The following is a 56389-nucleotide window of genomic DNA, read 5'->3' as shown; positions in this document are numbered from 1 at the left end:
GTCACCCACCGTGATCAACAACGGGGCGCCGGCCCCGCATGTTCCGGGCCGTCCCCCCGCGCGGTGCTCCCGGGCTGCGCCTGCCGCCTGCCCGCCCGATGCCGCCCCCAGAGGAAAACAAGAAGGGGTGCCCGGGGGGTCGGATACGATATTGACGGTCCGTAGATCAATCACTCACCCCGCGTAACGAATTGGGAGCAGCCTGCAATGGCTCGACACCTCATCACCAGCGCCCTGCCCTATATCAACGGGATCAAGCACCTGGGCAACATGGTGGGGTCGATGCTCCCGGCCGACGTCTACGCCCGCTACCTGCGCCAGACCGGGCACGACGTCCTCTACATCTGCGCCACCGACGAGCACGGCACCCCCGCCGAACTCGCCGCCAAGGAAGCCGGGCTGCCGGTCGACACCTTCTGCTCCGAGCAGCATCTGGCGCAGAAGGCGATCTACGACGGCTTCGCGCTGCGCTTCGACTACTTCGGCCGCAGCTCCTCCCCGGAGAACCGCGACCTGACCCAGCACTTCGCGCGCCGCCTCCAGGCCAACGGCTTCATCGAGGAACGCGCGATCCGCCAGGTCTACTCGCTCGCCGACGAGCGCTTCCTGCCCGACCGCTACATCGTCGGCACGTGCCCGCACTGCGGTTACGACAAGGCCCGCGGCGACCAGTGCGAGAACTGCACCCGGGTGCTGGACCCCACGGACCTGATCGACCCGCGCTCCGCGATCAGCGGCAGCAGCGCGCTGGAGGTCCGCGAGACCAAGCACCTGTTCCTCCTGCAGTCGAAGCTGGCCGGCGAGGTCGAGGCGTGGATCGACGAGGTGGGCGGCGAATGGCCCACCCTCGCCTCCTCCATCGCCCGCAAGTGGCTCACCGAGGGCCTCCAGGACCGCGCGATCACCCGCGACCTGGAGTGGGGCGTTCCGGTCCCGGCCGACACCTGGCCGGAGCTGGCCGCGGACGGCAAGGTCTTCTACGTCTGGTTCGACGCCCCGATCGAGTACATCGGTTCCACCAAGGAATGGGCGGACGCCGCTCCCGACGGGGAGACCCGGGACTGGAAGTCCTGGTGGTACGAGGCGGACGACGTCCGGTACACCGAGTTCATGGCCAAGGACAACGTCCCGTTCCACACGGTGATGTTCCCGGCCACCCAGCTGGGCACCCGCGAGCCGTGGAAGAAGGTCGACTACGTCAAGGCCTTCAACTGGCTGACGTACTACGGCGGGAAGTTCTCCACCAGCCAGCGCCGGGGCATCTTCACCGATGCCGCGCTGGACCTGCTGCCGGCCGACTACTGGCGCTACTTCCTGATCGCCAACGCCCCGGAGTCCGACGACACCTCGTTCACCTGGGAGGTCTTCTCCTCCTCCGTGAACAAGGACCTCGCCGACACCCTGGGCAACTTCGTCAACCGCGTCCTGTCCTTCTCCCGCAAGCGCTTCGGTGACGACGTGCCGGCGGGCAGCGCGGCCGGCGAGGCCGAGGCGAAGCTCGGTGAGCAGATCGCCGGACTGCTGGCCGAGTACGAGGGCCACCTGGACACCCTCCAGTTCCGCAAGGCCGCGGCCGCGCTGCGCGCCCTGTGGAGCGCGGGCAACTCCTACCTGGAGGAGAAGGCCCCCTGGATGGAGATCAAGACGGACCCGGACGGCGCGGCGCTCACCCTGCGCACCGCGATGAACCTCATCCACCTGTACGCGGTGGTCTCCGAGCCGTTCATCCCGTCCTCGTCCGCCGCGATGCGCAGCGCCTTCGCCCTTCCGGACGACAACCGGACCTGGGTCAGCCAGGACGAGGCCAAGTCCCTGTCCTTCCTGGCACCCGGCATCCCGTTCACCGTCCCGCCGGTGCTCTTCGCCAAGATCACCGATGAGGACCTCGACACCTACCGCGAGCGCTTCGGCGGCAACCCGGACACCGCCGAGTAGTACCGATGGTCATGAAGATCAGTGTCAGCCTGCCCGAGGCAGATGTGGCGTTCGTCGATGGGTATGCGTCGGCGACCGCCGCCGAATCGCGGTCCGCTGTGATACACGCAGCGATCGAGATGCTGCGCACGGCACGCCTCGAAGACGAATAGGCCGCCGCCTGGGACGAGTGGGACGGCTCGGAGGACGCCGGACTCTGGGAGGCGGCCACGGCCGACGGGGTGGTCCATGAGGCGCGGTGACATCTACCTCGTGGACCTGGATCCGGTCCGCGGCAGCGAGGCGATCAAGGCTCGGCCCGCTGTGATCGTCTCCAACGACGCCGCGAACCGGTCCGTGGAGACCCAGGGCCGCGGCGTGATCACGATGGTCCCGGTCACCTCCAACACCGACCGGGTCTACGCCTTCCAAGTCTTCCTGGATGCCGGGCGGTCCGGACTCGTCAAGGACGCCAAGGCCCAGTGCGAGCAGGTACGGACCGTGGCCGTGGAGCGGCTGGTACGACGTCTCGGAGCGGTGCCGTCCGTGACGTTGAAATCGCTGGACGACGCCCTCCGCCGTCAGCTGGCGCTGTAGTCCCGCCCGGCCGCCCGGTCGGGGAGTTCCCGGGAGCGGACGCGCGGTACCCGGCTCCTCCGCCCACGGCTGCGCCCACCCCCGTCGGCACGTGCAGCAGGTCTTCCGCGAGATGGGCGTCGCCGGTCAGCAGCCAGACGACGCGCAGCAGCCTCGGGCCGCGCGCCGCCACGAACTCCTCGAAGTCCGGGGGCGTCAGCATCGTCTGCTCGCCATCGTGTCCCTTCCACATCAGTGGAACGCGATGGCACTCCTTCCGGGTTGCCCCCGGTCCCGGACGGAACGCGTCCGGGACCGGGGGCCGCCGGTCAGACCTTCGGCTGCGGCTTGCGGAGCTGGATGTGCAGCTCGCGCAGCCGGCTCTCCTCGACCTCGCTCGGCGCGCCCATGAGCAGGTCCTGGGCGTGCTGGTTGAGCGGGAAGGCGATCGTCTCGCGGATGTTCGGCTCGTCCGCGAGCAGCATGACCATGCGGTCCACGCCCGGGGCGATGCCGCCGTGCGGCGGGGCGCCGAAGTGGAAGGCGCGGAGCATGCCGCCGAATTCCTTCTCCACGGTCGCCTGGTCGTAGCCGGCGATCTCGAACGCCTTGTACATGACCGCGGGCTCGTGGTTCCGGATCGCGCCGGACGACAGCTCGATGCCGTTGCAGACGATGTCGTACTGCCAGGCGAGGATGTCGAGCGGGTCCTTGGTCTCCAGCGCCTCCAGGCCGCCCTGCGGCATGGAGAACGGGTTGTGGGAGAACTCGATCGCGCCGGTGTCCTCGTTCTTCTCGAACATCGGGAAGTCGACGACCCAGCAGAACCGGAAGACGTTCTCCTCGAAGTGGCCGGCGCGCTTGGCGGCCTCGACGCGGACGGCCGCCATGATCTTGGAAACCTCGGCGAACTCGCCGGCGCCGAAGAAGATCGCGTGGCCGGGCTTGGCGTCGACGGCGGCCAGCAGCGCCTTGACGTCGTCCTCGGTCAGGAACTTGGCGATCGGGCCGGTGAGGGCGTTGTCCTCGCCGACGCGGACCCAGGCCAGGCCCTTGGCGCCCTGCTCGACCGCGTACTCGCCCATCTGGTCGAAGAACTTGCGCGGCTGGGCCGCGGTGTCCGGCACGGCCAGCGCGCGGACGTGCTTGTCGGCGAAGGCCTTGAAGCCGGAGCCGGCGAAGACGTCCGAGACGTCGACGAGTTCGAGCTTGGCGCGCAGGTCCGGCTTGTCGTTTCCGTACTTGAGCATCGACTCGCGCAGCGGGATGCGCGGGAACGGCGAGGTGACCTCACGGCCGCCGCCGTACTGGGTGAAGAGGTCGGTCATGACCTTCTCGATGACGCCGAAGACGTCCTCCTGCTCGACGAAGCTCATCTCGATGTCGAGCTGGTAGAACTCCCCGGGCGAGCGGTCGGCCCGGGAGTCCTCGTCGCGGAAGCACGGCGCGATCTGGAAGTAGCGGTCGAAGCCGGCGATCATCAGCAGCTGCTTGAACTGCTGCGGGGCCTGCGGGAGCGCGTAGAACTTGCCGGCGTGCACGCGCGAGGGCACCAGGAAGTCGCGGGCGCCCTCGGGGGAGGTCGCCGACAGGATCGGGGTGGCCAGCTCGTTGAAGCCGAGCGCGGTCATCTCCTTGCGGAGGAAGGAGATGACGTCCGAGCGCAGCATGATGTTCTTGTGCATGCGCTGCCGGCGCAGGTCCAGGAAGCGGTTGGTGAGCCGCGCCTCCTCGTTGGCGTTGTCCTCCGGGAAGACCGGGAAGGGCAGCGGGTCCGCGGCGCCGAGCACCTCGAAGGAGGTGACGTCGATCTCGATCCCGCCGGTCGGCAGGTCCGGGTTCACGTTCTCCGCGCTGCGCGCGAGCACCCGGCCGTCGACGCGGACGACGGATTCCTTGGACTGGCTGCTGAGCTGCTCGTACGCGGGCGAACCCGGCCGGACGACCAGCTGGACGAAGCCGTAGTGGTCCCGGAGGTCGACGAAGAGTACGCCGCCCAGATCGCGGCGATTGTGCAGCCACCCGGACAGGCGGACGTCGGTGTCGACGTCGGTGGCGCGCAGCTCGCCGCAGGTGTGGGACCGGTACCGATGCATCGTTCATCCAAGTCGTCGGATTTCGGTGAAGGAGCCCGGAAGGGGCCCGTCACAGCCTACCGGCGCCAGGACGTCCACCCCCATTCGTATGAGTCGGCCAAACCCTCATAAAATGTCCGAATGCGCACCGAGGACGTTCTGGCAGCCGTCGGCACGGGGCTGTGGCACTGGGACGAGACCGCCGGCACCGTGGCGATGAACGCGACGGCGGCGGCGCTGCTGGGGCTTCCCGCGGACCCGGTCACGTCCCGGTCGTCCGCCGTGCGCGCGTGCCTGCACGCCGAGGACTTCGTGGCGCTGAACGGCGGGCTCGCCCTCGCCCGCGCCGAGGGCACCGTGGTGGAGTCCCTGATGCGGGTGATCGGCGACGACGGCAGCATCCTGCGGACCGTACGCATCCGGATGCGGCCGACCGGCCGGCTCACGATGGCCGGGACGCTGCACGAAGCGCGCGCCGCGACCTCGGGCGGTGCGGTGCACTCCGGGGACTGGCGGCGGGCCCGGGAGGCCTTCCTGCTGGACGCCGGACGGGCGCTGGCGGAGGCGGACAGCACGGCCGAGGTGCTGCGGGTCGCCGCGACGCTGTCGATGCCGGGGTTCTCACCCGACGGACTGGCCGTCTTCGGCGTCCGGGGCGACCGGCTGGCGATCATCGGGCACCACGGCCACTCCGTCGGCACCGACGGCCCGTTCACGGACATGCCGATGGCCACCGACTACCCGGCCACGCTGGTGGTCCGCACCGGCCGGGCCGTCTATCTGCCGACCCCCGAGGCGTACGAACAGCGCTTCCCGGCGACCTGGCCGCTCGCCAAGCCCTTCGGCCGCTCCTCCTGGGCCTTTCTGCCGCTGGTGGTCGCGGGCAACACGATCGGCGCATGGATGGCGGCCTTCCGTGAACCGGTCGCCTTCACCCCCGACGAGCGCTCCGTCCTCACCACCGTCGCCCGGATGCTCGCCCAGGCGCTCTCCCGCGCCCACCTGCACGAATCCGAGCGGGAGCTCTCCGACGGCCTGCAGCGCACCATGCTCCCCACCCGGGGTCCCGGCATCGAGGGCATGACGGTCGCCGCCCGCTACGTGCCCACCGGCGGCGGGCTGCAGGTCGGCGGCGACTGGTACGACGCGATCGATCTGCCGTCCGGCCGCACCGCGCTGGTCATCGGCGATGTGCAGGGTCATGACGTACGCGCCGCAGGCCTCATGGGCCAGCTGCGGATCGCGCTGCGCGCCTACGCCGCCGAGGGCCACCACCCGGACGCGGTGCTGTCGCGCACCTCACGGTTCCTCGCCGGGCTCAGCGACCCCGACCACGGCGACGACGACCGGTTCGCGACCTGCCTGTACCTGGAGGCGGACCCGGCGACCGGCACCCTGGACGTGGTCAGGGCCGGGCACCCGGAGCCCGCCATCCGGATGGGCGACGGCACCACGATCATCCGCCGCACCGCGGGCGGCCTGCCGCTGGGCATCGCCCCCGACAGCGACTACCCCACGACCCGGCTGGTGCTGGAACCCGGCGAAGTACTGCTGATCTGCACCGACGGGCTGATCGAGACCGGCGGCCACGACCTGGACACCGGCTGGCAGCGGCTGCGCGCCGCCCTGGAGACCGGGCCGTCGGACGATCTGGAGGCGCTCGCCGACCATCTGGTGCGGGCGGTGCACGGGCCGGCGTCGCACCACACCACCGGGCCGCTCGCCGACCGCCGCGAGGACGACATCGCGCTGATGCTGCTGCGCCGCGACCTGGACGGGCCGAGCTGCGACGTTCCGGTGCGCCGGACGGTGCTGACCATCTCGCAGAGCGCGCCGCGGCAGATCCGCGAGGCCCGCCACGAGATCCGCGCGCTGCTGCACGACTGGACCGTCCCGGACCAGGTGGACGCGGCGGTGCTGCTGGTCTCGGAGCTGATCACCAATGTGCTGGTGCACACCGACGAGGACGCGGTGCTGACCGCGCGCCTGATGGGGGTGCCCGCCAAGCGCCGGCTGCGGATCGACGTGGGCGACCGCAGCGACGACATGCCGCATCGCCGCAGCCCCGGCGAGATGGCCTCGTCGGGGCGCGGTCTGCTGCTGATCGAGGAGCTCGCGGACGCCTGGGGTGTCGATCCCCGGGGCGACGGCAAGGCGATCTGGTTCGAGATCCACGAGGCCGCGGCGTCAGACGGCCGGCCGTAGTCGGCCGGCCGCCGTCACCGGTTCGCCGTCACCGGTCCGGGGTCAGGCCCCCGCCGGGATCCGGCCGAGGCGGCCGGCCTGGAAGTCGTCGAAGGCCTGCGCCAGTTCGGCGTGGGTGTTCATCACGAACGGCCCGTACTGCATCATCGGCTCGCGGATCGGCTGTCCGCCGAGCAGCACGAACTCGAAGTTCGGGCTGCGCGACTCCTGCTTCTCGTCCGCCTTGATCGTGAGCGAGTCGCCCTTGCCGAACACGACCGTCTGCCCGGTGCTGAACGGGCGGCCCGACGGGCCGGCGGTGCCACGCCCGGCGAGGGCGTAGGCGAGAGCGTTGAAGTCCGGCCGCCAGGGCAGCGTCACCTCGGCGCCCGGGTTCAGCGAGACGTGCATCATCGTGATCGGGGTGTGGGTCGCCCCGGGACCGGCGTGGCCGTCGAGGTCGCCCGCGATCAGCCGGATGAGCGCGCCGCCGTCGGCGGACGTCAGCAGCCGGACCTGGCCGCCGCCGATGTCCTGGTACTTGGGCGGCATCATCTTGTCGCTCTTCGGCAGGTTGACCCACAGCTGCAGCCCGTGGAAGAGCCCGCCGGTGACGACCAGCTCCTCCGGCGGCGCCTCGATGTGCAGCAGGCCGCTGCCCGCCGTCATCCACTGGGTGTCGCCGCCGTTGATCACGCCGCCGCCACCGTGCGAGTCCTGGTGCACGAAGGTGCCGTCGATCAGGTAGGTGACGGTTTCGAAGCCGCGGTGCGGGTGCCAGGGGGTGCCCTTCGCCTCGCCCGGCGCGTACTCCACCTCACCCATCTGGTCCATCATGATGAACGGGTCGAGGTTCTTGTAGTCGATGCCCGCGAACGCGCGGCGGACGGGGAAGCCCTCGCCCTCGAAACCGCTCGGCGCGGTGGACACGGCCAGCGCCGGACGCGGCACCGCACCGGCGGGCGCGGAGACGCGCGGCAGGGTCAACGGGTTCTCGACGGTCACGGCGGGCATGGCGGTCCTCCTCGTGTTCTGGATCCAACTTAGTTGAATACTGAACATTCGGCAAGGCGTGCGATATTCCCCCAGCTCAGCGGGGTGGAATCAGCTCGCGTCAGCCATACATCCGGCGCATCGTGAATTCGACCATCTGTTCGACGGCCTTGGCGTCGAAGACCATCCGGTGCTGGCCGTCGATGTCGAGCACGAAGCCGTAGCCGGTCGGCAGCAGGTCGAGCACCTCGGCGCCGGTGATGACGAAGTACTTGGACTCCTTGCCCGCGTACCGCCGCAGCTCCTTGAGCGAGGTGAACATCGGGATCACCGGCTGCTGTGTGTCGTGCAGCGCGAGGAATCCGGGGTTCTCGCCGCGCGGGCAGTAGACCTTCGACGTCGAGAAGATCGCCTGGAAGTCCTCGGCGGAGAGCGAACCCGTGGTGAAGGCCCGTACGGCGTCCGCGAGCGAGGGTGGGGACGGCTCGGGGTACACCCCCGGCATCGGGGCAGCGCCGGGCGGTGGGCCGGGATGCGAGGTCTGGTCGTAGCCGTACACGTACCCAAGACTAGCGAGTGTCCCGTCACATCCGGGCGGGAAGGGGTTGCTTCTTATTACCGGCGGGTAGCATCATTCTGTATTACTGCTTGCTGTAGTACTGCCACGTAACTGATCGAGTGCGATACGGAGCCGTCGTCATGGGCCACTACAAGTCCAACCTCCGCGACATCGAGTTCAACCTCTTCGAGGTGCTCGGCCGCGACAAGCTCTACGGCACCGGCCCGTTCGCCGAGATGGACGTGGAGACCGCAAGGACCATCCTCAGCGAGGTCTCCCGCCTCGCGGAGAACGAGCTGGCCGCGTCCTTCACCGACGCCGACCGCAACCCGCCGGTCTTCGACCCGTCGGACAACACCGCGCCGGTGCCGGACACCTTCAAGAAGAGCTACCAGGCGTACATGGACTCCGAGTACTGGCGTCTGGGCATCCCCGAGGAGATCGGCGGCACCAAGACCCCCGCCTCCCTCATCTGGTCGTACGCGGAGCTGATTCTCGGCTCCAACCCGGCCATCTGGATGTACTCCTCCGGCCCGGCGTTCGCCGGCGTCGTCTTCGAGGAAGGCACCGAGGAGCAGGCCAAGGTCGCCAAGCTCATGGTGGACCGCCAGTGGGGCGCCACGATGGTGCTGACCGAGCCCGACGCGGGTTCCGACGTCGGCGCGGGCCGCACGAAGGCCGTCGAGCAGGAGGACGGCTCCTGGCACATCGAGGGCGTCAAGCGCTTCATCACCTCGGGCGAGCACGACATGTCCGAGAACATCATCCACCTGGTGCTGGCCCGCCCCGAGGGCGCCGGCCCCGGCACCAAGGGCCTGTCGCTCTTCATCGTGCCGAAGTACGACTTCGACTGGGAGACCGGCGAGCTGGGCGAGCGCAACGGCGCCTACGCCACGAACGTCGAGCACAAGATGGGCCTCAAGGCCTCCAACACCTGCGAGATGACCTTCGGCGACCAGCACCCCGCCAAGGGCTGGCTGCTCGGTGACAAGCACGACGGCATCCGCCAGATGTTCCGCATCATCGAGTTCGCCCGCATGATGGTCGGCACGAAGGCCATCGCGACCCTCTCCACCGGCTACCTGAACGCGCTGGAGTACGCCAAGGAGCGCGTGCAGGGCCCGGACCTCGCGCAGTTCATGGACAAGACCGCGCCGAAGGTCACCATCACGCACCACCCGGACGTGCGCCGCTCCCTCATGACGCAGAAGGCGTACGCCGAGGGCATGCGCGCCCTGGTGCTCTACACCGCCTCCGTCCAGGACCAGATCGCGGTCCAGGAGGCGGCGGGCGAGGACGCCAAGGCGCTCATCGGCCTCAATGACCTGCTGCTGCCGATCGTCAAGGGCTACGGCTCCGAGAAGTCCTACGAGCAGCTCGCCCAGTCCCTGCAGACCTTCGGTGGCTCCGGCTACCTGCAGGAGTACCCGATCGAGCAGTACATCCGGGACGCCAAGATCGACACCCTCTACGAGGGCACCACCGCGATCCAGGGCCAGGACTACTTCTTCCGCAAGATCGTCCGCGACCAGGGCCAGGCGCTGACCACCCTGTCCGAGGAGATCAAGAAGTTCCTCGCCGAGGCCGTCGGCGGCGAGGAGCTGGCCGCCGCCCGCGAGCAGCTCGCCACGTCCGCCGTGGACCTCGAGGCCATCGTCGGCACCATGCTGACCGACCTGGCCGGCACCGAGAAGGACGTCCGGTCCATCTACAAGGTCGGACTGAACTCCACCCGCCTGCTGCTCGCCTCCGGCGACGTCGTCATCGGCTACCTGCTGCTGCGCGGTGCCGCCGTGGCCGCCGAGAAGCTGCCGTCCGCCGGCGCGAAGGACACCGCCTTCTACACCGGCAAGATCGCGGCCGCGAAGTTCTTCGCCGCCAACATCCTGCCGAACGTCGGCGTCCAGCGGTCGCTGGCCGAGACCGTCACGCTCGACGTGATGGACCTGCCGGAAGAGGCGTTCTGACGCCAGGGACCCGCCCTGGGTCCCGTTCTGCCCGCACCCTGTGACAGGCCGCGCCGTCCGTTCCCGATTCCCCGGACGGGCGGCGCGGCCTTTCGCGTTCTCCTCGCGTTCTCCGCCGTCGCGGACGACCGCCCGCCGCACAGCGAAGCCGACCCGGGTCACCAAGCGCGGAGGCTTCGTGACCTGGGCCGGCGAATGGGCCTCAAGGGCCGTTCACACCGTGATCCGGCGTTACGGAGCGCACTCCGCGACGGCCGTGATCGTGTCGCCGAGAGCGCCGAAGGCGGTGACGTTCCACTGGTTGGTGTTGGTCGCGTCGCGGCTGTTGTCGAGGACCTGCAGCGTGACCAGGCCGCCGATGCGGTACCCGCCGCCCAGCAGCACCGTGCCCGCCGGGCAGGTCGCGGTCGCGGTGACCGAGCCCAGCAGGGTGTTCACCGGCGTGCCGACGACCTGGTGACTGGTGACCGGCCCGGCGGGGCCGGCCGGGCCCGGAGCACCCGGGGCACCAGCGGCACCCGGGGCGCCCGGAGCACCAGCGGCACCCGGAGCACCAGCGGCACCCGGAGCGCCATCGGCACCGGCCGGGCCCGGAGCGCCCGCGGCACCCGGCGCACCCGCCGGACCCGGAGCGCCGTCAGCACCCGCGGCACCCGGCGCACCCGCGGTACCCGGAGCGCCGTCAGCGCCCGCGGCACCCGTGGCACCCGGAGCACCGGGGGCGCCAGGAGCACCCGCAGCGCCCGCAGCGCCGTCAGCACCGGGCGGGCCGGCGGGGCCGGGCTGACCGGGGTCACCCTGCGGTCCCTGCGGGCCGGGGGGTCCCTGCGGTCCGGGGGGACCCGTCTCAGGGCCGCCCTCGTGGTCGCAGCCGTAGCTGTTGTCGCACGCTGCGACAGCCCCCTTGGTCCCGGCGGAAGACAGACCGTGTCCCGTCGCCGCGCTGGCCGACCCGACGGACGCGGTGCCCGCGAAGAGGACGGTCACGATGCTCACTCCGCCGGCCAGACCCCACAGCCGTTGACGACGTGCGCGACTGGATATGGCGTGCCTCGATCGTTCGCTCATCAGCTCACCTTTGTGAGAGAAGGGAAGGGAGTCGCCCACGGGTTCCGGAGCGACCGAGGCCCATCCTTACCTTCCGTCATCGATACCGCACTTTGAGTAACCCGCCGGAGTCAAAACCGATCGCTTCCGCCGGCGTCGCCGCGTTAGCGTCGCACCATGCCTGAACTGCGTACCGACCGCCTCCTGCTCCGCCGCTGGCGGGAATCCGACCTCGCGCCGTGGGCGGAGATGAACGCCGATCCCGAGGTCCGGGAGCACCTGGGCGAGTTGCTCACCCCCGAACAGAGCGCGGCCTCGGTGGCCCGCTTCGAGAAGGGGTTCGAGGAGCGGGGCTACGGCTGGTTCGCGGTCGAGGTGGCGGACACCGGCCGGTTCATCGGTTTCGCCGGGCTGGACCCGGTCGACGAGGGCTTCGCCTTCACCGGGGTGGAGATCGGCTGGCGGCTGTCCCGGCAGGCCTGGGGCCACGGCTACGCCACCGAAGCCGCCCTGGCCGTCCTGGACTTCGGCTTCAGGACCCTCGCCCTGCCGGAGATCCTCGCGGTGACCACCGCCACCAACGTGCGCTCCCAGGCGGTGATGCGCCGGATCGGCATGACCAGCGACCCGGCCGACGACTTCGACGATCCGGACTTCCCCGAAGGCCCGCTGCGCCGGAATGTACTGTTCCGGATCCATCCGTAGCGCCATGGTCCGGTCCGATTCGGCCGGATCCGGTCGGGACCGGGCCGGATCCGGACGTCCCGGTAGGTAGGGGCCCCTGAAAGTGCCCCGGGCACCCCGCCGACGGCATCCCGCGACGGCGGACTTCTATGCTGGCCCCATGAGCGTCCACCCTCACTTCACCCGTGCCCACACCGATGACCTGGTGGCCTTTGTGCAGGCCAGCCCGTCGCCCTACCACGCCGTGGCGAGCGCTGCGGAACGGCTGGAGAAGGCCGGGTTCCGGCAGGTCCAGGAGACCGAGTCCTGGGACGGTGCGAAGGGCGGCAAGTACGTGCTGCGCGGCGGCGCGATCATCGCCTGGTACGTCCCCGAGGGTGCACGTCCCGAGACACCGTTCCGGATCATGGGTGCGCACACCGACTCACCGAACCTGCGGGTGAAGCCGCGCCCGGACATGGGCTCGGCCGGCTGGCGGCAGATCGCCGTGGAGCTCTACGGCGGCCCGCTGCTGAACAGCTGGCTCGACCGGGACCTCGGGCTCTCCGGCCGGCTGACGCTGCGCGACGGCACCTCCCGGCTGGTCAACGTCGACCGGCCGCTGCTGCGCGTCCCCCAGCTCGCCATCCACCTGGACCGGGGCGTCAACGACAACGGCCTCACGCTGGACAAGCAGCGGCACATGCAGCCCGTCTGGGGCCTCGGCAAGGTGACCGACGGCGATCTGATCGACTTCCTCGCGGAGGAGGCCGGGGTGACCGGGTCCGAGGTCACCGGCTGGGACGTGATGGCGCACGACGTGCAGCCGCCCGCCTACCTGGGCCGCGACCGCGAGCTGCTGGCGTCGCCCCGGATGGACAACCTGCTGTCCGTGCACGCCGCGACGTCCGCTCTGGCGGCCGTCGCCGGCCAGGACCTCGCGTACATCCCCGTCCTCGCCGCCTTCGACCACGAGGAGAACGGCAGCGAGTCCGACACCGGCGCGCAGGGCCCCCTGCTCGGCAACGTCCTGGAGCGGTCCGTGCACGCGCGCGGCGGCGACTACGAGCACCGGCAGCGCGCGCTGGCCGGCACGGTCTGCGTCTCGTCCGACTCCGGTCACGCGGTGCACCCCAACTACGTCGAGCGCCACGACCCCACGCACCACCCGCGGGCCAACGGCGGTCCGATCCTCAAGACCAACGTCAACCAGCGGTACGCCACCGACGGTTCGGGGCGCGGCATCTTCACCGCCGCCTGCGAGCGGGTCGGGGTGCCGTTCCAGCACTTCGTGTCCAACAACTCGATGCCGTGCGGCACGACGATCGGTCCGATCACCGCGGCCCGGCACGGCATCACGACGGTCGACGTCGGTGTGGCGATCCTGTCGATGCACTCCGCCCGCGAGCTGAGCGGCGCGGACGACCCGCACCTGCTGGCGAGCGCGCTGAAGTCCTTCATCGAGAGCTGACGGCGGGTCCGGCGGTGCCCCGCCAACTCCGCTGCCGCGCATGGCCGTTCCGGTCGGGGGTAGACGCCCCCTCGGAACCAACCGGATCGGAACCGACCGGAACGGCCAACGCACGACGGAGGCGGACATCATGGGCATCGGCGGCTGCATCGCACTGATCGCGATCGGCGCGATCCTCACTTTCGCGACCGACTGGCACATGTCGGGCGTCAATGTCGACCTGGTGGGCCTGATCATGATGGCCGTCGGGGCGATCGGCGTCGCGGCCTACGTGAGCATCTTCAAGCGGCGCCGGCTGCAGACCGTACGGGGCGGCGTGGAGCCGATGGTCGAGGAGCGCCGCTACTACGAGTGACGACCGGCGGGGCCGTGCTCCGGCCCCGCCGACGCCACTCCCTCACTCGCCCGGCTCGTCCATCCCTGCCAGCACGAGCGCCAGCCGGCCCGCGCCGGCGGCGGCCAGCCGGACCGGGACGCCCCAGTCCTGCTGGTGCATATGGCAGGCCGGGTACTCTCCCCCAGTCTCCGACTGGGAGGTGCCCCCATCGGGGTCGTCGCACGAGGCGGCCATCGCCGACACATGCAGGACGCCCTCCGCGACCTCGGGATTCAGCACCAGGTCCCGGCCCAGGTCGGTGCCCTTCCCCTCGCCCTCCAGCAGGAGTTCCGGCGGGGTCGAGCTGACCAGCAGCCGCGTCGAGGGGCCGTAGCGCTCGTCGCGCTTCTGTCCGGCGGGCGCGGTGAAGACCACGTCGAGACGGAACGGCCCCGCGGCCACCTCCGTCGCCGGCCGCTGCGTGCGGTGCGCGGCCGACTCCACCCGCACCGCCTCCTCGGGCAGCCTCAGCCGGGTGAGCCGGTGCCGGGCCGACTCGACCACGATGACGTCCCCGCCCACCAACACCGCGTCGGACGGCTCCCGCAGATCGGTCGCGAGCGTCGTCACCTCGCCGGTCTCCGGGTCGAAGCGGCGCAGCGCGTTGTTGTACGTGTCGCTGATCGCGACCGATCCGTCGGGCAGTGCGGTGACGCCCAACGGGTGCTGCAGCAGCGCCTGTTCCGCGGCGCCGTCCCGGTGCCCGAAGTCGAACAGCCCGGTACCGACGGCGGTCCGCACCACGAAGCCGGCACCGTCGCTCTCGACCCAGCGCACGGCCGACGTCTCCGAGTCCGCGACCCACAAACGGTCCCCCGCGGCCGCCAGCCCCGAAGGCTGCGCGAACCACGCCTCGTCGGCGGGCCCGTCGACCAGCCCCTCGTTGGTCGTACCGGCCGCCACCTCGACGGTCCCGGTCGCCGGGTCGTACGCCCACAGCTGGTGCACACCCGCCATCGCGATCCACACCCGGCCGGCGAACCACGCGACGTCCCACGGCGACGACAGCGCCACCTCATGGGCCGGCCCCGCCGTCGGGAACCCCTGCCACCACTGGCCGCCGGTCCCGGCGAGCGTCGTCACGCCGCCGGTCGCCGGATCCAGCCGCCGCAGCGCGTGGTTCACGGTGTCCGCGACGACGACGGAACCGTCCGGCAGCAGCGCCAGCCCCTGCGGCTCACTGAACCGCGCCACCTCAGGACCGCCGTCCACCAGCCCGCGCTCCCCGTCGCCGAACCGCCGCACGACGGTCTCGCCGTCCGCGCCCAGTTCGACGAGCTGGTGCCGGGTCGTGTCCGAGACGAGAAAACCGCCGTCGGCGAGCGCCAGCGCCTTCCCCGGGAACCGCAGATGCGTCGCCACCGGCTCCGGCGCCACATAGGGCCCGTCGCCCCGCCGCAGCGTCCCCTTGGCGCCGTGCTCCGCCTCCAGCTCCGTGACCAGCGCCTCCAGCGCGTGCGCATGCCCCTCACCCGCGTGCTGTGCGACCACGTACCCCTCGGGGTCGACCACCACCAGCGTCGGCCACGCCCGTACCGCGTACTGCTTCCACGTCCCGAGCTCCGGATCGTCGAGCACCGGATGATGCACCTCGTACCGCTCCACCGCGTCCACGACCGCCTGGTGCTCCGCCTCGTGCACGAACTTCGGCGAGTGCACCCCGATGATCACGACGGTGTCCCGGTGCTTCTCCTCGAGCTCCCGCAGCTCATCGAGCACATGCAGGCAGTTCACACAGCAGAACGTCCAGAAGTCCAGAATGACGATGCGTCCTCGCAGGTCAGCGAGGGTCAGCTGGTGATCACCGGTGTTGAGCCAGCCGCCCTTGCCGATGAGTTCTGGGGCCCGGACGCGCGCACGTGCAGTCATACCCCCATCCAACAGCACGCCCGGGGTAGACATTCCTCCATGAAATACCTCGTGCGGGAGAAGCTGTTCGCGATCGGTGACGACTACTGGATCGAGGACGAACGCGGCGATCGGGCGTTCTACGTCGACGGGAAGGTCCTGCGGATCCGGGAGACGCTGGAGCTGCGGGACGCCCGGGGGGACGAGGTCGCGGTGATCCGGAAGAAGCTGGTGAGCCTGCGGGACACCATGACGGTGGAGCGCGGCGGGGACGTGCTGGTCACCATCCGGAAGAAGCGGCTGACGCTGCTGCGGGACGTGTTCCGGGCGGAGCTGGCCTCGGGGGAGGAGCTGGAGGTCCGCGGGGACATCGTCGACAAGGAGTTCGACATCGAGTACGAGGGGGAGCGGCTCGCGCGGATCTCCCGGAAGTGGTTCCGGATGCGGGACACGTACGCGATCGATGTGGAGCGCGAGGACGCGGACGCGGGGATGCTCATCGCCATCGCGGTGTGCGTGGACCGGATGGTCGACAAGGAGCACGGGGACGACTGAGCCGGCTGAGGGGGAGGGCCTGAGCCCTCCCCCGACCGGGCTACCGCGCGGCGGCCGCCAGCACCGCGTCGGCCATCGCCTGCTCGCCCCGGGCGTTGGGGTGGAACGGGATCGACCGGTTGGTCGGGATGAGGCCCTCGGTCCAGCGGGTGGCGTCGTCGCGGCAGATGTCACGGTCCGCGCTGGCCGGGTGGTTGTCGACGAAATCGGCGCCCCCGGCGTCGGCGACACGGGCCAGCATCGCGTTGAGGCTGTTCTCGAAATCGTTCAGGAAGGCCATGTCACCGCCGGTGAACAGCACGCGCGGGCGGCAGGTCCTGGCGTCGTCCGGGATGAGGTTGAGGTAGCCGACGAGCAGCACCCGGGCGCCCGGGGAGCGCTGATGGATCGTCCGGAGCGCGGCGGCGACCTTCGGCTCGGCCGCCCTGATCCGGTCGTCGAGCCCGCTGCCGTAGCTGTTGGCGCAGGGCTTGCCCGACGGGTCGAGCAGGCCCAGGGCGCTGCACTTGACGATGATCCCGGTGAACCCGACGTCGTTGCCGCCGATGGTGAGCGTCACCAGGCCGGTGTCCTTGGTGAGCGCGTCGAACTGGCCCTCGGAGGCGAGGGTGCCGGTGTCCGCTCCCGCGCAGGTGACGTCCGTGAGGACGGCCGACGTGAGGCGCGCGGCCACCAGGTGCGGGTAGTTGTGCGTGGAGCGCATACAGCTCGCGTCCGCCTCGTCCGGCACGCCGGGCGCGGAGGCGGCGGAGTCGCCGAGAGCGGCGTAGCGGACGGACGGCGGGGGAGCCGACGCCCCGGCGGCGGGTACGCCGATCAGGGCGGCCGCCGCGAGGGCGGTGAGGAGGGCGGCGGCTCGGGACAGGGTCTGGGACACGGAGAGCTTCCTGACGCTGGACAACACGATCACTACTGTGCGTGATCGTGTTGTCGCGCCGCGTGCGAGTCAAGCACCGCCCCGGCCGCCGCGCGGCGGCCCCGCCCCCACGACGAGCGCGCAGCGACCCCGCTCAGCCGAGGCGGCGGTCCCGCAGTACCGGGAAGTCGTGGCGGGTCTTCGTGACGAGGGCGGGGTCGAGGTCGACGGTGAGGATCTCCTCGCCGGTGCCGGCCTCGGCGACGATGTCGCCCCACGGGTCGACGACCATGCTGTGACCCGCGAGCTCGACACCCGCGTGAGTGCCCGCCGTCCCGCAGGCCAGAACGTAGGTCTGGGACTCGACCGCGCGGGCCCGCGCGAGCAGCCGCCAGTGCTCCCGCCGCTTCGCCGGCCAGCCGGCCGGGATGACCAGCATCTGGGCGCCGGCGTCGACGAGCAGCCGGAACTGCTCGGGGAAGCGCAGGTCGTAACAGGTCGCCAGGCCCAGCACGGTGTCCGGGAGCGCGACCGTGACGATCTCCTCGCCGGGCGCCATCAGCGCCGCCTCGCCCTGGTCGAAGCCGAACCGGTGGATCTTGCGGTAGGTGTGCCGCAGCTCCCCGTCGGGCCCGAAGACGAGCGAGGTGTTGTAGAGCGGCCCGTCAGGGTCGCGCTCGACGATGGAACCGGCGTGCAGCCAGACTCCCGCGTCCCGCGCCGCCGCTGACATCGCGTCGGCCGTCGGCCCGTCGAGCGGCTCCGCCTCCGCCGCGAAGGTGTCCGACGCGAAGGCCCCGACCGGCCACAGTTCCGGCAGTACGACCAGATCCGTCCCGCCCTGGGCGCGCACCAGCGCGGCCACCCGGTCCCGCCGGTCGGCGACCGTTTCGTTCAAGTCGACGTCGATCTGCAGCAAAGAAGCGCGCATACACCCACCGCCCATACGTTTGGTCGTCAAGTCGGGCCTACCATCGTCACTCGAAAGCACTGCGTGGGTACCCGCGCGGAGCGTAACTTAGGCGCACACCACCACGACCGCGCATCGATCCGTCGAGGGGTCCCGTGACCGTCCACAGTAAGATCCAGCCGTACATCGACGCCTGGACCCACTCCATAGAATCCATCAACGAATTGGTCGCCCCCCTCGTCGAGGGTGAATGGAACCGGCCGACCGAGTGCCCGTACTGGTCGGTGCGCGACGTCGTGTCACACGTCATCGGCTACGAGTGCGAGATGCTCGGGGATCCGCGCCCGATCCACACCCTGCCGAGTGATCTGCGGCACATCACCAGCGAGTTCGCCCGCTACATCGAGGTGCCGGTGGACACCCGGCGCCATCACACGGCCCCGGAGATGACCTCCGAGCTCGAGTACACGATCATCCGGCGCTCCCGCCAGCTGCGGAACGAGTCGCGCGGGCCCGAGCAGAGCATGCGCGGTCCGATGGGCCAGGAGATGACCCTCGAACACCTGCTGTGGATGCGGACCTTCGACGTCTGGGTCCACGAGCAGGATCTGCGGCGCGCGCTGGCCACCCCGGGGAACCTGGCGTCGCCCGCGGCCGTGTACGCGCGGGACTTCCTGCTCCGCGGGCTGCCGAAGATGATCGCCAAGGACGCCGGGGCGCAGCCGGGTTCCGCGGTGGTCTTCGACATCCACGGCCCGCTGGAGTTCATGCGGACGGTCCGGATCGACCAGGAGGGGCGCGGCACGATCGACTCCGCGGTCTCCCTGGGCCCCGCCGTGACCTTCAGCACCGACTGGGAGACGTTCCTGCGGCTGGTCTGCGGGCGGGTGCGCCCGGCGGCCGTCGCGGACCGGGTGAAGGTGGAGGGCGACCAGGGGCTGGCGAACGCGATCCTGGCGCACATCGCCCTCACCCCGTAGAGCGTCCCGCTCCCACCCGCTACACCGGCACGTGCACGCTCTCGACGCGGCTGACCGCGATCCGGTCCTTCTCCAGCCGGGTCGCGCGGCCGCGCAGCCGCAGGATCTGGAAGGTGCCGATCGCCTGGAGCACGAAGACACTGCACCAGGCGATCCGGTAGTTGTCGCCCGTCGCGTCCAGCAGCACGCCGATCGCCAGCAGCGTGATCATCGAGGCGGTGAAGCCGCCGACGTTGACGATGCCGGAGGCGGTGCCGAAGCGCTCCGGCGGGTTGGCCGGGCGGGCGAAGTCGAAGCCGATCATCGACGCGGGGCCGCAGGCGCCCAGCGCGACACACAGGCAGATCAGCATCCACAGCGGGACGTGGCCGCCGGGCCAGGACAGCACGGCCGCCCAGGCGACGGTGCTGGCCCCGATCGCGGTCAGCGTGATCGGCATCCGCGCGCCGTGGTGACGGGCGATCAGCTGGCCGAAGAGCGTGCCGAAGACCATGTTGGCGAGCACCACGAGGGTGAGCATCGACCCCGCCGCCCCGCGTGACATGCCCTGGTCCTCCACCAGGTACGGCAGCCCCCACAGCAGCAGGAAGACCATCCCGGAGAACTGCGTCGTGAAGTGCACCCACATCCCGAGCCGGGTGCCGGGCTCGCGCCAGGCGGAGACGATCTGGTGGCGCACATAGCCGAAGCCCGCGTGCTCGGCGGGGGCCGGCTCGTAGCCGTCGGGGTGGTCCTTGAGGAACAGCAGCACCAGGACGAGGACGAACGCGCCGCCGATCGCGGTGCCGGTGAACGTGGCGGTCCAGCCCGCCGAGTGCAGGATCCGGGAGAGCGCGACCGTACTGATCAGATTGCCCGCGACGCCGAAGAGCGCGGCGGCCTGCGCGATCATCGGGCCCCGGCGGGCCGGGAACCAGCGGGAGCCGAGCCGCAGCACGCTGACGAACGTCATCGCGTCACCGCAGCCGAGCACCGCGCGGGCGGCGAGGGCCATTCCGTACGAGTGCGACAGCGCGAACGCGAGCTGGCCGGCGGTGAACAGCACGATGCCGATGGTCAGCACCTTCTTGGTGCCGAGCCGGTCGACCATCAGCCCGACGGGTATCTGCAGCCCCGCGTAGACCAGCACCTGGAGGATCGAGAAGGTGGAGAGCGCGGACGCCCCGATGTGGAAACGCTCCGCGGCGTCGATCCCGGCCACGCCGAGGCTGGTGCGGTGCACCACGGCGACCATGTAGACGAGCGTGCCGATGCCCCACACCGTGGCGGCACGCCGCCCGCCGGGCGGTTCGCCGTTCATGCTCATGCGTCCCCCCGGGCCATGACCTTCACCCACGAGACATGGCGGTGCACCAGGGCGGCGGCGCGGACGCCGTCACCGTCCCTGAGCGCCGCGAGGATCTCGCCGTGCTCCACCAGGTTCTTCGCGACGCGGCTGGGCTCGGCGTGCATCGTGGCCACACCCATCCGCAACTGCCGGTCGCGCAGCTGGTCGTAGAGGTGGGCGAGGATGCGGTTGCCCGCCGCCCGGACAATCTCGGCGTGGAAGCAGCGGTCGGCGACCGCGAACGCCGCGAGGTCACCCGCGTCGGCGTGCCCCTGCTGCTCGGCGAGCAGCTCCTCCAGCCGGGCCAGCAGCGCGGGCGGCGCGGCGGGCACCAGTCGGGCGACCGCGTGCTGCTCGACGAGCAGCCGGGTCTCCACGACATCGGCGATCTCCTGCAGGGAGACCGGCAGGACGAGCGCGCCCTTCTTCGGATAGAGCTTGATCAGCCCCTCCGCCTCCAGGCGGAGCAGCGCCTCGCGCACCGGCGTACGGGACACCCCGACGGCCTCGGCGAGATCACCTTCGGTGAGCAGCGTGCCGCCCTCGTAACTGCGGTCGAGGACGCCCTGTTTGATGTGGACATAGACCCGCTCGGCGGCGGGCGGCGGCTTGGCGGCGGGGGCCACCACGGGGGCGGGAAGCATGATGGACGCATCATAGATACATCACGTATCCACGAGAAACCCGCGTCCGCGATACGGACCGGCCGGCCCGTGCGGACCCGTCAGGGGTGCAGGCTGCTCACCACGTTGGCCGTCGCCGTGAGCCCGTTCTGGATGCTCGGGGCGACGCTCGAGCCCGCGAGGTAGAAGCCGAGGAAGACGCAGACCAGTGCGTGCGAGACCTTCAGTGATCCGCTGCGCAGGAAGACGACCGTCATGATCAGGAGCAGCAGGATCGCGGATACGGATACGGCCACGGTGTCCCTCCGGGCGGAAGCTGGGTTTCCCCCTAATATCGCCACAGATCCGGCCTTTCATGACGGATGGACACGGCAAAGAGGCCCGGACGTTTGTACGTCCGGGCCTCTTTCGCGTGATGCTCGGCTGCGCCGGTGAACTACGCCCAGGTCAGCAGGCGCTTCGGCTGCTCCAGGAGCGCCGCGACATCCGCGAGCACCTTCGAGCCCAGCTCGCCGTCGACCACCCGGTGGTCGAACGACAGGGCCAGCGTGGTGACCTTGCGGACCTTCACCTTGCCCTTGTGCACCCAGGGCATGTCCTTGACCGCGCCGAAGGCGAGGATCGCGGACTCCCCCGGGTTCAGGATCGGCGTACCGGTGTCGACGCCGAAGACGCCGACGTTGGTGATGGTCACCGTGCCGCCCTGCATCTGCGCGGGAGAGGTCTTGCCCTCGCGTGCGGTCGCCACCAGCTCACCGAGCGCGGTGGCCAGTTCGGGCAGCGTCTTCGCGCCGGCGTCCTTGATGTTCGGCACGATCAGCCCGCGCGGGGTCGCCGCGGCGATGCCCAGGTTCACATAGTCCTTGCGGACGATCTCCTGGCCGGCCTCGTCCCAGGTCGCGTTCACCTCGGGGTTCCGCCGGATCGCCACCAGCAGCGCCTTCGCCACCAGCAGCAGCGGGCTGACCTTGCGGCCCACGAACGCCGGGTCCAGCTTGAGCTCCTGGACCAGCTTCATCGTCCGCGTGATGTCGAAGGTCACGAACTCCGTGACGTGCGGCGCGGTGAAGGCGCTCGCGACCATCGCCTGCGCGGTGGCCTTGCGGACGCCCTTGATCGGCGTACGGATCTCCCGGGCACCCGGCTCCGCGACGACCGCGGGGCTCGCGGCGGCAGCGGCGGGCGCCGCCACGGCGGGCTCGGCCGGCGCGGGCGCGAGCGCCGCGTGCACGTCCTCGCGGGTGATGGTCCCGTCCCGGCCGCTCGGGACGACGGAGCTCAGATCGATGCCGAGGTCCTTCGCGAGCTTGCGCACCGGGGGCTTGGCCAGCGGCCGGTCCCCGGCGGGAGCGGCGAGGCCGGTGGCCCCGGTCGCGCCGTGGCCGTTCAGCTCCGCCGCCGGCCGGCCCTTGGGCTGGGCCGGCACCGGGCCGGGCGTCCTGCGGGCCCGGCGGACGGTCGACGCCTCGGAGACGCCGTAGCCCACCAGCACCGCCTGCCGCTTCGCCGGCTCGGCGGGTGCGGCGGGTGCGGCGGGTGCGGCGGGTGCCGCTTCGGCCGGCACGGCCGCAGCCGGGGCCGCGGCGGCGGCCGGAGCCTCGTCCGGGGCGCCCGGGGTGGTGTCCACCGAGATGATGGCGGTGCCCACGTCGACCGTCTCCCCCTCGGGGAAACGGATCTCGTGCACGACGCCGTCGAACGGGATCGGCAGCTCGACAGCCGCCTTCGCCGTCTCGACCTCGCACACGACCTGCCCGTCGGTGACGGTGTCACCCGGCTTGACGTACCACTTGAGGATCTCGGCCTCGGTGAGTCCCTCGCCCACATCGGGCATCTTGAACTCGCGGAAGCGCTGCGCAATGTCGGTCACAGTCACGCTCTCCTCGCCTCTCAGTACGCCAGCGCGCGGTCGACGGCGTCGAGTACGCGGTCCAGGCCGGGCAGGTACTCCTCCTCGAGCCGGGCCGGCGGGTACGGGGCGTGGAAGCCGCCGACCCTCAGCACGGGAGCCTCGAGGTGGTAGAAGCACCGCTCGGTGATCCGGGCGGCGATCTCCGCGCCGGTCCCCAGGAAGACGGGAGCCTCGTGCACGATCACCAGCCGGCGGGTCTTCTCGACCGACGCCTGGATCGTGTCGAAGTCCATCGGCGACAAGGACCGCAGGTCCACCACTTCCAGGCTACGACCCTCCTTGGCGGCAGCCGCGGCGGCCTCCATGCAGACCTTCACCATGGGACCGTACGCCGCCAGGGTGAGATCCGTGCCGGTGCGGGTCACCCGGGCCTTGTGCAGCGGGCCCGGAATGGCCTCGGTGTCGACCTCGCCCTTGTCCCAGTAACGGCGCTTCGGCTCGAAGAAGATCACCGGGTCGTCGCAGTCGATGGACTGCCGCAGCATCCAGTAGGCGTCCTGCGGGTTGGACGGCGAGACCACCTTCAGGCCCGGGATGTGCGCGAAGAGCGTCTCCGGGGACTCGCTGTGGTGCTCGACCGCGCCGATGCCGCCCGCGTACGGGATGCGGATGACGACGGGCATCTTGACCTTGCCCAGCGCCCGCGCGTGCATCTTGGCGAGCTGCGTGACGATCTGGTCGTACGCGGGGAAGACGAAGCCGTCGAACTGGATCTCGACGACCGGCCGGTAGCCGCGCAGCGCCAGGCCGATCGCGGTACCGACGATGCCGGACTCGGCCAGCGGGGTGTCGATGACCCGCTCCTCGCCGAAGTCCTTCTGCAGGCCGTCGGTGATGCGGAAGACGCCGCCGAGCTTCCCGATGTCCTCGCCCATGAGCAGGACCTTGGGATCGGTGTCCAGCGACTGGCGCAGCGCCTCGTTGAGGGCCTTGGCCATGGTCAACGTGGTCATGGTCATGGTCAGTGCCCCTCAGTCTCGTCGGCGAACGACGCGAGGTACTCGGCGAACTGCGCGCGCTCCTCGTCGACGAGCGCGTGCCCGTCCGCGTAGACGTTCTCGAAGATCGCCATGGTGTCGGGGTTCGGCATGGTGCGCACACCGTCCCGCACCCGCTTGGCGAGCGCGTCGCTCTCCTTGTCGATCGAGGCGTAGTACGCCTCGTCGGCGAAGCCCTCGGCCTCCAGGTACGTCTTCAGCCGCAGGATCGGGTCCTTCGGCTCCCACTGCTCGCGCTCCTCGTCGGCGCGGTAGCGGGTGGGGTCGTCGGTCGTGGTGTGCGCGCCCATCCGGTAGGTGAACGCCTCCACGAGCATCGGCCCCTGGCCGGTGCGGGCCCGCTCCAGGGCGGCCTTGGTGACGGCCAGCACGGCCAGCACGTCATTGCCGTCGACCCGGACGCCCGGGAAGCCGAAACCGGCCGAGCGCTGGTAGATCGGCACCCGGCTCTGCTTCTCGGTCGGCTCGGAGATCGCCCACTGGTTGTTCTGGCAGAAGAACACCACGGGGGCGTTGTAGACGGCCGCGAAGGTGAAGGCCTCCGCGACATCGCCCTGGCTGGAGGCGCCGTCGCCGAAATAGGCGATGACGGCGGAGTCCGCGCCGTCCTTGGCGACACCCATCGCGTAACCGGTCGCGTGCAGCGTCTGCGAGCCGATGACGATCGTGTACAGGTGGAAATTGTTCTCGTTGGGGTCCCATCCACCGTGATTGACCCCGCGGAACATGCCCAGCAGGTTCAGCGGGTCCACATCGCGGGTCCAGGCCACACCGTGTTCACGGTAGGTCGGGAAGACGTAGTCGTCCGGACGGGTGGCCCGTCCCGATCCGATCTGTGCCGCCTCCTGGCCGAGGAGCGAGGCCCACAGGCCCAGCTCGCCCTGCCGCTGCAGTGTGATCGCCTCGGCATCGAAACGGCGGGTCAGCACCATGTCGCGGTACAGGCCACGCAGCTCGTCCGGGGTCAGGTCGATGGAGTACTCGCTGTGCTCGACGCGCTTGCCCTCGGGGGTCAACAGCTGTACGAGCTCGGGCTCGCCCCCACGGCGCTTCGCGCCGCCGCGGGTAGTCCTCCGCGCGGCAGTGCTCTTCACGCTCACGTTCGCTCCTCCGTCTGTCCGGCCCCCGGGATCCGCCGGGAGGCCAGTTGCGGCTCACCTGGTGTCGACGCGGCGCACGGGGTATGTGCGGCATGGCCGAGCCAGGCGTGACAGTGCCCCGGCAAGTGGCCTGCAAGAAAGACGTTACCTACTACATCCGCAATCGCGCGAAGGCGTCCTACCTGCGGTTTTGCTTGGATTACCTAGTAAATAGGCGTTGTCGCAGGCCACCGGGACAGAGGAACGGTATCTCGCGGATCGAAATGGCGTAAGAGGTCTGGAGATCGAATCGTGTGCGATGCTCGATTCGTGATCGAAGACGGAAAAATCCGCGTTTTCCTCCTCGATGACCACGAAGTGGTCCGTCGGGGCGTCCATGAGCTGCTCTCCATAGAGACCGATATCCAGATCGTCGGTGAGGCCGGCACGGCCGCCGAGGCCCTCACCCGGATCCCCGCCACCCGCCCCGACGTCGCGATCCTGGACGTCCGGCTGCCCGACGGCAGCGGCGTCGAGGTCTGCCGGGAGGTCCGGTCCGGCGATCCGCACATCACGTGCCTGATGCTGACCTCGTTCGCCGACGACGAGGCGCTGTTCGACGCGATCATGGCCGGCGCGGCGGGTTACGTCCTCAAGGCCATCCGGGGGACGGACCTGGTCAGCGCCGTCCGTGACGTCGCCGCCGGGAAGTCGCTGCTGGACCCCGTCGCGACCGCCCGGGTGCTGGAGCGGCTGCGGCACGGCGCGGACAAGGGCGACGACCGGCTCGCCGGCCTGACCGAGCAGGAGAAGAAGATCCTCGACCTGATCGGCGAGGGCCACACCAACCGGCAGATCGGCGAGAAGCTGCACCTCGCGGAGAAGACGGTCAAGAACTACGTCTCCTCGCTGCTCTCCAAGCTCGGCATGGAGCGCAGGACCCAGGCGGCCGCCTACGTCGCCAGGATGCACGCGGAGGAGAACCAGCAGCGCTGAGGCCGCCCGGGGCGCCCGGCCGGCGCTCCAGGACCCGCGCAGCCGCCCCCCGCGGCGCCAGGGACCAAGGACCCTGCCGATCGGGGGCCGCCGCCCCTGTCCCGTCCCGCCCGCCGAACGCCACAGTGGAGAGATGTCCCCCCCAAGAACGACGCACGCTCGAGCTCGTGGCCGCCGTCCGCTACGGACGCCTGGCCCTCTCGCGCCACGCCATGCCGTACATCGCCGTCGCCCGGCACGTCGTGGTGGACGACCACGTGCTGATCCGCGTACACCGCGGCTGGGACATACACGGCGCCTGCGACGGCTCCGTCGTCGGCTACCAGGCCGACAACCTGAACACGGCCACGGACTCCATCTGGGCCGTGCACCTCACCGGCACCGCCCGCGTCATCCCGGCACCCGACAGCGCGGACGAGATCTTCGGACCGCTTCCCTCGTTCGTGGACGAGCAGGCCTTCGATCCGGTCCATCTGCGGATCGACCCGCAGTTCGTGGACGTCCAGTTCGTGAAGGGTGTCGCAGGGTGGCCGGAGCTGCACGCCGCGTGATCTACGATTTCCCGGGTGACGGGCACGGCGACGGAGCTGCTCGCTGAGCGCACGCTCGGCACACTGCTGCGCCGTTACGAGGGCGCCGGCACCCCACTGGCCTGCCATCCGGTCCCCCAGGGACTGCTGAACCGCGGCTACCGGCTGGCGACCACCCGCGGCCGGTTCTTCCTCAAGCACTACGTCGCGCCGGACACCGCGGACGCCGCCGTCATCGCCCGCCAGCACCGCGCGACCCTGCTCCTGGACGGCCTCGGGCTGCCCGTCGCCGCCCCGGTCGCCGACACCGAGGGCCGGACCGTCGCCGTCGTCGGCGGGCGCTGCTACGCGCTCTACCCGTGGGTCGAGGGCCGGCACCGGGAGGGCACCGAGCTGACCGCCGCCCAGTCCCGGCGCCTCGGCGCTCTCCTCGGCCATGTGCACGCCGGCCTGGCCCGCGTACAGCCCCCGCCGGAGGCGGACCGGGTCGCGCATCCCAGCGCCGACCCCGGGCGGACGTACGCGCTCATCGACGAGCTGCTGGACCTCGCCCACGCGCACGAGCCGCGCGAGACCTTCGACGAGCTGGCCGAGCACCGGCTGCTGGAGCGCCGCACCCTGCTGGAACGGCACGCCCATCGCCGCCCGCCCGCCCCGGACGGGCCCGCCACCGGCTGGGTGCACGGCGACTTCCACCCGCTGAACCTGCTCTACCGCGGGGACGAACCCGTCGCCATCGTCGACTGGGACCGGCTCGGCGTGCAGCCGCGCGCGGAGGAGGCGGTACGGGCCGCCGCGATCTTCTTCGTCCGGCCGGGTGACGGGAAGCTCGACCTGGCGAAGGTGCGGCCCTACGCGCGCGCCTACCGGCTCGCGGCCGGGACGGCCGCCCAGGAGATGGCCGCGGCGGTGCACCGGGTCTGGTGGGAGCGCCTGAACGACTTCTGGATGCTGCGCTGGCGCTACCAGGAGCGCGACCGGCGCTCCGACCCGCTCTTCCCGGCGTCCTCCGCGCTCGCGGTGTGGTGGACCCGCGAGTACGAGGCGGTCAGCGACGCGTTCACCGGCTGACCGGCCGCGGGGCCGGGGCCGGTGAACGCGGCCCGGTCAGCCGGTGCCGGGCTTGCCGTTGTTGTTGCCGCCGGGGGCGGTCGACGGGGTGCCCTGAGGCGTCGTCGGGTCCTTCGTCGGCGGGTCGGACGACGCCGAGGGGGACTCGGACGGGGACTCGGACGGAGACTCCGTCTGCGTCTCGGTCTGCGTCTCCGTGGGCGTCGGTGAGGTGGTGCGCGTCGGCCGGTGGGACGGCGTCGTCGTTGGCGGCTGCGTGATGCCCCCGTCGCCCTGGTTCGGATCCGTGGAGGTGTCCTGGCTCGGCGCGGAGCTCTGGTCCTGCGAGCTCTGTGAGCTCGGCGGCGCCACGTCCTGGCCCGGGTCCTTCTTGTTCCCCGCCTGCCCGACGGCGAAGTACACGCCCATCGAGACGGCCAGCACCGCGGCCAGCACGAAGAGCACCGGCTTGAGCCACTTGTTGCCCCGGCCGCCGCCACCGTGCTGCGGCTCGTGGTAGCCGCGCGTCTCGTCCGCTCCGCCACCGGACGCGCCCAGCATCACCGGCCGGCTGAACTCCGCCGTGGTGCTGTTGCCCTGCCGCCCGATCGTCGGGCCGGAGCCCATGCCGGTGCCCGCCGGCGGGGTGACCGGGGCCGAGTGCGGCACGACGCCGGTGTCCCAGACGTTGTTCCAGCCGCCCTGCTCCTGGAGCATGTGCAGCGCGTACTGCACGACGCCGCGCATCTCCTCGGCGCTCTGGAACCGGTCGTCCGGGTGCTTGGCGAGCGCGCGCAGCACCATACCGTCGAGCTCCGGCGGCACCCGGTCGCTGACCGTGGACGGCACCTGCGGTTCGTCCTGCACGTGCTGGTAGACCACGGACAGCGGCGTCTCACCGGTGAAGGGCGGCCGCAGCGCCAGCAGCTCGTAGAGCATGCAGCCGGTCGCGTACAGGTCGGAGCGGTAGTCGACCGCCTTGCCGAGCGCCTGCTCGGGGGAGAGGTACTGCGGGGTGCCCATGACCATGCCGGTCTGCGTCATGGTGCTGGCCGCGCCGTGCAGCGCGCGGGCGATGCCGAAGTCCATGACCTTGACGGCGCCGGCGTTGGTGATGATGACGTTGGCCGGCTTGATGTCACGGTGCACGATGCCGTGCTGGTGGCTGTAGGCGAGCGCCTCCAGCACACCGGAGATGATGATCAGCGCCTGGTCGATGGGCGGCGCCTCGGCGCCGGTCAGCAGGTCGCGGATGGTGTGCCCGTCGACCAGCTCCATGACGATGTAGGGGACCGTGCCGGTGGGGGTGCGGTCCTCGCCCGAGTCGTACACCGCGACCACGGCATGGTGGTTCAGCCCGGCGACCGACTGTGCCTCGCGGGTGAAGCGCGCCTTGGAGACCGGGTCCTCCGCCAGATCGGAGCGCAGCAGCTTGATCGCCACGATCCGGCCCAGCCGTACGTCCTCGGCCGCGAAGACCTCGGCCATTCCGCCGCGTCCCAGCCGGTAGGTCAGCCGGTAACGGCCGTCACCGACCATCCCTTGCGCGCCCCACAATTCGGGCGAATCGGACGCTCCGGTTCCTGCGGTCGTCTCATGGGGGTCGACCATCAGTCCTCGCCGTCGCTTGGTGCCTCGCCTTACAGGTTTTCTGGTCGGCCACGCTACCGTCTCCGGGGACGGTGCCGGGCCGCTCATGTATGGGCCCGATGCGCATCAGGTGACGAGATGGTCAACGAACTTGACGTGCCCGCGCGATAAGCCAGACTTGGCGGGCAAGCCGGCGGGCCGATGGGCCCTCTCTAGGGGGAAGCGGTACAGATGAGCAGCGGGGACGGCGCGCAGACCGATTACGCGGGTCGCTCGGTCGGAGGCGGTCGCTATGTGCTGCGCGATCTCCTCGGCGAGGGCGGCATGGCATCGGTGCACCTGGGACACGACACGGTGCTGGACCGCCCGGTCGCCGTCAAGACACTGCACACGAGCCTGGGGAACGAACAGTCCTTCCGTGAGCGGTTCCGCCGCGAGGCGCAAGCTGTGGCCAAACTGAACCACACCAACATCGTCTCGGTCTTCGACTCCGGCGAGGACACCCTCGACGGCGCGATGGTCCCGTACATCGTCATGGAGTACGTCGAGGGCAAGCCGCTCAACGTGGTGCTGGCCGAGGACATCGCGCAGTACGGCGCGATGCCGGCCGAGAAGGCACTGAAGATCACCGGCGATGTGCTGGCGGCCCTCGCGGTCAGTCACGAGATGGGCCTGGTGCACCGCGACATCAAGCCCGGCAACGTGATGGTGACCAAGCGTGGCGTGGTCAAGGTCATGGACTTCGGCATCGCCCGGGCCATGCAGTCCGGCGTGACGTCGATGACGCAGACCGGCATGGTCGTCGGCACCCCGCAGTACCTGTCGCCCGAGCAGGCGCTGGGCCGCGGCGTCGACGAGCGGTCCGACCTGTACTCCGTCGGCTGCATGCTCTTCGAGCTGACGACCGGCCGGATCCCCTTCGAGTCGGACTCGCCGCTGGGCATGGCGTACCAGCACGTGCAGGAGATCCCGCCCGCACCGTCCCAGTTCAACCGGGCGATCACCCCCGGCATCGACGCGCTGATCGCGCGGGCCCTGAAGAAGAACCCGGCGGAGCGCTTCCCGACCGCGGACGCGATGCACGACGAGCTGGAGCGGGTCGGCGCCTCGACGCAGGCCGGCGCCACCCCGCTGATCATCGGCGAGGGCCCGCACGCCCGCGGCCGCGGCGAGGGCGTCTCCGCGACGGTCTTCCCGCCCGCCCAGGGCGCGCTGCACACCCCGCCGCCGAACGTCCACAGCCCGTACCAGACGCCTTCGCCGCAGCACAGCGCCTACGGCCCGAGCACCCCGGCGCCCGCGACCCCGGCCGCTTACGGCTACCCGCAGCAGGTCCAGCAGCAGGCGCCGCAGTACCGGACGCCTGCTCCGACGGCCGGGTACCCGATGCAGCCCGGCACGGTCTCCGGCGGACCCGGTGGCGGGGGCAACGGCGGCGGCCGGTCGAGCCGGACCGTCCTGATCGGCGCCGCGGTGGCGGTGGTCGCCATCTGCCTGATCGTCGGCCTGATCGTCAAGATGAAGGGGGGCGGCTCGGACGACACCGCCGGCAAGGGCAACGACACCGCCTCCCCGTCCACGTCCTCCAGCCAGTACGCGCCGGGTGCCTCCAGCGGCGGGACCTCGCCGTCGACCGCGAACCCCGGCGGAGTCGTCGAGGGCGACAAGACCCGGACGCTGGAGTCGTCGGCGTGCACCGGGGCCACCCAGGGCTTCACCAACACGGACCCGAACATGGTCCTGTTCCCGCAGTTCAACACCAAGTACCGGGACTCCGTCGAGGCCTGCCTGAAGGCCGCCGGTTGGAAGTACACGGTGAAGTACACGAACGAGCAGCAGTGGGGCAAGGGCGCCGTCGTCGACCAGACGCCCAAGGCGCTGGCCGACTACAACGTCACGTGGAAGAACGACGCCAGCAAGATCACCATCTGGGTCTCCACCGGCAAGGGCGCCAGCTGATCCGGCCGTAGCGGCAGTACGCGGAGGGCCCGGCACACATGATGTGTGCCGGGCCCTCCGCGGTTACCTGTCGGTGATTCCCGGGTTCCTAGAGGTACGGGTTCCCGGAGGCACGGGTTCCTCGAGGTACGGGTTCCTAGAGGTACGGGCCGGAGCGGGCGCCCGGGTGGCCGCCCTCGTCCTCCTCGTGCCCGCCCACGCCCGGCGGGAGGGCGCGGCGCATCTGCTCCAGCTGAGCCCTGGCTGCCATCTGCTGGGCGAACAGCGCCGTCTGGATGCCGTGGAAGAGGCCCTCCAGCCAGCCCACCAGCTGCGCCTGGGCGATGCGCAGCTCGGCCTCGGTCGGGATCGAGTCGTCGTTGAAAGGCAGCGAGAGCCGTTCCAGCTCCTCCACCAGCTCGGGCGCGAGACCGTCCTCCAGTTCCTTGACGGAACTGGCGTGGATCTCCTTGAGACGAACGCGGCTCGCCTCGTCGAGCGGCGCCTGCCGCACTTCTTCCAGAAGCTGCTTGATCATGCTGCCGATACGCATGACCTTCGCCGGCTGTTCCACCATGTCTGTCACCGGGACCTCGCGCGATTCCTCGCCGCCGCCAGGGGTGCCGCCGAGCGCCATTCCGTCCGGTCCCACGATCAGGACCTGCGGGCTCTCCTGCGACCGTTCGTTCATCGGCATCTCCATGCCGCCATTCTCTCGCACACTGCGTTCTCCTGAAGGTGTGCCCCCTGATGCGGCTGATCCACCACGTCAGAGGGCACACGTTCGGCTGGTCAGGCGGTGTTCCCCGCTACGACGCCTCGCGGCGGGACAGCGAGGTGCGGGACCGGGTGACCAGGGCCGCCAGCAGCGCCGCGCCCAGCGGGACGGCGACGATCAGGGCCGCCAGGGTCGACCAGGGAATGACGATCGGGACGTGCGGAACACCGCCCATGCCGCCCCAGCCCCGGTCCATCGCCTCCTGGTAGAACTTCAGCTGCTGACGTTCCTCGGCCTTGCGCAGCCCGATCGCGGGCAGGACGCCCGCGGCCGAGCCGAGGATCACGCCCATCACGGCCACCACCCCGCACTGGAAGCCGGACAGGGTCCGCCGCACCCGGGGATCGGCGCCGATCGCCGCCAGGGTCTTCAGGTCGGGCTCGGCGTCCGCCTGGGCCAGACCGGTGGCGATGCCCGCGGCGCCGATGGTGACCAGGCCGGCGAAGACGGTCAGCGCCAGCAGGATGACGTTGTTGTCGCTGACATAGCCCTCCTCGACATACAGGTTCGGATCGGCACCCAGCTTGGAGAGATCGTCCTCCAGCGCCTGCTGCTCCTTGCTGCTGGGCGCGTTCTCGTTCACGAAGTACGAACCGAAGGGAAGGGTCTGCAGTCCGGCGGCCTTGGCCGTGGCGGGCGTCATGATGGCGCGGACGCCGTAGGACTCCGTGCCGTCCTGGGCGACGTACGTGGGGAACGACTTCAGCGGTCCGGTGGCCTCCTGGCCTTCGGCGATCGGCTTCGAGGAGTCCTCGATGATCCGGAAGGTGAGCCGGTTCTTCTCGACGTAGTGCTTGTCGAAGAGCACCGTGTGGCCGGCCGCGAGCGCCTGCTCGGCGCCCGGGTCCTTGATGCCGAGCGCGTGGAGCAGCCCGGCGTCACCTATCAGCACCTCGGAATCCGTGCTGATGGCACTGCTGTGGTAGGTACGTTCGCAGCGCCAGTCCTTCGACAGCTTGCGGCGCTCGGCCACGCTGAACTTCTTGTCGGTGTCCGGCCCGTCCGTGGGGCAGGCGTTCGCCGGGGGCAGGACCATCTCCGCCCGGCCGCAGCCGGGGCTGCTGCTGTACATCGAGCAGGTCTTCTTGCCGACGACCACCCGTGAGACATCCGCGCGGGACGAGACCGGGAAGCGCTTCTCGACGGCCGCCCGGACCGCGTCCAGGTCACGGCCCTGCTCCCGTTCGATGCTGATCGACGCGACACCGTAGGGCGCCCGCGCCTCGTACCCGTTGCGACTCTCCAGGTCGCTGCTGGCGGTGTACGTCGCCACCGCGACCGTGCCCGCGACGGCCGCGAGGACGGCGGCGACGGCCGGGGCCGTACGACCCCGGTTGCGCACCGCGTCCCGCAGGGCGAGCCGCGGGGAGAGCGGCAGCCAGCCGCCGAGCCGTCCGAAGAGCCCGACCAGGGTTGGGGTCAGCGCGACGATGCCGAGTTCGGCGATGGCGGAGCCGCCGCCGACCGCGAGCACGTTGTCGGTCTTCATCGAGCCGAAGACCGCGATACCGACGCCGAGACAGACGGCGGCGAGGCCGAGCACCGGCAGCACCCGGTTGGCGTGCCGGACGCCGCGCCGACCGGTCAGCGCCGCCAGCACGCTCTGCCGGGACGCGACGACCGCCGGGACGATGGCGGCCAGCAGTCCGGTGAGAATCGCGAGCAGCCCGATGCCGAGGAGTTCGAGCGGATGCACCGAGATACCGCCGAAGCGCGCACCGGTGTACTCCTCCAGCGGCTCACGGAGGGCGAAGGTCAGCGCGAGACCGAGCACCGTGCCGACGACGGCGGCGACCACACCGATCACCAGGCCGCCGGACAGCACGATCGCGCGGATGTGGCGGCGGTCGCCGCCGTTGGCCCCGACCAGCCCGAGCTGGCGGCGCGAGCGGCGGGCGCCGACCGCGAAGGCCGGTCCTGCGAGCAGGCAGATCTCCAGCATCGCCAGGCCGACGATCGTCGCGCCCACGGCGAGCAGCGCGGCCTTCTCAGCGGTGCTGCCGCCGTAGTTCTGGTTCCAGTCCGGGTACTTGACGAACAGCGGCACCTCGGAATCGGCCGGCGGGTCGAGCGACACCGCGCGGGAGTGGGCGACAACGCTCTTGGCGTTGACCTCCTTCACCATGTTCCACGTGAAACCACCGTCCACGGCCACGAAGTACTTGGATGTGATGCCCGGCCCATCGCGTCCGGCCGCCTTGAGGGCCTTGGCCAGCGGCGCCAGGAAGGCGTCCGGCAGGGCGTTGATCTGCGCCGTCTTCAGCTCTCCTGGCAGGTCGTAGGCGCCGACGATCTTGTACTTGGTGGCCAGGTCGCGGGCGGAGACCGACGAGCCGACGTGGAGGCCGCTCGTCTTGAGGAACGCGTTGGTCGCCATGACCTCGTCCGGCGCGTCCGGGAAGTGACCGCGGTCCAGCTCCATGATCCCGGCGGCCATCGGGTCGGAGGCCTTCAGTTCACGGATGTCGACGTCCAGCAGGCCGTACTTCGTGTGGACCTTGCCCGTGCCGACGGAGTCCTTCAGCGTCTTCGCCCCGGCGGGGATGACGGCCGGGATGTTGACGCCGGGACCGTTGCCGCCCGGGATCATCTGCCCCGAGGCGTTGTCGTTGACCAGCGACTTGTTCCTGCCGTCCGGGGACTGGTAGATCGGCAGACCGTCGTACGCGGCGTCGGAGAGCACGGCGTCGGCTGCACCGAGGTCGCGGGTCAGCGACTGTTCTGCGGTCAACTGCGAGCTGCGGATGGTGATGTCAGCGGCGCTCACGCCCAGGATCGGCAACGCGATCATGGCCAGGACGAGGATGCTGCGTCCCTTGAAGCGCCAGGCGTCACGCCGCGCGATCCGCACCGCGGCACGCCAGGAATTGAGCCAGCCGTTCACTGAGCCACACCGCCGGTGAGCAGCGACTCGGCGTTCGAGCGCAGCGTCGTGTCGACGACGGAACCGTCCCGCAGGAAGACCACCCGGTCCGCCCAGGCCGCGAACCGCGGCTCATGGGTGACCAGGACGCCGGCCGCACCCGCGTCACAGCGGGCCCGCAGCAGCGCGAGTACCGACTCGCCGGTCTCGGAGTCCAGCGCACCCGTCGGCTCGTCGGCCAGCACCAGCCGGCGGTCGCCGACCAGCGCGCGGGCGATGGCCACCCGCTGCTGCTGACCGCCGGACATCTCGTCCGGGAAGCGGTCGGCGAGGTGGTCGAGGTCCATCTCCTGCAGCGAAGCCAGCGCCTCACGGCGGGCCTTGCGGGCGGAGGTGCCGTCGAGCTCACGGGGCAGGGCGACGTTCTCGACGGCGGTCAGCGCCGGTATGAGGTTGTAGTCCTGGAAGACGTAGCCGATGCTGCGGCGGCGCAGCGCGGCCATCTGCTTACGGTTCGCGGTGGTGAGATCGGTACCCTCGACGAGCACCCGGCCCGAGGTGGGGAGGTCGAGTCCGCCCGCGATGGTCAGCAGTGTGGACTTGCCGGAGCCGGACGGGCCCATGACGGCGACGAGTTCACCGGGGAAGACGGACAGGTCGATGCCGCGCAGCGCGTGCACTTCCGTGGTGCCGCTGCCATGAACTCGGGTCAGCTCCTGCAACTGCAGGACGGGCTGATGCTCTTGGGCAGACATGGGTTGATCCCCCTGTGATCAGGTCTGTGGTCAGGTCGGAACGGTTATCGCGACGTACGGGTCAGCGCCGGCCGGGCCTCGAACGCGCCAGGGCGGCACGCAGTCCCTTGTCGTGCGCGGCTTCCTGCTTCGGAGCCTGGTTCGGGTTCGGAGCCTGGTTCGGGTTCGGGTTCGGGGTCGGCTTCGCGTCGTTCACGCCGCCTTTGTCGGCGGCGACCGCGTCGGCCAGCCGTACGAGCCGGGTCTCCGCGTGGTCCAGCCAGCGGGCCTCGGCCTCCGCCTGGAAGATCAGCTGCTCGATGACGAGCAGCCACGCGACGTCGTCACGGTTCTGGTCCTGCTCCAGCGCGACGAGCGCCTGGGCCTTCAGCCGGGTGTAGTCCTGCAGGGCCTGGAGGGTGTGGTGCCGCTGCGCCTGGATGACGGCACGGATGTCTATGTCGGACGAGCCCACGGCCATCGCCAGCTTGATCGCCAGCTCGTTGCGGGGTGGATTCGCCCGGTCCACAGGTGTGGAGAACCAGGTGCGCAGTTCGCTGCGTCCCTCATCGGTGATGGCATACAGCGCGTGGCCGCCGTCGTCCTCCCCCGCCGGCACGACCAGGCCGTCGCGCTCCAGCCGTCCAAGGGTCGTGTAGACCTGGCCGACGTTCAGCGGCCAGGTGGAACCGGTACGGGACTCGAACTCGGTACGCAGCTGGAACCCGTAGCGGGGACCGCGATCGAGGAGGGCCAGGAGGCCATGACGGATCGACATACTGAGTATGTATACCGAGTATGGTCACAGAGAGCAAGGTCGGGCGGAGGAGGGTGAGCCGGGGACGGAGGCGCGAACGGAGGCGTGAACAGGGGCGCGAACAGGGGTCAGGTGGCCGCGAACCGGGACCGAGGCCGCTGACGGATCAGCTTCTGCGGAGGCGCAGACCCAGGAAGCCGAGGCCCAGTCCGACCAGGGCCATCCCCGCGCCGAGCGGCAGCACGCTCACCGCGCGGCCGACGGGACCCCCGGCATCGTCGCTGACGGTGGGAGCAACGCTCGGACCTGCCGGAGCGGGCGCCTTCGGCAGCGCCGGAACCGGGACGACGACCGCGGCGGACGGCTGCTGCATCGGGAGCTCGTACGCCTCGGCGCCATCAGAACCCTCCGGCTGAACCGAATCCGGAGCACCGTATTCCGCTGCGCTCAGGTCCTCGTCGGACGCGGCGTCCTCCGCGCTGTCCTGGGCCGACATCCCGTGCGCCCATCCCTTGTGCCACGAGCCCTTCTTCTTGCCGGCGTGCTTCGTCGGCGAGGGCTTCGCCGTGGGCGGTTTCGTCGTGGCCGGCTTGGGCGTGACGGGCTTCGGTGTACTGGGCTTCGGCGTCGCCGGTCCGGGTGTTGTCGGCTTCGGCGGCGCCGGGGGCTTGCCCGGTCGCGGCGGCTGCTCCGGTGTCACGGGAGGCGCGGGCATCCCGGGGAGGGGCGGCATGGGCGGCACGGGAGGCTTGGGCAGTGCCGGCAGCTTCGGTAGTTCGGGCAGCTTCGGCAGCTCCGGCATCCGGGGCGTTGCGGGCGGCGGCACCGCGAACACGACCCCTGCCGACGCCGTCGCGCGGCCCTGCGCCGCCCACCCGGGCGCCACCGGCAGGAGCAGAAGCGCTCCGGTCAGTACGGCCGCCGCCGCCACTCGCCCACCGGATGCCGAACGCAAGACGCCCGCCCCTCTCAGCCGCCGACTTCATATGTGGGATAAGCCTCACATAAAGTGCCAATTGCGGCATCTTGGGCGGGCGTCGAGGATTCTCACGACGACTACGGGGGCTACGCAGCCACGCAGCCGGACCGTCAGGACCGTCAGGACCCCAGGACCGTCAGGGACCCCAGGACCGTCAGGCCAGGACGATCTCAGAGCGTCAGGACGACCTTGCCGATGTGCGCGCTGGCTTCCACCACTCGGTGGGCCTCGGCGGCGTCGGTGATCGGGATCGTACGGTCGACGACCGGCCGCACCGTACCGGCCTCCAGCAGCGGCCAGACGTGTTCGCGCACCGCCGCCACGATCGCGGCCTTCTCACCCAGCGGGCGGCCGCGCAGCGAGGTCGCCACGACCGCCACCCGCTTGACCAGCATCGTGGCGAGGTTCAGCTCGCCCTTGACGCCGCCCTGCAGACCGATGATGACGAGCCGGCCGTTGACCGCCAGCGCGTCGACGTTCCGCTCGAGGTACTTCGCGCCCATGATGTCGAGGATCACGTCCGCCCTGACCAACTCCGTGAAGTCCTGCTCGCGGTAGTTGACCAGGATGTCCGCGCCCAGCTTCCGGCAGGCCTCCAGCTTCTCCGCGCTGCCGGCCGTCACCGCGACCTTGGCGCCGACCGCCTTCGCGAGCTGGATCGCCATGGTGCCGATACCGCTCGAACCGCCGTGGACCAGCAGCGTTTCGCCGGGGCGCAGGTGCCCGACCATGAACACGTTGGACCAGACCGTGCAGACGACCTCGGGCAGCGCGGCGGCCGACACCAGATCGACGCCCTTGGGCACCGGCAGCAGCTGACCGACCGGCACGACGACCTTCTGCGCGTAGCCGCCGCCCGTCACCAGCGCGCACACCTCGTCGCCGACCGCCCAGCCGGACACACCGGGGCCGAGCGCGGAGATCCGGCCGGAACACTCCAGGCCCGGGTAGGGGGACGAGCCGGGCGGCGGATCGTAGAAACCCTGGCGTTGCAGCAGATCGGCACGGTTGACGGCGCTGGCCACGACCTCGACCAGGACCTCACCCGCGGCGGGTTCGGGGTCCGCGACCTCGGCCCAGACGAGCGCCTCGGGTCCGCCGGCTTCGGGGATGGTGATCGCATACATGAGCGCGAGGCTACCCTCCGGACGGCAGATCGGGACCCGCTCGGTGAATGGCGATAAGGCGGTCGGCGAACTGCAGCGTGGCCGCTTCCGGATCGTCGAAGCCCAGCAGCCGGTGGCCGCGCTTGACGGAGACGACCAGATCGGACACGTCCCGCGGCGCCTTGCCCACCTCGGCCTTGGTGACCGGACGCTCGATGAGATCGAGACCGCTGCCGTACGTGATCAGGTCGTCCATCACCTGTCCGACGCTCGGGCTGAGCATCGACAGGCCCAGCAGCCGGCCGGCGGCACTGGAGCTCGTGATCACCGCGTTGGCACCCGACTGGCGCAGCAGCGGCGCGTTCTCCTCCTCGCGCACCGAAGCGACGATGTTCGCCCGCTTGTTGAGCTGCCGCGCGGTCAGGGTGACCAGCACGGCGGTGTCGTCGCGCTGCGCCGCGATCACGATCTCCTTGGCGCGCTCGGCCTCGGCGCGCAGCAGCACGTCATTGCGCGTCGCGTCGCCCACCACCCCGACGAAGCCCTCGGCGGTGGCCGCCTGGATCACCTTGGGGCTGGGGTCGACGATCACGATCTTCTCGACCGGGATCCCGCGGCCGAGCAGCGTCTGCGCGGCGGACCGGCCCTTGGTGCCGTATCCGACGATGACGATGTGGTCGCGCAAGGTGGACCTCCAGCGTTTGAGCCGCCATTGCTCGCGGGTGCGCTCGGTGAGCACTTCGAGGGTGGTGCCGACCAGGATGATCAGGAAGAGGACGCGCAGCGGCGTCACCAGGAAGACATTGCACAGCCGCGCGCTGACGCTGTACGGGACGATGTCGCCGTAGCCGGTCGTCGAGAGCGTGACCGTCGCGTAGTAGAGCGAGTCGAGGAACGAGACGGCGTCGTCGGAGTTGTCGTGGTACCCGCCGCGGTCCAGATAGACGATGAGGACCGTGGCGAGCAGCACGAGCAGCGCCATCGCCAGCCGGCGGGACACCTGGAGCAGCGGGCCGATGGCCTGCCGGGGGAACATCACCTTGTAGGCGAGGCTGCCCGGGCTGTCGTGGTCGGCGGGATGGCTGCCGCGGTGGCCGCTCCCGGCATGGTCATTGGGGTGGTCGTTGCTGTGGTCATTGCTGTGGTGGTCGTTGCTGTGGTGGTCGTCGGCGCCGCTGTCCGCCCGGCCCGCGGCAGCGTCGTGGCGCGGCAGTTTCAACGGACTTCACCTCGTCGCTCTCGTGGTTCTCGTGGTTCTCGGCTCCGGTGGCTCGCATCGGTCGCGTTGCCCTCCCGGCTTCGGAACCGGCATCAGCAACCGGCGGTCCCCCATGCCAGGTCGAGCACGGCCGTCTCCTGACCGGCCGCCGCGCCGCCGGGCGGAATGACCGCCAGCCCGTCGGCGGTGGCCAGGCCGCGCAGCATGGCGGGGCCGTGGAAGTGCAGCGGGACGACGGCCGATTCGTCGTCGAAGACCACCGGCACCAGGCGGGTGTCGGTCGGATGGCCGGGCACAGCCGCGGTGAGCTCCGCGGTGTACGGGGCCGGGACCGGACGGCCCGCGAGCGTGCGCAGCAGGGGAGCGACGAGGGTGATGACGCCGGAGACCGCGGCCAGCGGATTGCCCGGCAGCCCCACGAGGTGTCCGCCCCCGGGGAGTTCGGCCAGCAGCATGGGGTGGCCGGGGCGCACGGCGACCCCGTCGACGAGCAGTTTCGCGCCCAGCGTGTGCAGGACGGGGTGGACGTGGTCGACCGGACCGGCCGCCGTTCCGCCTGTGGTGATCAGCAGGTCGGCGGTGGTCTCGCCGATCGCGCTCATGAGGGCGTCGACCTCGTCGACGACGCGCCGGGTACCGGTCACCTCGGCGCCGAGCGCCTCCAGCCACGGCGCCAGCATCGGGCCGAGGGCGTCCCGGACGAATCCGGCGTGGGGGAGTCCGTGGTCGAGCAGTTCATCGCCGAGGACCAGCACCTCCACCCGGGGGCGGGTGATGACGCGCAGCTCGTCATACCCGGCGGCCGCCGCGAGACCGAGCACCGCAGGGGTGACGACGACGCCGGGGGAGAGCAGTTCCTCTCCCCCTCGGCACTCCTGGGCGCGCGGGCGTACGTCCTGGCCGGGGGTGGGCGCGCCATGGGTGGCGTGCAGCAGCCCGCCGTCGGTGCGCCGTTCGGTGCGGCCGTGCTCGTGCCGGATGATCGCGGTGGCACCGGGCGGGAGGGCCGCGCCGGTCGCGATCGCGATGGCGTGGCCGTCGAGCAGCGCCACTCCGGGCCGCTGGCCGGCGAGGAGCTGCCGGGTCTCCAGCATCCACGGGCCGGGGCCCGCCACGGCCCAGCCGTCCATTGCCGACGTGTCGAAGGACGGCAGATCCGTCAGCGCGGTGAGCGGGGCGGCGAGCGCGTGACCGAGCGCTCCGGCGAGCGGCCGGCTGACGGCGGGCAGCCGCCGGCCCGCGGCGCGCGCGGCCCTGCGGGCCTCGGGCCAGGTGAGGTCGTGCTGCCGGTGTCGGGACGGAGGCTCGGTTTCGTGTGCCGGTTCAGGTTCGCCTGCGGGTTCGGGTTCGTGTGCCGGTTCGGGTTCGGAGGCTTGCGCGCTGCCGGTGTCGAGCCCCGCGATGGCGAGCGGATCGAGGCTGGGTCCGGGATGGGGGTCCGGGTTGGGGGTGGCGCTTCGGCCCGTCCCGCCGTCGGCGCTGCCGCCCAGGCCGAGGGAGCCAGGCCCGGCCGGTCCACCGGTCGCGTACGCGTTGGCGGTCCGGCCCTCGTTGGCGAGCAGCAGTGCCTCGCCCATCGCGTTGAGGGCGGCCGCCTCCTGGTCCGCGGGCCCTGTCGTCCGGCCGGTCATCCGGCCGGCTTCCCTGCCTCGGAAGGCCCGGGATCGCTGTTCCCGGCGGCCTCGCCGGCCCTGGCGGCCTCCGCGGACCAGCGTTCGGCGAGTTCGGCCGCCTTGCGGGCAGCGTTGCGCACTTCCTCGGGGCCGCCGCCGGACTGGGCGGCGGCGTAGCCGACCAGAAAGGTGGTCAGCGGTGCGGCGGGGCGGGCGACACCATGCGCGGCATCACGGGCGAGGTCGAGGAGGACTTCGGTGTCGACCTCGAGCTCGATCCCCAGTTCGGCCTTGGCTGCGGCGATCCATTCATCCAACACAGGCCCATCGTCCCCGATGCGGGGCACATCGCCGCGCAGGCTCACCCCTGTTCCAGTCGCGCCCGTGCGGCGGCGACATCGTCCCAGGTGTCGCAGTCGAAGGAATCCGAGCCCGAGGGGTCCGGCAGCCGGTGCAGCCGCAGCTCCTCGGTGAGCAGGCGCAGCGGCAGCCCGGCGAGCGTGCCGTGCTCGGTGGCGATCAGCGCCAGCCCGCGGCGCAGCGCCTCCGTACGGTAGGCCGCGGCCAGCGGCTGGTCCCGGCCGGACGGATCGGTCAGCACGACGCCGTCCGCGTCCGCCTCCCGTCCCAGCGACTCCCGCAGGGCGTCCGCCGCCGTCCGCGTCAGGAACGGCATGTCGGCGGCGAACACCAGCACCGTGTCGGAACCGGCCCGCGCCAGACCGGCGGCGAGGGCGGGCAGCGGTCCGCCGCCCGGCGGATCCTCCCGGGCCCACAGCACCGGCCGCCGGGTGGGCCTGCGCGGACCGACGACCACCGTGTCGACGGCGCCCTCGCAGGCCTCCAGCACCCGGTCGAGCAGCGGCCGCCCCGCGACCTCCAGTCCCGGCTTGTCCGCCCCGCCCAGGCGCCTGGCGGCGCCGCCCGCCAGCACCACGGCGTCATGTGCACTCATACCGCGCAGTATGCCGTGAGGCCGGGTCCTGCGGTCCCGCACGGCGCTGCCCGGCCCGCCGGACCCTGGCGCTGCCGGGGCCCTGGCGCTGCCGGACCCTGGCGCTGCCGGGGCCCTGGCCCGCTCAGACCGCGGCGAGCAGCACGGCCGGCTGCTCCACGCAGTCGGCGACGAACCGCAGGAAGCCGCCCGCCGTACCGCCGTCGCACACCCGGTGGTCGAAGGTGAACGACAGCTGGACGACCTGCCGTACCGCCAGTTCCCCCTGGTGGACCCAGGGTTTGGCGGCTATGCGGCCGACTCCGAGCATCGCGGCCTCGGGATGGTTGATGATCGGCGTCGAACCGTCGACACCGAACACTCCGTAGTTGTTGAGGGTGAACGTGCCGCCGGTGAGATCCGCGGGCGTGAGCCGCCCGGTGCGGGCCGCCTCGGTGAGCCGGCCGATCTCCGCCGACAGGCCTGAGGTGGTGCGTGCCTGAGCGTCCTTGACGACCGGGACCATCAGCCCGCGTTCCGTCTGCGCGGCGAAGCCGATGTGCACGGCGGGCAGCCGCACGATCTCGTTCCGCTCGGTGTCGACGGTGGCGTTGAGCTCCGGGTACCGCGCCAGTGCCGCGGTGCAGATCCGCGCGAGCAGCGCGAGCACGGAGATCTTCGGGCCGCCACCCGCGTTCATGGCCGCCCTGGCCGCGAGCAGTTCGGTGGCATCGGCGTCGACCCAGCAGGTGGCGTCGGGTATCTCCCGGCGGCTGCGGCTGAGCTTCTCGGCCACCGCTCCCCGGATCCCGCGCAACGGCACCCGCTCCCCCACCACGTCGGCAGCCGGGCCGGCCGTAGCCGCCGGTGCTGTCGCGACCGGTGCCGCTGCCGTGCCGGCACCCGCCGCGGCGACCGCCCGTTCCACGTCCGCGCGCAGGATCAGCCCGTCCGGCCCCGAGCCCGTCAGCGACCGCAGGTCGAGCCGGTTCTCCCGCGCGATCCGCCGCACCAGCGGCGAGATGACCGCCACCGGACCGACCGGCACGGTCTCAACAACAGCTGCCAGTGCCGGAGCCGGAGCCGGAGCCGGGCTCGCAGCCGCGACCGGCCGAACCCGGCGGCGGCGTGCGCCTGGCGCGGTCGTGCCGTAGCCGACCAGGACGTTGCCGGATCCCTCACCTGCGCCGGCGTCACCGGACGCGGGAGCGCCGGAGGCGTCGGAGCTCACCGCGGTTCCGACCGCCACCGTGATCAGGGGACGGCCCACCGCCAGCGATTCGCCCTCCGCGCCGTACCGGGCCGTGACGACGCCGCCGTAGGGGCACGGGACCTCGACCACGGCCTTGGCCGTCTCGACCTCGACGACCGGCTGGTCGATGGCGACGACCTCGCCGACCTGCACCAGCCAGCGGACGATCTCCGCCTCGGTCAGCCCTTCTCCCAGGTCCGGGAGGGTGAACTCCTTCACGACGGCCATCAGCGCGCCTCCCACTGGAGCCGGCCGACCGCGTCCAGGATCCGGTCGACGCTGGGCAGATGGTGCCGCTCCAGCATCGGCGGCGGATACGGGATGTCGAAGCCGGCGACCCGCAGGACCGGTGCTTCGAGGTGGTGGAAGCAGCGCTCGGTGACCCGGGCCGCGATCTCCGCACCGGCGCCGCCGAATCCGGCGGACTCGTGCACGACGACGGCCCGGCCCGTCCTGCGCACCGCTGCGGCGACCGTCTCGTCGTCGAAGGGCACCAGGCTGCGCAGGTCGAGGACTTCGAGGTCCCAGCCCTCCTCCTTCGCGGCTTCCGCGGCTTCGAGGCAGACCGGCAGGGAGGGGCCGTAGGTGATGAGGGTGGCGCTGCGCCCCGGGCGCCGCACGACGGCGCGCCCTATGGGCTCCACCGCCGCCGGCTCGTCGGCGTTCCAGTCGTCCTTGGACCAGTAGAGCCGCTTCGGCTCCAGGAAGACCACCGGGTCGTCCGAGGCGATGGCGGCCCGCAGCAGCCCGTACGCGTCGCCGACCGTCGCCGGGGTGACCACGTGCAGGCCGGGTGTGTGCAGGTAGTACGCCTCCGAGGAGTCGCTGTGGTGCTCCACACCGCCGATGCCGCCGCCGTAGGGCACCCGGATCGTGATCGGCAGCGGCAGCGCGCCGCGCGTGCGGTTGCGCATCTTGGCCACGTGGCTGATCAGCTGCTCGAAGGAGGGGTAGGCGAAGGCGTCGAACTGCATCTCGACGACCGGCCGCAGCCCGTACATCGCCATGCCGACCGCCGCGCCGAGGATTCCCGCCTCGGCGAGCGGGGTGTCCGTACAGCGGGTCTCGCCGAACTCCTTGGTGAGGCCGTCCGTGATCCGGAAGACGCCGCCGAGAGCGCCGACGTCCTCACCGAGTACATGGACGGCCGGATCCTCGGCCATGGCGTCCCGCAGTGCCCGGTTGAGCGCCTGCGCCATGGTGGCGGGCTTGCGCGCGGTGGTGGGGGCGGGGGCGGTCGCGGTGCTCATGAACCGGCTCCGGCGTGCTCGGTGTGGTCGGTCTGCCCGCCGTCGTGTTCGGCATCGAGCTCGGCGCGCAGCATGGTCGCCTGCTCACGCAGTTGGGGGGTCTGTTCGGCGTAGACGTGGGCGAAGAGGTCCATCGGGTCCAGCAGCGGTTCGGCGTTCATCCGCTCGCGCAGGTCCGCGGCCATCTTCTCGGCGGCCTCCTCCGCGGCGTGCCGCGTGGTGTCGTCGAGCAGCCCGCGCCCGTTCAGCTCCCGCTCCAGCAGGGTGATCGGGTCGTGTTCGCGCCAGGCCTCGACCTCGGCGTCCTCCCGGTAGCGGGTGGCGTCGTCGGCGTTGGTGTGCGCCTCCATGCGGTACGTGACCGCCTCGACGAGGGTCGGTCCGCCGCCCGAACGGGCCCGCTCGACGGCTTCGGTGAGCACCTGGTGCACGGCGGGCGCGTCGTTCCCGTCCACGAGCCGGCCGGGCATGCCGTAGCCGACCGCCTTGTGGGCGAGCGAGGGGGCGGCGCTCTGCTTGTCGAGCGGTACGGAGATGGCGAAGCCGTTGTTCTGCACGAGGAAGACCACCGGCGCGTTCCAGACAGCCGCGAAGTTCAGCGCCTCGTGGAAATCGCCCTCGCTGGTGCCGCCGTCGCCGACCATGGCGAGCGCGACCACGTCGTCGCCCTGGAGGCGGGCGGCGTGCGCGAGGCCGACCGCGTGCGGCAGCTGGGTGGCCAGCGGGGTGCTGAGCGGTGCCACATGGTGTTCGCGCGGGTCGTAGCCCGTGTGCCAGTCGCCGCGCAGCAGGGTGAGCGCCTCGACCGGGTCCACACCGCGGGCGATCACGGCGAGCGTGTCGCGGTAGCTCGGGAAGAGCCAGTCCTGGGGGCGCAGCGCCATGGCGGCGGCGACCTCACAGGCCTCCTGACCGGTGCTGGAGGGGTAGACCGCCAGCCGGCCCTGCCGGGTCAGCGCGGTGGCCTGCCGGTTGTACCGGCGGCCGCGCACGAGCTGGCCGTAGAGCTCGGTGAGCAGCGCCGGGTCGATCTTGGCGGCGTCGGGGGTGCCCAGCAGCCGGAACGGTTCCGTCTCGGGCAGCAGCGGCGTGGCGTCGATGGGGGGGCGCTGGGGTCCCCCATGCCTGTGGCCAGGGGCGGGTTTCTGGTCCATGACGGTCATCGCGAGCACCTCCTCGTAGGTTGGAGGACGGATCGCGTCCTCCCAACCGATTGTTCGGTTGTTGGAGGCATTTTGGCCACAGGTACGTTCAGCCTGTGGACAAACGGTTCTGCACAGCCTGGAATGGAGCCAGTCCGTCCATGGTAGGGAGGTCCGGGGGCATGCCGCGAGAACAGATGGCCGAGCCCGATCCGCAGAACCGTCCCCTCGATCCCATCGACCGGACGATTCTGCGACTGCTGCAGGAGGACGGACGTGCCTCGATCCGCTCTGTGGCCGAGCGCGTGCACGTTTCGCGGGCGAACGCCTACGCCCGGATCAACCGCCTCATCGAGGACGGCGTCATCCGCGGGTTCACCGCCCGGGTGGACCATGAACGCGCCGGGCAGGGCGCGTCGGCGTACATCACCCTCAAGATCGTTCAGAACTCCTGGCGGACGGTCCGGGAAACACTTCTCACTCTTCCGGGTGTAGCCCACATTGCCCTGGTAAGCGGAGATTTCGATGTGTTGATGCTGGTGCACACGGCGGACAACCGCAGCCTCCGCGAGCTCGTGCTGACCCGCATCCAGGCCATACCGGAGGTCCTCGGCAGCCGGACCCTCCTGGTCTTCGAGGAGACGGACCTCGTGGTCGACGACTGAGCCGGCCGGGGATCTCCCCGGCCGGCTCGTCCATCGGCGCGCTGCACACAGCCACTGCGCGTGGCCGCCGTGCGTCTCTCAGCCGCCGTACTTCTTCAGGAAAGCGGTGACCTTCGCCCAGTTCTCGGCGTCGTCGAGCATCGAGACGCCGTGGTGGATCCCGGTCACGATGTACAGCGAGTTCTCCTTGGCCTTCACCGAGGCCTTGCTGAGCGCCTTGGTGGAATCCGCGAACGCGGTGTCCCCGTCCGCCGCCATGTAGAAGACCGGCGCGGTCAGCCCCGGGACCGCGGCCGCCGCGTCCATCTGCCCGTACTGCTCGGGCGCGGAGAGCGAGACGACGGCGTCCGCCGGCGGCTGGACCTTCGCGGCGGCGGTCAGCACCGAGGTGCCGCCCTTGGAGGCGCCCATGCGCACCAGTTTCGTCGCCCCCTTGCCGCGCAGCAGCTGGGCACCCGCGACGACCTCGGGCACCTCGTCACCGTTGGAGTCGATCGCCAGCACCCGGTAGCCGCTCTTGACCAGTTCGAGCGCCTTGGGGACCCACTGGCAGACGTTTCCGTCCGACTGGTGCGCGAGCACGATTCCGGTGGTGCCCGTGCCCGCCAGATAGCCGTCCACCGCGTTGCCGCCGGTGTCCTTGAAGGTGATCGAGCCGGCCTTGGCCTGGGCCTCGGTCAGACAGTCGAACGTCTTCACCGTGACCGTCGGGGACGGCTCCGCCGTCGCCTTGCCACCGCTGCCGCCGTCGTCGCCACAGGCCGTCAGGAACAGGGGAAGCGCGGTGGCCAGAGCCGTGGCGGCGATCGCGTGGAAGGTCCGGGTGCGTCCAGCTGAATACATGGCTGGATGGTGTCGGCGCCCCCGTTCGGAGGTCAATGGTCTGGACCTCACGGTTCGGCTACGTGCGCAGCCCCTCGAAGGCCAGGCGTACCGCGGCGTCCGCGACGTGTTCCCCGTCGATCGCACCCTTGGCGTCCGGCCGGTACCACTCCACGATGGAGTTGATCATGCCGAAGAGCAGTCGCGTCGCCAGCCGGATGTCCATGTCGGAGCGGAGATCACCCTCGCTCGCGGCGGCCTTCAGCAGGTCGGACACCCGCTGGTCGAACTCCCGGCGCCGCTCCATCGCCCAGCGTTCGGTGCTGGTGTTCCCGCGCACCCGCAGCAGCAGAGTGACGTAGGGCAGCTCCTCCATGAGCACCTCGGCGGTACGCCGGGTGACGTTCTCCAGCCGCTCGATCGCCCGCCCCTGGCGTGCCCGCGGCTCCTCCAGAATGCCGAACAGGCCGTCCAGGGCCCGCCCGACGGCGCGGTGGAGCAGTTCTTCCTTGCCGCGCACATGGTGGTAGATCGAGGACTTGGAGATTCCGGCGGCGCGGGAGAGGTCCTCCATGGAGGTGCCGTCGTAGCCGCGCTCGTTGAACACCTCGACGGCGACGGCAAGCAGCGTGTCGGGGGTGTACGTGTCCCGTTTGACGCGGGGACTGGGGGGCTCGGCCATGGTCACGATTAGAACAGCTTCCCCTCGGCCGCCGTACGGCGGCGCAGCAGCGCCGACGGGGCGTAGCGGCCACCGGGGCACGAATCGTGCAGCTCGGACAGGACCTCGCACACCCAGTGCGCGCCGAGGCGGTCGCCCCACTCCAGCGGACCGAGCGGATAGTTCACGCCGAGCCGCATCGCGGTGTCGATGTCGGCGGGCGAGGCGACCGCCTTGGCGACCGCGTCGGCGGCGAGGTCCACGAGCATCGCCACCGTCCGGGCGACGATCATGCCGGGGACGTCCTCGATCACGCTGACCTGCTTGCCCAGCGCCTGGAACAGCCCGACGGCCGCCAGGACCGCTTCGGGCCGTGCGGTGTCGCCGGGTGCCAGCGCGATCCGGGTGGCGGCCCGGTAGTCCAGCGCGAGGTCGAAGTGGATGACGCTGTCGCCGCGCTCGGTGGCGTAGGAGCCGTCGGCGAGGAAGAGCCAGTCGTCGTCACCCAGGAGGATCGCCCCGGGGCCGCCCTCCTCGTGGTCGACGTGGATACCCGCCTCCTCCATGAGGGCGACGAGTTCCGCCGCCGGCCCCAGGTCGCCGAGGACCGTCACCTGCTCGGGCGCGGGCGCCGGAGCCGCCGTCGCCGCGAGCGGCCGGTCCTCGTCCCCGTACCGGAACCAGCCGCGCCCCGACTTGCGGCCGAGCAGTCCGGATTCGACGAGGCGGCGCTGGGCGAGGGACGGCGTGAACTTGGGGTCGTGGAAGAACGACTCCCAGACGGACCGGGTGACGGCCTCGTTCACGTCCTGGCCGATCAGGTCGGTCAGCTCGAAGGGGCCCATCGCGAATCCGCCGCACTCGCGCAGGACCGCGTCGATGGTGGCGGGATCGGCGGCCCCCTCCTCGTGGAGGCGGAACGCCTCGGCGTAGAAGGGTCGGGCGATCCGGTTGACGATGAAGCCGGGGGTGTCGGTGCAGCGCACCGGGGACTTTCCCCAGGCGGCGGCGGTCGCGTACACGGTGGCCGCCGCGTCCTCGTCGGTGGTGGCGGCGGAGACCACCTCCACGAGGGGGAGGAGAGGCGCCGGGGTGAAGAAGTGCAGGCCGACGAAGCGTCCGGGACGGCGCAGAGCGCCGGCGACGGCGGTCACGGAGAGCGAGGAGGTGTTGGTGGCGAGCAGGCACGCGTCGTCGACGACGTCCTCCAGCTCGCTGAAGAGCCGCTGCTTGGCCGGCAGGTCCTCGATGATCGCCTCGATGACGAGAGCGGCGTCGGCGAGCTCGCCGAGGGTGGCGGCGGGAGCGAGCCGGGCCAGCGCGGCATCACGTTCGGCCGCGTCCATCCGGCCCTTTTCAGCCAGCCGGGCGATCCGTGCTGCCACCGCCGACGCACCGCGCTCGGCGCTGCCGGGAGCGGCGTCGTAGAGCCGCACGCGATGGCCCGCGACCAGTGCGACCTGGGCGATTCCCTGGCCCATCGTGCCGGCGCCGATGACAGCAACGGTGCGGGTTCGATCAAGCGCGATCATGATGCCGACTGCTCCTCGCCAAGTTGTCCACAGGTCCGGCCGCCCTCTTGAACCGACCGAACATTCGGTTAATCTAGCGGTGTTCCCATATCCAGCCCAGCTCGACGAGGAGTTGGTCCCCATGGCCGCCGATCTCACCGCTGTCCCGTTGATCGAACGGCATCGCGGCACTCTCGACAAGGCACTCGAAGCGATCAGGACCCGCGAGTTCTGGTCGCCGTACCCCGAACATCCGAAGGCTTACGGAGACGGAGCCGACGGCAAGGCCGCGTTCGACGCTCTCCTGGGGCAGCGCTTCGCGCTCGACCAGCCCGGCACCGACGACTGGACCGGACGCGAGACCTCGCCCTACGGGATCGAGCTCGGGGTCGACTACCCGCACCCGGACATCGAGGTGCTGCTGCCGGCGATGCGGGCGGGCATCCCCGCGTGGCGGGACGCGGGCCCCGAGCTGCGGGCGATGGTGTGCCTGGAGATCCTGGCGCGGATCAATGCCAGGACCAACGAATTCGCCCATGCGGTGATGCACACCTCGGGCCAGGCCTTCACGATGGCGTTCCAGGCCGGTGGGCCCCATGCGCAGGACCGCGGCCTGGAGGCCGTGACCTACGCGTACGCCGAGCAGGTCCGCACCCCGGATTCGGCGGAGTGGGTCAAACCGCAGGGCAAGCGGGACCCGCTGCGGCTGCAGAAGGCCTTCACGGCCGTCCCGCGCGGCGTCGCCCTGGTGGTCGGCTGCAACACCTTCCCGACGTGGAACGGCTACCCGGGCATCTTCGCCTCCCTGGCGACCGGTAACCCCGTGCTGGTCAAGCCGCACCCCCGTGCCGTTCTGCCGCTCGCGCTGACCGTCACGGTCGCCCGCGAGGTGCTGGCCGAGGCGGGCTTCGACCCGAACCTGGTCGCGCTGGCCGCCGAGCGGCCCGGTGAAGGGCTGGCCAAGACCCTCGCCGTGCGGCCCGAGATCCGCATCATCGACTACACCGGCTCCACCGCCTTCGGCGACTGGCTGGAGACCAACGCCCGCCAGGCGCAGGTCTACACCGAGAAGGCCGGCGTCAACACCGTCGTCATCGACTCGACGGACAACTACAAGGGGATGCTCAGCAACCTGGCCTTCTCGCTGTCCCTGTACAGCGGCCAGATGTGCACCACCCCGCAGAACCTGCTCATCCCCCGCGACGGCATCACCACCGACGCGGGCCACCGGAGCTACGACGAGGTGGTGGCCGATCTGGCCGCGTCCGTCGAAGGGCTGCTCGGTGACGACGCGCGGGCCAACGCCCTGCTGGGCGCGCTGGTCAACCCGGATGTGAAGACACGCCTGGAGGCGGCACCCTCGATCGGTGAGGTGGCACTCGCCTCCCGGGCGGTCACCCACCCGGACTTCCCGGACGCGACGGTCCGTACACCGGTGCTGGTGAAGCTGGACGGGGCCAAGCCCGACGACCAGGCCGCGTATCTGACGGAGTGCTTCGGACCGGTGTCGTTCGCCGTCGCGGTCGACTCCACGGCCGACGCGGTGGAGCTGCTGCGCCGTACGGTCCGGGAGAAGGGCGCCATGACGGTCGGCGGCTACACCACCTCGGCCGACGTCGAGCGGCTGCTGGAGGAGGCGTGCTGGGAGGAATGCGCCCAGCTCTCCCTGAACCTGACCGGCGGGGTGTACGTCAACCAGACGTCGGCCTTCTCCGACTTCCATGGTTCCGGCGGCAACCCGGCGGCCAACGCGGCGCTGTGTGACGGGGCATTCGTGGCCGGGCGCTTCCGGGTCATCGAGGTGCGCAGGCCCGCATAGCGCGAGCCTCTCCCCATCCGGCCCCGTCCCGAGTTGCCCTGTCACTCCGGACGGGGCTCCCCCGCCCGTTCAGCACCGGTTCCGGCCCAGCTCAGCGCCCTGGCGGGGCAGCCCTCCCGGAGCCGTACGCTGAGGCCATGACGGAAGCGGAAGACGAGGCCGGGCGCGCGGCGCGACAGTGGCGCGAGGCGGCCCCCGGTGCCGTTCTGCTCGACGGCTTCCACGCCCTCAAGCACGCACTGCGCTTCGGCGCCGAGGTACGGCTGGCACTGACCAGTGACCGGGCCGCCGCCCTGGCGCTCGCCGAGGAGCTCGCGGACGATGTGACCGACCGGCTCCGCGCGATCCTCGTCGAGGTTCCCGGCCAGGTGCTGCGCGAGCTGCTGCCGAGGATCCATCCGACCGGTGTGGCCGCGCTCGCCGTCAGGCCCAGCGCCGGCTCCAACCTCGCCGCGCTGAACGCGGCTCCCCGGCAGTCACCCGTCGTCGTCCTGGACAATCCGCGGAACCTCGGCAACATCGGGGCCGTGATCCGGCTGGCCGCCGGGTTCGGTGCGACCGGGGTGGTCACCACCGGGGACATCGACCCCTGGCACCCGAACGTCGTGCGCGCGAGCGCCGGCCTGCACTTCGCCACCGCCGTCGAACGGCTGGACCTCCCCGACCTGCCGGCCGGGCCGCTCTATGTCCTGGATCCGGAGGGGAAGGACATCCGGTCGACGGTGATCCCGGACGACGCGCTGCTCGCGTTCGGCTCGGAGCGGCACGGGATCTCGCCGGAGATGCGCGGGCGGGCGACCGAACTGATCGCGGTACCCATGCGCCCGCACGTCTCCAGCTTCAACCTGGCCACCACGGTGGCGATGGCGCTCTACCACTGGCTGCCCGCCCCGGGCACCGGCCGTATCCAGGGCTTGTCCCAGGACGTATCCAGGACGTATCCAGGGCCTGTCCGGCCCTAGACGCGGTAGCCGTCTCCCGCACCACCGGGTTCGCCATGAGCCAGCTGCGGCTCGGTGGCGGGCCGCCCGATCGTCGTACCCAACTCCCGTACCTGGTCCTGATCCTGGTCACGCGGGTCACCGGTGCGGGGGCCGGCCTGGCCGCGCAGACCGCTCGGCACCAGACCGGCGATCCGGCTGCCCGCCCAGCGCAGGAAGTTCGTCGGCAGGAAGACCGCGTCGGCGGCGATCATCGCGAGGGAGAAGAACGGCAGGCCGAGCACGATCGCGATCGAGGCGTGCTCGATGATCATCGCGACGAGCAGCACGTTCTTCACCCGGCGGTTGAAGAGCGTGAAGGGGAAGGCGACCTGCACGATCACCGTGCCGTAGGTGATCGCCATGACGATGAGACCGGCACCGGCGAGGGCGTGCGAGAGCTCGGGCCAGGGGGTGAAGTCGTCCAGGTGCAGCGGGTAGTACAGCGCGGTACCGTCTTGCCAGCGGGAGCCCTGGATCTTGTACCAGCCGGCCGTCGCGTAGATCAGGCAGACCTCGACGACGATCACGAGCATGCCGCCGTTGTGGACGATGTTGGCGAGGATGTCCAGCACCTTGCGGGGCTCGCCGGCCGCGTAGCGCCGCACCGCCCACCAGGCCGCCTGCGCCAGCCAGAAGCCCCAGAAGGCCGGCCCCCAGAACTGGCCGAGCTTCCCCAGCAGGGTGATGACGACGAGCGCGGCGCCGAGCAGCGACCACAGGACCACGCCGGTCAGGTCCGGGTCCGGCTTCTCGGCGCGTTCCGGGGTCAGGTCCCGCGTCCGGTCCTTCGTCCGCTCCAGCAGCCGGTCGGCCCGTCGCTTGTCGAGGGACCAGACCTGGCCGCAGCGGGTCAGCACGAGGTAGATCGCCATCAGGTGGATGACGTTGTCGCCGCCGTCGCCCATGAAGATGCTGCGGTTCTGCAGCGACAGCACCCCGACCATGAACAGCAGCGAGGCCGTACGGGTCCGCCAGCCGAGCAGCAGCAGCAGGCTCGCGATGATCGAGCCCGCGTAGACCACCTCGAACCAGAGCTGGCTGTCGGTCCACATCAGCACGCTGAACGCGCCGGTGCCGTTGTCGGCCATCAGCCGCTGGGCCATGCCCCAGGTCCACACGCCGTCGGGGCCGTACAGCTCCGCCCGGTGCGGCCACTCACGCAGCAGGAAGAGCAGCCAGGTCAGCGAGAAGCCGATCCGGACGACCGCGCTCTGGTACGGCCCCACAGCGGTATTGGTGATCCGGGCCAGACCACGGGTCAGCCCGGTGTCGAGCGTGCCGCCGAGCCCCGCGAAGGGGGAGGGCGGCAGATCCTTGCGAGCGCTCACGAGGCCTTCTCCTGTCCGGAGGTGGCCACCGACCACCAGAGCGTCTCCTGGTACTGCGTCTCGTTGTTGGGCTTCGCGTCGGTCCACGACGGCGGAGCGACCCACACGGTCGCGGAGCGGGCCTGCACGCGGACGACGTCACCGCCGTTCAGCTGGGGACCGAACCGGTTCTCCACGATCCGCTGCACGTACTCCTGGCTGAGCTGGCCGCGCACACCGGTGGGTGTGTTGTTGGCGCCGTGCGAGGAGGTGTAGAAGCTCCAGGCGCGGCGCAGCTCGTTCTGCCGGGTGTGGCTGGGGGCGACGGTGTGCCGGATGCCGGTCAGATCGACCGCGGTGAGGTCGACCCAGCCGGTCGTCTGCAGCCGGCCGCCGGGGCTGCGCACCTCGGCGCGCGCCTGCACGTGGATGTTCTGCTGCAGCGGGTCGGGCGCGAAGAGCTTCCAGTTCTGCTCGAACTCGGGGTAGATGTACGAGTCGACCGTGGACTGGTACTCCTTGCTGGCCGTGTTCGACGGCGCGACGTGCAGGAACACCATGGCGAGGTGGAAGACGACGCCGACCGCGACAGCCGCGACGGCGAGCGAGACCACGACCCAGGATCCGGTGGACAAGGACGGCAGCTGCCCCGTTTCGGCAGCCTCGTCGGAGGCCTCTTCCGCGTCCGTACCCGCGTCCGCTCCGGCCTCGCCGTCCGTCCGGGTCCCGGCCGCGTCTCCGGAGCTGTCGACGGCCCTGTCGCCGGCCCCGGCCGCCGCCACCGGACCGGCGCCCGCTCCCGGATCCGTGCCCGGTCCCGTCCCCGGTTCCGGCCTCTCAGGTGGCTCCATGGTCTCCCCGTTCCTCACCGCGCTCCGCTTCCGCACGGAACGCTACTCATGCCCTCGCGCCACCGGTGACCGTACTGGGTTATCCACAGCCGCCGGGATGGCCTTGACACCCTAAGGCGCTCGACCGACCATTGAACCGAACGATCGGTCGGTCGGTTGAGCCGGAGCGGGACAACGTAGGGGGCACACATGACCACGGCAGCCACGGTCGAGGAGGCGGCACCGCAGGCCGGTCTTCTCGCCGCTTTCGAGTCGGCACTCGCCGAAGACTCGCGGATCGAGCCGCGTGACTGGATGCCCGACGCGTACCGCGCCACGCTTATCCGCCAAATGGCGCAGCACGCCCATTCCGAGATCATCGGAATGCAGCCCGAGGCGAACTGGATAAGCCGCGCGCCCTCGCTGCGCCGCAAGGCGATCCTGATGGCCAAGGTGCAGGACGAGGCCGGGCACGGGCTGTATCTCTACAGCGCCGCGGAAACCCTCGGCGTCGGCCGTGACGAGCTGCTCGACAAACTGCACGCCGGCCGCCAGCGGTACTCGTCGATCTTCAACTACCCCACCTTGACCTGGGCCGATGTCGGAGCGGTCGGCTGGCTCGTGGACGGCGCCGCGATCACCAACCAGGTGCCGCTGTGCCGCTGCTCGTACGGGCCCTACGCACGGGCCATGGTGCGGATCTGCAAGGAGGAGTCCTTCCACCAGCGACAGGGGTACGAGCTGCTGCTGGCGCTCAGCCGGGGCACCGAAGCGCAGCACGCCATGGCGCAGGACGCGGTGGACCGCTGGTGGTGGCCGTCGCTGATGATGTTCGGCCCGCCGGACACCGAGTCCGGGCACTCCGAGCAGTCCATGGCCTGGAAGATCAAGCGGCACTCCAACGATGAGCTGCGGCAGCGCTTCGTCGACATCTGCGTCCCGCAGGCCGAGGTGCTCGGGCTCACCCTCCCCGACCCCGACCTGCGGTGGAACGAGGAGCGCGGCGCCCATGACTTCGGGGACATCGACTGGACCGAGTTCCACGAGGTGCTGCGCGGCAACGGGCCGTGCAACGAACAGCGGATAACCCAGCGCCGCACCGCCCATGAGCAGGGCGCCTGGGTCAGGGAAGCGGCCACGGCATACGCGGCCAAGCAGGGAACCGAGCACGGAGAGGTGCGCTGATGACTGCCAACGACTGGCCGCTGTGGGAGGTCTTCGTCCGCAGCCGGCGCGGGCTCAGCCACAGCCACGCGGGCAGCCTCCACGCGCCCGACGCGGAGATGGCGCTGCGCAACGCACGCGACCTCTACACCCGGCGTGCCGAAGGCGTGTCGATCTGGGTGGTCCCTTCCACGCAGATCACCGCCTCGTCGCCGGACGAGAAGGACTCGTTCTTCGAGCCGGCGGGGGACAAGCCGTACCGGCACCCGACCTTCTACAAGATCCCGGAAGGGGTGCGGCACCTGTGAACCCGGTACTCGTCAGCACGGCGCTGCCTCTCGGTGACGACGCCCTGGTGCTCGCCCAGCGACTGGGGGAGTGGGCCGGACACGCACCGGTCCTCGAGGAGGACGTCGCGCTCGCCAACATCGCGCTGGACCTGCTGGGCCAGGCCCGGGTGCTGCTCTCCCTCGTCGGCGACGAGGACGAGCTGGCCTTCGGCCGGGAGGAACGCGCCTTCCGCAACGTCCAGCTCGTCGAGCAGCCGAACGGCGACTTCGCGCACACCATCGCCCGCCAGCTGTACTTCTCGACGTACCAGGAGCTGCTCTACACGGAGCTGGCCCAGGGCGACAGCGAGCTGGCGCCGCTGGCCGCGAAGGCGGTGAAGGAGGTCGCCTACCACCATGATCACGCCCGGCAGTGGACGCTGCGGCTCGGCGACGGCACGGCCGAGAGCCATGAGCGCATGCAGCGCGGGCTGGACGCCCTGTGGCGGTTCACCGGCGAACTGTTCCAGCCCGTGGAGGGGCTGGGCACCGACCTCGGCGCGCTGCGCGAGCCCTGGCTGGAGCGGGTATCGGCCGTCGTCCGGCAGGCCACGCTGACGATGCCGGAAGGACCGGACGTGACGTCCTGGTCGGCGGGCGCCGGCAGACAGGGCATCCACACCGAGTCGTTCGGCCGGATGCTCGCCGAGATGC

General features: G+C 71.0%; 51 protein-coding genes and 2 pseudogenes. 20 read left to right on the top strand and 33 right to left on the bottom strand.

The features are described from left to right. Positions 1-207 precede the first annotated feature (207 nt). The 3 genes from metG to O3W51_RS01035 all read left to right on the top strand — a co-directional run bounded on the left by metG (position 208) and on the right by O3W51_RS01035 (position 2511). Positions 208-1935, top strand: coding sequence for a methionine--tRNA ligase (metG, locus tag O3W51_RS01045; protein WP_138351259.1), 1728 nt, complete (start codon positions 208-210; stop codon positions 1933-1935). Between the two features lie 5 nt (positions 1936-1940). Further along, the gene (locus tag O3W51_RS48365; protein WP_331284029.1) at positions 1941-2087 is read left to right on the top strand and encodes a hypothetical protein; all 147 of its coding nucleotides are present in this window, start codon (positions 1941-1943) and stop codon (positions 2085-2087) included. Positions 2088-2163: 76 nt separating this feature from the next. Continuing rightward, positions 2164-2511, top strand: a complete 348-nt coding sequence (locus tag O3W51_RS01035; RefSeq protein ID WP_138351258.1) for a type II toxin-antitoxin system PemK/MazF family toxin — start codon at positions 2164-2166, stop codon at positions 2509-2511. 94 nt (positions 2512-2605) lie between these two features. Here O3W51_RS01035 and O3W51_RS01030 read toward each other — a convergent pair. Then, positions 2606-2713, bottom strand: a pseudogene (locus O3W51_RS01030) (SigE family RNA polymerase sigma factor); the annotation flags it as partial. 106 nt (positions 2714-2819) lie between these two features. Beyond that, positions 2820-4586: an aspartate--tRNA ligase gene (aspS, locus tag O3W51_RS01025; RefSeq protein ID WP_138351257.1), complete on the bottom strand. Its 1767-nt coding sequence runs from the start codon at positions 4584-4586 to the stop codon at positions 2820-2822. A gap of 120 nt (positions 4587-4706) precedes the next feature. Here aspS and O3W51_RS01020 point away from each other — a divergent pair, with 120 nt between their 5' ends. Further along, positions 4707-6770 (top strand): ATP-binding SpoIIE family protein phosphatase, encoded by a 2064-nt coding sequence (locus O3W51_RS01020; protein WP_164294660.1) that lies wholly within the window; start codon positions 4707-4709, stop codon positions 6768-6770. 42 nt (positions 6771-6812) lie between these two features. Here the strand turns inward: O3W51_RS01020 and O3W51_RS01015 are convergent, their stop codons facing one another. Together O3W51_RS01015 and O3W51_RS01010 are read right to left on the bottom strand one after the other, a co-directional pair. Further along, positions 6813-7763 carry a pirin family protein gene (locus O3W51_RS01015; protein ID WP_138351255.1) on the bottom strand — a complete coding sequence of 317 codons (951 nt, stop codon included), beginning with the start codon at positions 7761-7763 and terminating at the stop codon, positions 6813-6815. A gap of 100 nt (positions 7764-7863) precedes the next feature. Then, positions 7864-8301 (bottom strand): SseB family protein, encoded by a 438-nt coding sequence (locus O3W51_RS01010; RefSeq protein WP_138351254.1) that lies wholly within the window; start codon positions 8299-8301, stop codon positions 7864-7866. A gap of 140 nt (positions 8302-8441) precedes the next feature. On the opposite strand from O3W51_RS01010, the gene O3W51_RS01005 reads away from it, so the two are divergent. Then, positions 8442-10268 (top strand): acyl-CoA dehydrogenase, encoded by a 1827-nt coding sequence (locus O3W51_RS01005; protein WP_138351253.1) that lies wholly within the window; start codon positions 8442-8444, stop codon positions 10266-10268. 231 nt (positions 10269-10499) lie between these two features. On the opposite strand, the gene O3W51_RS01000 is transcribed toward O3W51_RS01005, so the two are convergent. Then, positions 10500-10706, bottom strand: a complete 207-nt coding sequence (locus tag O3W51_RS01000; RefSeq protein WP_164608034.1) for a hypothetical protein — start codon at positions 10704-10706, stop codon at positions 10500-10502. Beyond that, positions 10703-11065, bottom strand: coding sequence for a hypothetical protein (locus O3W51_RS00995; protein ID WP_269282913.1), 363 nt, complete (start codon positions 11063-11065; stop codon positions 10703-10705). The genes O3W51_RS01000 and O3W51_RS00995 overlap by 4 nt, the downstream gene beginning before the upstream one ends. Positions 11066-11492: 427 nt before the next feature. Between O3W51_RS00995 and O3W51_RS00990 the strand changes: the two genes are divergently transcribed. From O3W51_RS00990 to O3W51_RS00980, 3 genes are all read left to right on the top strand, one after another. After that, a complete protein-coding gene (locus O3W51_RS00990; protein ID WP_138351251.1) occupies positions 11493-12020 on the top strand; it encodes a GNAT family N-acetyltransferase in 528 nt (175 codons plus the stop codon). Between the two features lie 139 nt (positions 12021-12159). Continuing rightward, complete coding sequence (locus O3W51_RS00985; protein ID WP_138351250.1) at positions 12160-13449, top strand: M18 family aminopeptidase; 1290 nt, start codon at positions 12160-12162, stop codon at positions 13447-13449. A 130-nt stretch (positions 13450-13579) separates the two neighbouring features. Continuing rightward, the gene (locus O3W51_RS00980) at positions 13580-13804 is read left to right on the top strand and encodes a DUF6458 family protein (protein ID WP_138351249.1); all 225 of its coding nucleotides are present in this window, start codon (positions 13580-13582) and stop codon (positions 13802-13804) included. A gap of 42 nt (positions 13805-13846) precedes the next feature. On the opposite strand, the gene O3W51_RS00975 is transcribed toward O3W51_RS00980, so the two are convergent. Next, positions 13847-15694: an NHL domain-containing thioredoxin family protein gene (locus O3W51_RS00975; protein ID WP_138351248.1), complete on the bottom strand. Its 1848-nt coding sequence runs from the start codon at positions 15692-15694 to the stop codon at positions 13847-13849. Positions 15695-15733: 39 nt separating this feature from the next. On the opposite strand from O3W51_RS00975, the gene O3W51_RS00970 reads away from it, so the two are divergent. Then, positions 15734-16228: an LURP-one-related/scramblase family protein gene (locus O3W51_RS00970; RefSeq protein WP_138351247.1), complete on the top strand. Its 495-nt coding sequence runs from the start codon at positions 15734-15736 to the stop codon at positions 16226-16228. Positions 16229-16268: 40 nt separating this feature from the next. Here the strand turns inward: O3W51_RS00970 and O3W51_RS00965 are convergent, their stop codons facing one another. Continuing rightward, on the bottom strand, positions 16269-17105 hold the full coding sequence (locus O3W51_RS00965; protein ID WP_138351246.1) for an SGNH/GDSL hydrolase family protein: 837 nt from the start codon (positions 17103-17105) through the stop codon (positions 16269-16271). 133 nt (positions 17106-17238) lie between these two features. Further along, positions 17239-18015: a carbon-nitrogen family hydrolase gene (locus tag O3W51_RS00960; RefSeq protein ID WP_138351245.1), complete on the bottom strand. Its 777-nt coding sequence runs from the start codon at positions 18013-18015 to the stop codon at positions 17239-17241. A 134-nt stretch (positions 18016-18149) separates the two neighbouring features. On the opposite strand from O3W51_RS00960, the gene O3W51_RS00955 reads away from it, so the two are divergent. Continuing rightward, complete coding sequence (locus O3W51_RS00955) at positions 18150-18974, top strand: maleylpyruvate isomerase family mycothiol-dependent enzyme (RefSeq protein ID WP_138351244.1); 825 nt, start codon at positions 18150-18152, stop codon at positions 18972-18974. Positions 18975-18993: 19 nt separating this feature from the next. Here O3W51_RS00955 and O3W51_RS00950 read toward each other — a convergent pair whose 3' ends face one another. The 6 genes from O3W51_RS00950 to pdhA (O3W51_RS00925) all read right to left on the bottom strand — a co-directional run bounded on the left by O3W51_RS00950 (position 18994) and on the right by pdhA (O3W51_RS00925) (position 24934). Beyond that, positions 18994-20274, bottom strand: a complete 1281-nt coding sequence (locus tag O3W51_RS00950; RefSeq protein WP_381584611.1) for an MFS transporter — start codon at positions 20272-20274, stop codon at positions 18994-18996. A gap of 2 nt (positions 20275-20276) precedes the next feature. Then, positions 20277-20945, bottom strand: a complete 669-nt coding sequence (locus O3W51_RS00945; RefSeq protein WP_138351242.1) for a GntR family transcriptional regulator — start codon at positions 20943-20945, stop codon at positions 20277-20279. Positions 20946-21025: 80 nt separating this feature from the next. Further along, a complete protein-coding gene (locus O3W51_RS00940) occupies positions 21026-21220 on the bottom strand; it encodes a hypothetical protein (protein WP_138351241.1) in 195 nt (64 codons plus the stop codon). A 140-nt stretch (positions 21221-21360) separates the two neighbouring features. After that, positions 21361-22758 (bottom strand): dihydrolipoamide acetyltransferase family protein, encoded by a 1398-nt coding sequence (locus tag O3W51_RS00935; RefSeq protein ID WP_269283063.1) that lies wholly within the window; start codon positions 22756-22758, stop codon positions 21361-21363. Between the two features lie 56 nt (positions 22759-22814). Beyond that, positions 22815-23789, bottom strand: coding sequence for an alpha-ketoacid dehydrogenase subunit beta (locus O3W51_RS00930; RefSeq protein WP_138351346.1), 975 nt, complete (start codon positions 23787-23789; stop codon positions 22815-22817). Positions 23790-23797: 8 nt separating this feature from the next. After that, positions 23798-24934 carry a pyruvate dehydrogenase (acetyl-transferring) E1 component subunit alpha gene (gene pdhA, locus O3W51_RS00925; protein ID WP_269282895.1) on the bottom strand — a complete coding sequence of 379 codons (1137 nt, stop codon included), beginning with the start codon at positions 24932-24934 and terminating at the stop codon, positions 23798-23800. Between the two features lie 309 nt (positions 24935-25243). On the opposite strand from pdhA (O3W51_RS00925), the gene O3W51_RS00920 reads away from it, so the two are divergent. The 3 genes from O3W51_RS00920 (at position 25244) to O3W51_RS00910 (ending at position 27510) form a co-directional block, all read left to right on the top strand. Continuing rightward, the gene (locus O3W51_RS00920) at positions 25244-25909 is read left to right on the top strand and encodes a response regulator (protein WP_269282893.1); all 666 of its coding nucleotides are present in this window, start codon (positions 25244-25246) and stop codon (positions 25907-25909) included. Positions 25910-26034: 125 nt separating this feature from the next. Then, entirely contained in the window at positions 26035-26460 is a 426-nt protein-coding gene (locus tag O3W51_RS00915; protein WP_138351238.1) for a pyridoxamine 5'-phosphate oxidase family protein, read from the top strand. Between the two features lie 6 nt (positions 26461-26466). Beyond that, positions 26467-27510 carry a phosphotransferase gene (locus O3W51_RS00910; protein ID WP_381584736.1) on the top strand — a complete coding sequence of 348 codons (1044 nt, stop codon included), beginning with the start codon at positions 26467-26469 and terminating at the stop codon, positions 27508-27510. A gap of 36 nt (positions 27511-27546) precedes the next feature. Here O3W51_RS00910 and O3W51_RS00905 read toward each other — a convergent pair whose 3' ends face one another. Beyond that, on the bottom strand, positions 27547-29100 hold the full coding sequence (locus tag O3W51_RS00905) for a protein kinase domain-containing protein (protein WP_138351237.1): 1554 nt from the start codon (positions 29098-29100) through the stop codon (positions 27547-27549). A 210-nt stretch (positions 29101-29310) separates the two neighbouring features. Here O3W51_RS00905 and O3W51_RS00900 point away from each other — a divergent pair, with 210 nt between their 5' ends. Further along, a complete protein-coding gene (locus O3W51_RS00900; protein WP_198357268.1) occupies positions 29311-31038 on the top strand; it encodes a protein kinase domain-containing protein in 1728 nt (575 codons plus the stop codon). 136 nt (positions 31039-31174) lie between these two features. Here the strand turns inward: O3W51_RS00900 and O3W51_RS00895 are convergent, their stop codons facing one another. The 12 genes and pseudogenes from O3W51_RS00895 to pdhA (O3W51_RS00840) all read right to left on the bottom strand — a co-directional run bounded on the left by O3W51_RS00895 (position 31175) and on the right by pdhA (O3W51_RS00840) (position 45665). Further along, the gene (locus O3W51_RS00895; RefSeq protein WP_138351235.1) at positions 31175-31720 is read right to left on the bottom strand and encodes a bacterial proteasome activator family protein; all 546 of its coding nucleotides are present in this window, start codon (positions 31718-31720) and stop codon (positions 31175-31177) included. A gap of 106 nt (positions 31721-31826) precedes the next feature. Continuing rightward, positions 31827-34679, bottom strand: a complete 2853-nt coding sequence (locus O3W51_RS00890; protein WP_198357267.1) for an FtsX-like permease family protein — start codon at positions 34677-34679, stop codon at positions 31827-31829. Beyond that, positions 34676-35413, bottom strand: coding sequence for an ABC transporter ATP-binding protein (locus tag O3W51_RS00885; RefSeq protein WP_138351233.1), 738 nt, complete (start codon positions 35411-35413; stop codon positions 34676-34678). Before O3W51_RS00885 ends, O3W51_RS00890 begins: the two co-directional genes overlap by 4 nt. Positions 35414-35474: 61 nt before the next feature. Further along, positions 35475-36170: a PadR family transcriptional regulator gene (locus tag O3W51_RS00880; protein ID WP_138351232.1), complete on the bottom strand. Its 696-nt coding sequence runs from the start codon at positions 36168-36170 to the stop codon at positions 35475-35477. A gap of 145 nt (positions 36171-36315) precedes the next feature. Next, positions 36316-37104 carry a hypothetical protein gene (locus O3W51_RS00875; RefSeq protein WP_198357266.1) on the bottom strand — a complete coding sequence of 263 codons (789 nt, stop codon included), beginning with the start codon at positions 37102-37104 and terminating at the stop codon, positions 36316-36318. A gap of 194 nt (positions 37105-37298) precedes the next feature. After that, positions 37299-38255, bottom strand: a complete 957-nt coding sequence (locus O3W51_RS00870; RefSeq protein WP_138351231.1) for an NAD(P)H-quinone oxidoreductase — start codon at positions 38253-38255, stop codon at positions 37299-37301. Between the two features lie 10 nt (positions 38256-38265). Then, the gene (locus O3W51_RS00865) at positions 38266-39270 is read right to left on the bottom strand and encodes a potassium channel family protein (protein ID WP_138351344.1); all 1005 of its coding nucleotides are present in this window, start codon (positions 39268-39270) and stop codon (positions 38266-38268) included. Positions 39271-39545: 275 nt separating this feature from the next. Next, on the bottom strand, positions 39546-41084 hold the full coding sequence (locus tag O3W51_RS00860; protein WP_232484883.1) for a molybdopterin molybdotransferase MoeA: 1539 nt from the start codon (positions 41082-41084) through the stop codon (positions 39546-39548). Further along, a pseudogene (locus O3W51_RS00855) lies at positions 41081-42021 on the bottom strand (NTP transferase domain-containing protein). Before O3W51_RS00855 ends, O3W51_RS00860 begins: the two are co-directional and overlap by 4 nt. Before the next feature lie 124 nt (positions 42022-42145). After that, positions 42146-43480, bottom strand: a complete 1335-nt coding sequence (locus tag O3W51_RS00850) for a dihydrolipoamide acetyltransferase family protein (protein ID WP_269282869.1) — start codon at positions 43478-43480, stop codon at positions 42146-42148. After that, positions 43480-44502, bottom strand: a complete 1023-nt coding sequence (locus O3W51_RS00845) for an alpha-ketoacid dehydrogenase subunit beta (RefSeq protein WP_138351229.1) — start codon at positions 44500-44502, stop codon at positions 43480-43482. Before O3W51_RS00845 ends, O3W51_RS00850 begins: the two co-directional genes overlap by 1 nt. Further along, on the bottom strand, positions 44499-45665 hold the full coding sequence (gene pdhA, locus O3W51_RS00840; protein WP_138351228.1) for a pyruvate dehydrogenase (acetyl-transferring) E1 component subunit alpha: 1167 nt from the start codon (positions 45663-45665) through the stop codon (positions 44499-44501). Before pdhA (O3W51_RS00840) ends, O3W51_RS00845 begins: the two co-directional genes overlap by 4 nt. Before the next feature lie 161 nt (positions 45666-45826). Between pdhA (O3W51_RS00840) and O3W51_RS00835 the strand changes: the two genes are divergently transcribed. Further along, complete coding sequence (locus tag O3W51_RS00835; protein WP_138351227.1) at positions 45827-46309, top strand: Lrp/AsnC family transcriptional regulator; 483 nt, start codon at positions 45827-45829, stop codon at positions 46307-46309. 78 nt (positions 46310-46387) lie between these two features. On the opposite strand, the gene O3W51_RS00830 is transcribed toward O3W51_RS00835, so the two are convergent. From O3W51_RS00830 to O3W51_RS00820, 3 genes are read right to left on the bottom strand one after another with little or no spacing between them, the layout of a single operon-like run. Then, a complete protein-coding gene (locus tag O3W51_RS00830; protein WP_269282862.1) occupies positions 46388-47152 on the bottom strand; it encodes an alpha/beta hydrolase family protein in 765 nt (254 codons plus the stop codon). Between the two features lie 58 nt (positions 47153-47210). Further along, on the bottom strand, positions 47211-47813 hold the full coding sequence (locus tag O3W51_RS00825) for a TetR/AcrR family transcriptional regulator (protein WP_269282859.1): 603 nt from the start codon (positions 47811-47813) through the stop codon (positions 47211-47213). A gap of 8 nt (positions 47814-47821) precedes the next feature. After that, positions 47822-49324, bottom strand: a complete 1503-nt coding sequence (locus tag O3W51_RS00820) for a 3-hydroxyacyl-CoA dehydrogenase (RefSeq protein ID WP_269282855.1) — start codon at positions 49322-49324, stop codon at positions 47822-47824. Between the two features lie 121 nt (positions 49325-49445). Here O3W51_RS00820 and paaN point away from each other — a divergent pair, with 121 nt between their 5' ends. Together paaN and O3W51_RS00810 are read left to right on the top strand one after the other, a co-directional pair. Beyond that, positions 49446-51122: a phenylacetic acid degradation protein PaaN gene (gene paaN / locus O3W51_RS00815; protein WP_138351223.1), complete on the top strand. Its 1677-nt coding sequence runs from the start codon at positions 49446-49448 to the stop codon at positions 51120-51122. A gap of 137 nt (positions 51123-51259) precedes the next feature. After that, positions 51260-52084, top strand: a complete 825-nt coding sequence (locus O3W51_RS00810) for a TrmH family RNA methyltransferase (protein ID WP_138351222.1) — start codon at positions 51260-51262, stop codon at positions 52082-52084. Here the strand turns inward: O3W51_RS00810 and O3W51_RS00805 are convergent. After that, positions 52081-53415, bottom strand: coding sequence for an HTTM domain-containing protein (locus O3W51_RS00805; RefSeq protein ID WP_443048233.1), 1335 nt, complete (start codon positions 53413-53415; stop codon positions 52081-52083). The two genes, O3W51_RS00810 and O3W51_RS00805, sit on opposite strands and share 4 nt — an antisense overlap. 14 nt (positions 53416-53429) lie before the next feature. After that, a complete protein-coding gene (locus O3W51_RS00800) occupies positions 53430-54263 on the bottom strand; it encodes a DUF5819 family protein (protein WP_232484882.1) in 834 nt (277 codons plus the stop codon). A 189-nt stretch (positions 54264-54452) separates the two neighbouring features. On the opposite strand from O3W51_RS00800, the gene paaA reads away from it, so the two are divergent. The 3 genes from paaA to paaC form a co-directional block, all read left to right on the top strand. Then, entirely contained in the window at positions 54453-55427 is a 975-nt protein-coding gene (paaA, locus tag O3W51_RS00795) for a 1,2-phenylacetyl-CoA epoxidase subunit PaaA (protein WP_138351221.1), read from the top strand. Beyond that, on the top strand, positions 55427-55714 hold the full coding sequence (gene paaB, locus O3W51_RS00790; RefSeq protein ID WP_374117299.1) for a 1,2-phenylacetyl-CoA epoxidase subunit PaaB: 288 nt from the start codon (positions 55427-55429) through the stop codon (positions 55712-55714). Before paaA ends, paaB begins: the two co-directional genes overlap by 1 nt. Next, positions 55711-56389 (top strand): 1,2-phenylacetyl-CoA epoxidase subunit PaaC (paaC, locus tag O3W51_RS00785; protein ID WP_269282850.1); only part of this gene is annotated, 679 nt, incomplete at its 3' end. The genes paaB and paaC, both read left to right, overlap by 4 nt.

Source organism: Streptomyces sp. H39-C1 (assembly GCF_027158125.1).
Classification (GTDB): domain Bacteria; phylum Actinomycetota; class Actinomycetes; order Streptomycetales; family Streptomycetaceae; genus Actinacidiphila; species Actinacidiphila fildesensis.
This window is presented reverse-complemented; position numbering and strand designations above follow the sequence as displayed.

What these genes read in the sequence shown, in the direction of transcription:
- O3W51_RS00845 (WP_138351229.1), bottom strand. Translation starts at nt 44,502, where the DNA reads ATGAGCACCGCGACCGCCCCCGCCCCCACCACCGCGCGCAAGCCCGCC.
- O3W51_RS01005 (WP_138351253.1), top strand. Translation starts at nt 8,442, where the DNA reads ATGGGCCACTACAAGTCCAACCTCCGCGACATCGAGTTCAACCTCTTC.
- paaN (WP_138351223.1), top strand. Translation starts at nt 49,446, where the DNA reads ATGGCCGCCGATCTCACCGCTGTCCCGTTGATCGAACGGCATCGCGGC.
- O3W51_RS00900 (WP_198357268.1), top strand. Translation starts at nt 29,311, where the DNA reads ATGAGCAGCGGGGACGGCGCGCAGACCGATTACGCGGGTCGCTCGGTC.
- O3W51_RS00975 (WP_138351248.1), bottom strand. Translation starts at nt 15,694, where the DNA reads ATGACTGCACGTGCGCGCGTCCGGGCCCCAGAACTCATCGGCAAGGGC.
- O3W51_RS00970 (WP_138351247.1), top strand. Translation starts at nt 15,734, where the DNA reads ATGAAATACCTCGTGCGGGAGAAGCTGTTCGCGATCGGTGACGACTAC.
- O3W51_RS00880 (WP_138351232.1), bottom strand. Translation starts at nt 36,170, where the DNA reads ATGTCGATCCGTCATGGCCTCCTGGCCCTCCTCGATCGCGGTCCCCGC.
- O3W51_RS00930 (WP_138351346.1), bottom strand. Translation starts at nt 23,789, where the DNA reads ATGACCACGTTGACCATGGCCAAGGCCCTCAACGAGGCGCTGCGCCAG.
- O3W51_RS00980 (WP_138351249.1), top strand. Translation starts at nt 13,580, where the DNA reads ATGGGCATCGGCGGCTGCATCGCACTGATCGCGATCGGCGCGATCCTC.
- aspS (WP_138351257.1), bottom strand. Translation starts at nt 4,586, where the DNA reads ATGCATCGGTACCGGTCCCACACCTGCGGCGAGCTGCGCGCCACCGAC.
- O3W51_RS00835 (WP_138351227.1), top strand. Translation starts at nt 45,827, where the DNA reads ATGCCGCGAGAACAGATGGCCGAGCCCGATCCGCAGAACCGTCCCCTC.
- O3W51_RS01020 (WP_164294660.1), top strand. Translation starts at nt 4,707, where the DNA reads ATGCGCACCGAGGACGTTCTGGCAGCCGTCGGCACGGGGCTGTGGCAC.
- O3W51_RS48365 (WP_331284029.1), top strand. Translation starts at nt 1,941, where the DNA reads ATGGTCATGAAGATCAGTGTCAGCCTGCCCGAGGCAGATGTGGCGTTC.
- O3W51_RS00990 (WP_138351251.1), top strand. Translation starts at nt 11,493, where the DNA reads ATGCCTGAACTGCGTACCGACCGCCTCCTGCTCCGCCGCTGGCGGGAA.
- O3W51_RS00865 (WP_138351344.1), bottom strand. Translation starts at nt 39,270, where the DNA reads ATGTTCCCCCGGCAGGCCATCGGCCCGCTGCTCCAGGTGTCCCGCCGG.
- O3W51_RS00850 (WP_269282869.1), bottom strand. Translation starts at nt 43,480, where the DNA reads ATGGCCGTCGTGAAGGAGTTCACCCTCCCGGACCTGGGAGAAGGGCTG.
- O3W51_RS00985 (WP_138351250.1), top strand. Translation starts at nt 12,160, where the DNA reads ATGAGCGTCCACCCTCACTTCACCCGTGCCCACACCGATGACCTGGTG.
- paaA (WP_138351221.1), top strand. Translation starts at nt 54,453, where the DNA reads ATGACCACGGCAGCCACGGTCGAGGAGGCGGCACCGCAGGCCGGTCTT.
- O3W51_RS00810 (WP_138351222.1), top strand. Translation starts at nt 51,260, where the DNA reads ATGACGGAAGCGGAAGACGAGGCCGGGCGCGCGGCGCGACAGTGGCGC.
- O3W51_RS00935 (WP_269283063.1), bottom strand. Translation starts at nt 22,758, where the DNA reads ATGCCCGATGTGGGCGAGGGACTCACCGAGGCCGAGATCCTCAAGTGG.
- O3W51_RS00830 (WP_269282862.1), bottom strand. Translation starts at nt 47,152, where the DNA reads ATGTATTCAGCTGGACGCACCCGGACCTTCCACGCGATCGCCGCCACG.
- O3W51_RS00895 (WP_138351235.1), bottom strand. Translation starts at nt 31,720, where the DNA reads ATGGAGATGCCGATGAACGAACGGTCGCAGGAGAGCCCGCAGGTCCTG.
- O3W51_RS00945 (WP_138351242.1), bottom strand. Translation starts at nt 20,945, where the DNA reads ATGCTTCCCGCCCCCGTGGTGGCCCCCGCCGCCAAGCCGCCGCCCGCC.
- O3W51_RS01015 (WP_138351255.1), bottom strand. Translation starts at nt 7,763, where the DNA reads ATGCCCGCCGTGACCGTCGAGAACCCGTTGACCCTGCCGCGCGTCTCC.
- O3W51_RS00800 (WP_232484882.1), bottom strand. Translation starts at nt 54,263, where the DNA reads ATGGAGCCACCTGAGAGGCCGGAACCGGGGACGGGACCGGGCACGGAT.
- O3W51_RS00960 (WP_138351245.1), bottom strand. Translation starts at nt 18,015, where the DNA reads ATGCGCGCTTCTTTGCTGCAGATCGACGTCGACTTGAACGAAACGGTC.
- O3W51_RS00825 (WP_269282859.1), bottom strand. Translation starts at nt 47,813, where the DNA reads ATGGCCGAGCCCCCCAGTCCCCGCGTCAAACGGGACACGTACACCCCC.
- O3W51_RS00905 (WP_138351237.1), bottom strand. Translation starts at nt 29,100, where the DNA reads ATGGTCGACCCCCATGAGACGACCGCAGGAACCGGAGCGTCCGATTCG.
- paaB (WP_374117299.1), top strand. Translation starts at nt 55,427, where the DNA reads ATGACTGCCAACGACTGGCCGCTGTGGGAGGTCTTCGTCCGCAGCCGG.
- O3W51_RS00885 (WP_138351233.1), bottom strand. Translation starts at nt 35,413, where the DNA reads ATGTCTGCCCAAGAGCATCAGCCCGTCCTGCAGTTGCAGGAGCTGACC.
- metG (WP_138351259.1), top strand. Translation starts at nt 208, where the DNA reads ATGGCTCGACACCTCATCACCAGCGCCCTGCCCTATATCAACGGGATC.
- O3W51_RS01035 (WP_138351258.1), top strand. Translation starts at nt 2,164, where the DNA reads ATGAGGCGCGGTGACATCTACCTCGTGGACCTGGATCCGGTCCGCGGC.
- O3W51_RS00860 (WP_232484883.1), bottom strand. Translation starts at nt 41,084, where the DNA reads ATGACCGGCCGGACGACAGGGCCCGCGGACCAGGAGGCGGCCGCCCTC.
- O3W51_RS00820 (WP_269282855.1), bottom strand. Translation starts at nt 49,324, where the DNA reads ATGATCGCGCTTGATCGAACCCGCACCGTTGCTGTCATCGGCGCCGGC.
- O3W51_RS00950 (WP_381584611.1), bottom strand. Translation starts at nt 20,274, where the DNA reads ATGAACGGCGAACCGCCCGGCGGGCGGCGTGCCGCCACGGTGTGGGGC.
- O3W51_RS00870 (WP_138351231.1), bottom strand. Translation starts at nt 38,255, where the DNA reads ATGTATGCGATCACCATCCCCGAAGCCGGCGGACCCGAGGCGCTCGTC.
- pdhA (WP_138351228.1), bottom strand. Translation starts at nt 45,665, where the DNA reads ATGACCGTCATGGACCAGAAACCCGCCCCTGGCCACAGGCATGGGGGA.